This window comes from Bacillota bacterium (assembly GCA_012842395.1).
Taxonomy (GTDB): Bacteria; Bacillota; SHA-98; order UBA4971; family UBA4971; genus UBA6256.
The window spans coordinates 57672-107873 of sequence record DUSX01000030.1 but is presented as its reverse complement, the minus strand read 5'-3'; the positions used below and the strand labels follow the sequence as shown (position 1 = coordinate 107873).

At 59.6% G+C, this 50202-nt stretch carries 40 protein-coding genes and 1 pseudogene (1 of these 41 cut by a window edge); 1 reads left to right on the top strand and 40 read right to left on the bottom strand.

Translation table 11 applies throughout. The annotated features are described in order from the left end of the window. Nucleotides 1-288: 288 nt before the first annotated feature. Nucleotides 289-1392 (bottom strand): M24 family metallopeptidase, encoded by a 1104-nt coding sequence (locus tag GX515_09235; GenBank protein HHY33179.1) that lies wholly within the window; start codon nucleotides 1390-1392, stop codon nucleotides 289-291. A 5-nt stretch (nucleotides 1393-1397) separates the two neighbouring features. Beyond that, a pseudogene (locus GX515_09230) lies at nucleotides 1398-2445 on the bottom strand (4-hydroxythreonine-4-phosphate dehydrogenase PdxA). Between the two features lie 80 nt (nucleotides 2446-2525). Between GX515_09230 and GX515_09225 the strand changes: the two are divergent. Beyond that, on the top strand, nucleotides 2526-2852 hold the full coding sequence (locus GX515_09225; GenBank protein HHY33178.1) for a hypothetical protein: 327 nt from the start codon (nucleotides 2526-2528) through the stop codon (nucleotides 2850-2852). Nucleotides 2853-3157: 305 nt separating this feature from the next. On the opposite strand, the gene GX515_09220 is transcribed toward GX515_09225, so the two are convergent. From GX515_09220 to GX515_09035, 38 genes are all read right to left on the bottom strand, one after another. Next, nucleotides 3158-4033 carry a carbohydrate ABC transporter permease gene (locus tag GX515_09220; GenBank protein ID HHY33177.1) on the bottom strand — a complete coding sequence of 292 codons (876 nt, stop codon included), beginning with the start codon at nucleotides 4031-4033 and terminating at the stop codon, nucleotides 3158-3160. A 30-nt stretch (nucleotides 4034-4063) separates the two neighbouring features. Continuing rightward, nucleotides 4064-4978: a sugar ABC transporter permease gene (locus tag GX515_09215; protein ID HHY33176.1), complete on the bottom strand. Its 915-nt coding sequence runs from the start codon at nucleotides 4976-4978 to the stop codon at nucleotides 4064-4066. A gap of 96 nt (nucleotides 4979-5074) precedes the next feature. Next, nucleotides 5075-6325 carry an extracellular solute-binding protein gene (locus GX515_09210; protein ID HHY33175.1) on the bottom strand — a complete coding sequence of 417 codons (1251 nt, stop codon included), beginning with the start codon at nucleotides 6323-6325 and terminating at the stop codon, nucleotides 5075-5077. A gap of 143 nt (nucleotides 6326-6468) precedes the next feature. Beyond that, on the bottom strand, nucleotides 6469-8058 hold the full coding sequence (gene argH / locus GX515_09205; GenBank protein ID HHY33174.1) for an argininosuccinate lyase: 1590 nt from the start codon (nucleotides 8056-8058) through the stop codon (nucleotides 6469-6471). A 5-nt stretch (nucleotides 8059-8063) separates the two neighbouring features. Further along, on the bottom strand, nucleotides 8064-9248 hold the full coding sequence (locus GX515_09200; protein ID HHY33173.1) for an ROK family transcriptional regulator: 1185 nt from the start codon (nucleotides 9246-9248) through the stop codon (nucleotides 8064-8066). A 482-nt stretch (nucleotides 9249-9730) separates the two neighbouring features. Continuing rightward, on the bottom strand, nucleotides 9731-12325 hold the full coding sequence (locus GX515_09195) for a hypothetical protein (GenBank protein HHY33172.1): 2595 nt from the start codon (nucleotides 12323-12325) through the stop codon (nucleotides 9731-9733). 502 nt (nucleotides 12326-12827) lie between these two features. Then, nucleotides 12828-13766 (bottom strand): pseudouridine-5'-phosphate glycosidase, encoded by a 939-nt coding sequence (locus GX515_09190; GenBank protein ID HHY33171.1) that lies wholly within the window; start codon nucleotides 13764-13766, stop codon nucleotides 12828-12830. 6 nt (nucleotides 13767-13772) lie between these two features. Beyond that, a complete protein-coding gene (locus GX515_09185; protein ID HHY33170.1) occupies nucleotides 13773-14777 on the bottom strand; it encodes a D-glycerate dehydrogenase in 1005 nt (334 codons plus the stop codon). Nucleotides 14778-14877: 100 nt separating this feature from the next. Beyond that, nucleotides 14878-15708: a metallophosphoesterase gene (locus tag GX515_09180; GenBank protein HHY33169.1), complete on the bottom strand. Its 831-nt coding sequence runs from the start codon at nucleotides 15706-15708 to the stop codon at nucleotides 14878-14880. 146 nt (nucleotides 15709-15854) lie between these two features. After that, entirely contained in the window at nucleotides 15855-17120 is a 1266-nt protein-coding gene (locus tag GX515_09175; GenBank protein HHY33168.1) for a sugar ABC transporter substrate-binding protein, read from the bottom strand. A 282-nt stretch (nucleotides 17121-17402) separates the two neighbouring features. Continuing rightward, complete coding sequence (locus tag GX515_09170) at nucleotides 17403-18239, bottom strand: carbohydrate ABC transporter permease (GenBank protein HHY33167.1); 837 nt, start codon at nucleotides 18237-18239, stop codon at nucleotides 17403-17405. 52 nt (nucleotides 18240-18291) lie between these two features. Then, nucleotides 18292-19272 (bottom strand): sugar ABC transporter permease, encoded by a 981-nt coding sequence (locus tag GX515_09165; GenBank protein HHY33166.1) that lies wholly within the window; start codon nucleotides 19270-19272, stop codon nucleotides 18292-18294. Next, nucleotides 19200-21578 (bottom strand): hypothetical protein, encoded by a 2379-nt coding sequence (locus GX515_09160; protein HHY33165.1) that lies wholly within the window; start codon nucleotides 21576-21578, stop codon nucleotides 19200-19202. Before GX515_09160 ends, GX515_09165 begins: the two co-directional genes overlap by 73 nt. A 26-nt stretch (nucleotides 21579-21604) precedes the next feature. Next, nucleotides 21605-22351 carry a sugar isomerase domain-containing protein gene (locus GX515_09155; protein ID HHY33164.1) on the bottom strand — a complete coding sequence of 249 codons (747 nt, stop codon included), beginning with the start codon at nucleotides 22349-22351 and terminating at the stop codon, nucleotides 21605-21607. A gap of 145 nt (nucleotides 22352-22496) precedes the next feature. Then, nucleotides 22497-23543 (bottom strand): hypothetical protein, encoded by a 1047-nt coding sequence (locus GX515_09150; GenBank protein HHY33163.1) that lies wholly within the window; start codon nucleotides 23541-23543, stop codon nucleotides 22497-22499. Next, on the bottom strand, nucleotides 23540-24301 hold the full coding sequence (locus GX515_09145) for a GntR family transcriptional regulator (GenBank protein ID HHY33162.1): 762 nt from the start codon (nucleotides 24299-24301) through the stop codon (nucleotides 23540-23542). The genes GX515_09150 and GX515_09145 overlap by 4 nt, the downstream gene beginning before the upstream one ends. A 321-nt stretch (nucleotides 24302-24622) precedes the next feature. After that, nucleotides 24623-25462, bottom strand: a complete 840-nt coding sequence (locus GX515_09140) for a carbohydrate ABC transporter permease (GenBank protein HHY33161.1) — start codon at nucleotides 25460-25462, stop codon at nucleotides 24623-24625. Nucleotides 25463-25476: 14 nt separating this feature from the next. Next, the gene (locus tag GX515_09135; GenBank protein HHY33160.1) at nucleotides 25477-26346 is read right to left on the bottom strand and encodes a sugar ABC transporter permease; all 870 of its coding nucleotides are present in this window, start codon (nucleotides 26344-26346) and stop codon (nucleotides 25477-25479) included. Nucleotides 26347-26538: 192 nt separating this feature from the next. Further along, nucleotides 26539-27837: a sugar ABC transporter substrate-binding protein gene (locus tag GX515_09130; protein ID HHY33159.1), complete on the bottom strand. Its 1299-nt coding sequence runs from the start codon at nucleotides 27835-27837 to the stop codon at nucleotides 26539-26541. A 453-nt stretch (nucleotides 27838-28290) separates the two neighbouring features. Next, on the bottom strand, nucleotides 28291-29085 hold the full coding sequence (locus tag GX515_09125) for a nucleoside phosphorylase (GenBank protein HHY33158.1): 795 nt from the start codon (nucleotides 29083-29085) through the stop codon (nucleotides 28291-28293). A gap of 31 nt (nucleotides 29086-29116) precedes the next feature. Further along, nucleotides 29117-29860, bottom strand: a complete 744-nt coding sequence (locus GX515_09120; GenBank protein ID HHY33157.1) for a GntR family transcriptional regulator — start codon at nucleotides 29858-29860, stop codon at nucleotides 29117-29119. 462 nt (nucleotides 29861-30322) lie between these two features. After that, nucleotides 30323-32353, bottom strand: a complete 2031-nt coding sequence (locus GX515_09115; GenBank protein HHY33156.1) for a tetratricopeptide repeat protein — start codon at nucleotides 32351-32353, stop codon at nucleotides 30323-30325. A gap of 172 nt (nucleotides 32354-32525) precedes the next feature. Beyond that, a complete protein-coding gene (locus GX515_09110; protein ID HHY33155.1) occupies nucleotides 32526-33416 on the bottom strand; it encodes a hypothetical protein in 891 nt (296 codons plus the stop codon). A gap of 286 nt (nucleotides 33417-33702) precedes the next feature. Next, nucleotides 33703-34320: a tetratricopeptide repeat protein gene (locus tag GX515_09105; protein ID HHY33154.1), complete on the bottom strand. Its 618-nt coding sequence runs from the start codon at nucleotides 34318-34320 to the stop codon at nucleotides 33703-33705. A gap of 103 nt (nucleotides 34321-34423) precedes the next feature. Continuing rightward, nucleotides 34424-36136: a PucR family transcriptional regulator gene (locus GX515_09100; protein HHY33153.1), complete on the bottom strand. Its 1713-nt coding sequence runs from the start codon at nucleotides 36134-36136 to the stop codon at nucleotides 34424-34426. Between the two features lie 41 nt (nucleotides 36137-36177). Beyond that, entirely contained in the window at nucleotides 36178-37122 is a 945-nt protein-coding gene (locus GX515_09095; protein ID HHY33152.1) for a phosphate butyryltransferase, read from the bottom strand. Nucleotides 37123-37239: 117 nt separating this feature from the next. Then, nucleotides 37240-38319, bottom strand: coding sequence for a butyrate kinase (buk, locus tag GX515_09090; protein ID HHY33151.1), 1080 nt, complete (start codon nucleotides 38317-38319; stop codon nucleotides 37240-37242). Between the two features lie 64 nt (nucleotides 38320-38383). Further along, nucleotides 38384-39553, bottom strand: coding sequence for a UxaA family hydrolase (locus GX515_09085; protein HHY33150.1), 1170 nt, complete (start codon nucleotides 39551-39553; stop codon nucleotides 38384-38386). Further along, nucleotides 39550-39888 (bottom strand): UxaA family hydrolase, encoded by a 339-nt coding sequence (locus GX515_09080; protein HHY33149.1) that lies wholly within the window; start codon nucleotides 39886-39888, stop codon nucleotides 39550-39552. Before GX515_09080 ends, GX515_09085 begins: the two co-directional genes overlap by 4 nt. 36 nt (nucleotides 39889-39924) lie before the next feature. Then, complete coding sequence (locus GX515_09075) at nucleotides 39925-41181, bottom strand: homocitrate synthase (GenBank protein HHY33148.1); 1257 nt, start codon at nucleotides 41179-41181, stop codon at nucleotides 39925-39927. Between the two features lie 114 nt (nucleotides 41182-41295). Next, entirely contained in the window at nucleotides 41296-42612 is a 1317-nt protein-coding gene (gene larA, locus GX515_09070; GenBank protein HHY33147.1) for a nickel-dependent lactate racemase, read from the bottom strand. Nucleotides 42613-42637: 25 nt separating this feature from the next. Then, nucleotides 42638-43921, bottom strand: coding sequence for a nickel-dependent lactate racemase (gene larA, locus GX515_09065; GenBank protein ID HHY33146.1), 1284 nt, complete (start codon nucleotides 43919-43921; stop codon nucleotides 42638-42640). Continuing rightward, a complete protein-coding gene (gene ilvD, locus GX515_09060; GenBank protein ID HHY33145.1) occupies nucleotides 43918-45588 on the bottom strand; it encodes a dihydroxy-acid dehydratase in 1671 nt (556 codons plus the stop codon). The genes larA (GX515_09065) and ilvD overlap by 4 nt, the downstream gene beginning before the upstream one ends. Nucleotides 45589-45663: 75 nt before the next feature. Continuing rightward, entirely contained in the window at nucleotides 45664-46401 is a 738-nt protein-coding gene (locus GX515_09055; protein HHY33144.1) for an ABC transporter ATP-binding protein, read from the bottom strand. Between the two features lies 1 nt (nucleotide 46402). Next, nucleotides 46403-47167: an ABC transporter ATP-binding protein gene (locus GX515_09050; GenBank protein HHY33143.1), complete on the bottom strand. Its 765-nt coding sequence runs from the start codon at nucleotides 47165-47167 to the stop codon at nucleotides 46403-46405. A 6-nt stretch (nucleotides 47168-47173) separates the two neighbouring features. Beyond that, complete coding sequence (locus GX515_09045; GenBank protein ID HHY33142.1) at nucleotides 47174-48160, bottom strand: branched-chain amino acid ABC transporter permease; 987 nt, start codon at nucleotides 48158-48160, stop codon at nucleotides 47174-47176. A gap of 45 nt (nucleotides 48161-48205) precedes the next feature. Beyond that, entirely contained in the window at nucleotides 48206-49084 is an 879-nt protein-coding gene (locus tag GX515_09040; GenBank protein ID HHY33141.1) for a branched-chain amino acid ABC transporter permease, read from the bottom strand. 98 nt (nucleotides 49085-49182) lie between these two features. Beyond that, a protein-coding gene (locus tag GX515_09035) for an ABC transporter substrate-binding protein (GenBank protein ID HHY33140.1) crosses the window boundary here: on the bottom strand, nucleotides 49183-50202 show its 3' portion. The gene runs 114 nt beyond the window's last position; only the last 1020 of its 1134 coding nucleotides appear in the window; its start codon lies off the right edge, out of view; the stop codon is at nucleotides 49183-49185.

Here is a 50202-nt window from a genome sequence, read left to right as displayed (position 1 = left end):
GTACCAGGATCTAGGCTCCAATCATTTTGACGAGCTCAACCGCAACGCGACGGTCCGCCGCGCAGTCAAGCGACTCGAAGCCCTCGGATACAAGGTAACCCTGGAGGAGGCCGCCTAATACTGCCCCGGGGGGTCCGCGGCTCCGATGGGGTTATTTTCGGGGTAGCACCCAAGAAGATAAACCTCGACATCACGGTATGTGAAACAAGCCTCACTGAGTCAGGCAAAACCCCGCAACGTCGAGGAAAGCCCCGAAAGATCCAAGTCATGCTCGTTGACACTAATTACCTACAAGACAAGCATTCCCGGTCGCTTGAACTCAAAGCCATTTGATTCTACTGTGACAGCGGGGTAGACTACTGGGCCGGTAATCATTTTGGGTCCGTCTGGTGTTGCGATAAAGGCATCCTCGGTCTTTGTCCCGCTGATAGACGGGTTCCAGCAGAACGCTTGGTTCTTGCCAACCAGATCTTGAGTCGTCGGAGTAACCCTGATATCGCGTGCATAGTAGCCCATCGCACCGCCTTGGTGATGCAGCTTCCATTCACCCGCATAGCCCAGCTGTTCATACATCTCTATGGCCGTCAGGAGTGGCTCGCGCATGGGTCTGCCGACTCGAGTTTTGGCGATCATTGCACACTCGATTTCCAGATTGTGCCGAAACTGTCGGAGTAACTCTGAGGCTGGCTGGCCAAAATGAACAAGACGGGTAATGGATGTGACCAATCCCTTATATCTAGCGTTAATGCACAACATCAGATACTTGTCTACTCGTCTCATGGTCGGAATCGGGTGTCGGTACAAGTAAGCCCTCTCGTCAGCTGCCGATTGATATCCTACGGCGTCGATGCGATCCTTCCACAGTTCGGCACACAACCGCCCAATGACCTCAGCTTCGCTGTCTCCGGGTTTGACCTCCATAAGTGTGTTCTCGATGGCGGTGGACACCTTCGTTCCCAAGAACAGGTATCTATCTACTTCGCCCTCTGTCAACTCGTAGCGAAGCTTGGCAACATCGTCGGCGATATGGAGCAGGCCGGACACTGCAACATCGCATCCTACAGAGCCGTCGCCGACTATCTCCCTCACCAGTTGAAGCTCCCGGTTTTCATACCAATCGAAAGTTAAAAGAGTGAACCCGAGCTCCCCAAGCCCCTCCTCCTTCATCGCGCGAGGCGCCTCTATTGTGTTGGCGATCAGGTACAACCCATCGGGTGTTACCAGAATCGATGTAACTCCGAGCTCGGTTGCTATACCGACGGAGTTAAGCCCTCCGGCAGTTAACCATGAGAAGTTTGGTTGGGTCTTAAGAAGCAGGCCACTAAGCTGGCGCTGCTCAATTAGGTGTCTGACTCTTTGCAGTTTAACTTGCACTTCCTCAAGCCGATTCAACGCAGTCATCGCCCTCCTCCGACTGTTATGAGTTGATTGTACTCCAATCGCGCCGGGCTGTCCACTCTCCAATATAGGCACGCATGTGTCAAGAACAGCGGGGCAGCCTTCCCTCGATCTGATTCGGGTTTGCGGACACATAGGGGCTTGGAGTGGTCAACGGACGTCCGCACTATCGGAAGACCGAGCGTCACGTTCACGCCGCTCACGGCCACCCAGCGGCCGCTGCTATCCAACTCGAAGCTCACGGTTTTGAGCGGTATGTGGCCCTGATCATGGTACATTGCCACTGCCACATCATACTGCCTACCACGAGTCTTCGCGAAGAGAATGTCTGGCGGGACCGGACCCTCAGCGTTGATGCGCAAGGCTCGTGCTTCCTCGATCGCTGGGCCGACCTCTTCTATCTCTTCCGCTCTGAACAGGCCCCCTTCGCCCACATGAGGGTTCAACCCTGCGACCCCGATTCGAGGGCAACCTATGCCCAGCGCTCTTGCAGCCTTGTCGGCAAGCCTGATGACAGTGTGCACTCGATCTTTCCCAGGAGATCGCAAGCCCTTCGAAGGGACACGCGAGTTGTAACATCTACCATGCGCATGCCCTTGTCTACCAGCTAATAGCGTAGTCTCGTGTACCAGTGAGGTCCGCGAATATCTCGGTTTGGCCGGAATAATGATATCCCGCCACCAGGTTAAGAGATTCCTTGTGAATGGGTCCTGTGACCACCGCATCAACCTTCCCCGCCATGGCAAGCTCAATGGCAGAGCGAATGTACTCGAACGCGGCCCGGCCCGCGTCTGCTGACACTCGACCGTACGCGTGCGTTGTCATGTCTACGTTGTTCAGGTCAAGCACGTCGACGGTGCCCGGACTGAACTCCGCCTCCTCAACACCGGGGACCCGACGGAGCCTCACGCCTGAACCTGTGAACCGTATGGCATCGGCCACCGCGCCCGCGTCTCCCACGATTGCTCGGCGACAAACGTAGTATAGCTCGACACCAGCTAGTGTCTTAACGGCGATTTCGGCACCAATACCGGCCCGGTCTCCCATCGTTATCGCTGTCAGCGGAAGCTCACGAAGCCTCGAATCCTGTCTTTCCAAAGAGCGGGGAGGGTGGAGCGACCATAAGTGTGGTAGCCACCGTCACGACAACCCTCGACCCGACCGCACGATTGGTCGAGGAAAAGGCGGCCGAGAAAGGCAAACGCGTTTCAATCAAGCGGACCCTCTGTTCAAGCGCTTTTGAGGCCTTGCTCGCGGGGAATCCCGAAGAACACGACAGGCTATTGAGCGTATACGTTGAAAACCTAGCCAAAGAGGCGGACGTGATCGTGCTTGCCCAGGTATCCATGGCCAAGCTTGCGCCGAGGCTCGCCGGACGGGTGGCAGTTCCCGTGTTGACAAGCCCGAACCTGGCCGTCGATGCCGTCAAGAGAATCATTGATACTATGCCGTAGGAACTGTGGACGGCCGAGATAGAGACGCACGAGCCTAGGGTTGAATTCATGCGGGCGGTGAGAGCGTCCGCGCTCGGGCATTCACTCCACCGCCCGGGGGCAGGCCACCGTTCGCCCGGCCCAGCCTCCCACGTTCGGCACCACCGGCGCGACCACGGTCCCCAACCGTCTGAGGGCAGTCGCGCGGCGTCCGGGCGTGCGACGTCTGAGCCGCTATCTGGAGCGGGCGCTCTGCGGGGCGGTCCGCGGGGCGCCCCGCGCCCCATGCGGCTTCTTTGTTGCCTCCCCGGCGCAACGCCTCGTCGTCATTTCATCCCTGTTAAGGCAATGCCCTGGACAATCTGCTTCTGGAAGAAGGCAAAGACCACCACCGCCGGCACCACAGCAAGGCTCGCAGCGGCCATTATCAGCTGCCACTCCGGCCCCGCTTCTCCGCTAAACAACGCGATGCCCACTGGCAACGTGCGCATAGCGGGGCTCTCAATGACGATGACCGGCCACAGGAATGCATTCCAGTTGCCCAGAAACACCAAGATGCACAGGGCAGCCAAGGCCGGCTTGACTTGGTGCAATGCCACATGCCACCATACCCCGAACTCGTTCAGGCCGTCGATCCTGGCCGCGTCCAGCAAATCATCGGGGATCCCCTGCATGAACTGGTTCATGAGGAACACGCCAAAGGCGGACACAAGGCCGGGCAGCATGATGCCCCAGTATGTATCCACTAGTCCTGCTCTGGTAAACATCATGTACCAAGGGATGATCAACATTTCCGTGGGGATCATGAGCGTGCTGAGGATCAATACCAGGATCAGCCCGCGCCCAGGGAACTTGATCTTTGCCAGCCCGTATCCCGCCATGGAGTCGAAGAAGGCCTCGCTCATAGTGGTGATGACGGCCACGATCGCGCTGTTCAGGTACCAACGGAGGTACTGCGTGCTCTCCAGCAACGTGCGGTAATTCTCCCACGTCGGCTTGCGCGGGATGAGGCTGATGTTGAAAATCTCCGCGCTCTCTTTGAACGACGTGGCCAGCATCCACAAGAACGGGAAGACCATCAAGATAACCCCGGCCATGAGCAAGATGTGCAGGCCGGCGGCACGAACGTCTCGGGCCCGGAGCAACACGCCCGAGCGTTTCAGATTCTCATGCACATTCCCGTGTGCGGCTGACTCTCGCATAGGTGGGGTTCTCCTCTCGTCGGAACCGGCTCAGTATTCCACACGGCGGCTCAGGATCTTGAGTTCGATCAGCGTGACCACCAGGATGATGGCAAAGAGCACGACGGTGATAGCGGACGCGTATCCCATCTGGAACCTGTAAAACGCCTGTTTGTAGATGTACACGACCAAGCTGAGGGTGCTGTTCAGGGGCCCGCCGAGATCTCCCTGCCCATAGCCCCCGGAAGTCATATTCATGATCTGCGTGAAGATCTGGAGGGAATTGATGGTTCCCAGGACCGCCAAGAAAACGACGGTTGGATTCAGCAGCGGCAGCGTGATGTACCGGAAGATGTGCCAACCGTTTGCCCCGTCGATCTTTGCCGCTTCCTTGTACATCGGCGGAACCATCTCCAGACCGGCTAGGAAGATCACCACGAAGTATCCCAGCGCCTGCCACACCACCACCGCAGTCACGCAATACAAGGCTTGCTCTGTTCCCGATAGGAACGACTGGGCTGGTAATCCCAGGCTGAGCAAGATCTGATTGAAGACGCCGCCGTTCTTAAAATACATCCAGCGCCAGACCCAGCTCACCGCGACAGTAGAGGTGATATATGGAACAAAGTAAATAGTGCGATAGAACCCTCTGAAGCGATTCACAGATTGAATGGTCACGGCCACTACGAGGCCTAGAATCAGCTCCAGGGGCACCGAGATCACGACGTATAGGAGGGTGTTGAGAGCGGCTTTCCAGAAGACCGGGTCATGCCACAGCTGAACGAAGTTCTGCATGCCCACGAAGGGCTTCCGGGTCGACATGACGTCCCACTGGTGGAGGCTCATGTTGAAAGCCGACAACGCGGGGTAAATGCGAACGACCAGGAAAAACACGAGTGGCAGCGCAACAAACGCATACCCCCACAATGCCTTCCGTTGCCGCAAGGACAAGTGCACACTCGCCATCAAGACACCCCCAAGACTGGGGTGTGCGGCAGGCGAGCGCCCGCCGTACACCCCAGCGCCGCCCGATGGATGTACCGGGCATCTCCCGGTCAGCGGTCAGCGGTTACTGAAATACTCGTCCCGGATCTTCTGCTCATTAGCCACGAGGCGGTCGAGAGCCGCCTTCGGGTTCGCGCCCTGGAGGCGGACTTCATTGGTGGCATCGATTATCGCCTGACGCTCGGACGTTTCGTCCACGAAGAACGTGGCATACGCGTACTTGAGCCCCGCCAAGAACGGGCCATAGACCGGATCCTTCTGGAGAGCGGGGTCTTCCGTCAGGGCAAGACGCGCCGGCAGTTCGCCAACCTGCTCCAGCCAAACCTTCATTACCTCTGGAGAGGTGAGGAACTTCAGGAACTTGATGGCTGCGTCCCGCTTCTCGCCCTTGGCGTTGACCGTCAGGGCATTCATCCAGAAGGAGCCGACGTTCGCACGAACGCTAGGATTCGCGGCCCGCACGGGGAGGGTCGTGACACCCCAGTTGATGTTCTTCGCCTTATCCTTCAACGTCCCAAGGGCAAAGGAGCCATCGATCATCATAGCCGCCTTGCCCGTGATGAATGCCGTGCGGTAGTCACCCATGAACGTGGGATCGCCCACGTGGTACTTGGCGGCCAAGTCCGTCCACCACTGGAAGGCCTCATATCCACCGGGCTTCGAGTTCCAGAGCACCTGCTTGTTGTCGGCCGAGAACGGCGTTACGCCCCACTGCCGGAGCAGCACCTGGATAAACACGTGGTTGTCCTGGCCGTCGGCATTCCAAGCATAGCCCTCTTGGACGAGTTGCCCGTTCTTGTCGCGCTTGGTCAGTTTGATTGCGTAGTCCTGGAGCTGCTCCCACGTCTGCGGAGGAGCGTTCGGGTCCAGCCCTGCCTCTTTGAAGAGGTCCTTGTTCCAGAACAATGCCAGAGCCCGCACGGCCGTGGGCAACCCCCAGTACTGGCCGTTCAGCTTAGCCGCGTCCACCATGGGGAGAAACTCCTTTTGGATGGTGCTGGGCGGGAACGCATCCGTGGGCAGCGGCTGGAGATAGCCACCCTCCACGTACTTCGGCACCCAACCATAATACAAGTTGACCACATCCGGCCCTGTGCCCGCAGGAATCGAAATGGCAACCTTCTGGTTGAACTGCTCATACGGGAAGGTTTTCTGCTCGACACGGATTCCCGGATTCTGCTGCTCAAACTGCTTGATGAGGTCGGTCATGAGCTTGACCTTGCTCTCATAGTAGTACTGCCAGTACTCGATGGTGACCTCTTTGGCCGCCGCAACCGCCGCCGAGGCGGCCCACAGCAGAGTGGTCATGACCACTATCATAGATAGGCTCAGCCAGCGCTTAAGCATCGTCTTCTCCTCCTTCGGATGACTTCCCCAGTTGAGACCCGCATTGCACGACGCACAACCGTTTCTGACGCTCTGGTTCCGCATCCCCGTCTGTGCCTCACCTCCTAAGCCGAACCTTGCACAGCCCCCTGCCATTCTCGCGAGAGCTGTTCTCGATACGCTTTCATAGACGCTTCACGGGCGTTCCAAAAGACCGCGCTCTCCTCCAGCGCTTGGCGCCGCCGCCGCACGTACGCGCCCAGCACCGGCTCAGCCGGCCCGCCCGGAAGGCGCCGGCGTGCCACAAACTCAACAGGATCCAAAGCGGCCTGAAGCTCCTCGGCCGTCAGGTTTGTTCCCTGCCTTCCTCCTGTGACTGCGCGGACCTGGGCTTCCAGTTCGGAAAGGGTGAGTTGCGGCCACTCTCTGCCCGCGACGCTCAGTTGAGCTACCAGCCTGCTCACGACCTGGTGAGCAAGGCGGAACGGAAGGCGGTCTCGACGCACGAGAGTATCCGCCAGCTCGGTAGATGTGGCGAAGCTCCGGACCACACGCTGTTTCAGCACAGCTCTATCAACTTCCATTGTGGCCAGAATCTCGCCGAGGAGGGCCGCGGCCTCGTTCAGACGGCTGCATTGCTCGTGTACTATCGGCTGTAGCTGACCGCCCGCGTCGTTGACGTCACCGAAGGGGACGTTGTGCAAGAGCAGCCGCGCATCGGTTTCAGCGCTGATGACCTTGCCGAGCAGGGCACGTGTGTGCTCTAGAGCCACGGGATTGCGCTTTTGCGGCATGATGCTGGAGACCTGGATGAACGCATCGTCTAACCGCACGGCACCTACCTCGTTCGTGGTCCAGAACATCAGATCACACACGAACCTGCTGAGATCCCCCGCCGTGCCGCTGCAGATCCCTGCGAGCTCAAGGGCATAGTCCGCGGATGACACCGCGTCGTACGTGTTCTCGACGAGGCCTTCGAAGCCCAGCGAAGCGCTCACCCACTCACGGTCCACGGGAAACCCGGTGCCTGCTAGGGCCGCGGCACCCAGCGGAGACAGGTTGGTGCGCGTCCATGCCTGGGTGAGTCTTTGCCCGTCGCGCGCCACCACTGCCTCCACGGCGGCGAGGTAGTGTCCGAACGTGGTGGGCTGGGCTTGCTGATTGTGGGTGTATGCCGGCATAACCGTGGCGCGTTCCCTGTCCGCAACATTCAGGAGGATCTCCCGGAGAGAGTCAAGCCTCCGACCGAGCTCGATGAGCCTGTCGCGTGCCGCCATTCGGAAAACGGCCGTATCCAAGTCATTGCGGCTCATGGCCACATGCATGGATCCCGCAGCCTCGCCTCCGGCTTCCCTCGCAACCCGGTCCTCGATCATAAAGAAGAGGTCCTCGAACCGGGGATCATACTCAGCAGGCACGGTATCGTCAGGGCGCTCCATCATCGGACCAATTACCCGCAAGAGGGCACGAGCCGTCTCGGAAGGGATGATCCCGCAGCGCATAAGCATGATGACATGGGCTACGTTTACTTCAAGGAAGTAGCGCAGGAGGCGGCTTTTCGCGAAATCGAAGTCCGGCCGCAGGACAGCCTCCACATAAACCGGGTTCCGCTCCTCATTCAGCTGCCCCGCGGTCGTCTCGGTGGTATTCTGCCGCCCAGTCCGTCCCCGTCCGTCTGGAAGGCACGCCCGCGACGTCTTTTCATCATGCGTCATCGACGTCATTCTCCGCTCAACGACCTTTCCTTTACCTCGCAAATCCCCAGGGCTGCCGCACCTAAAAGCCCGGCATCGGCCCCTAAGGCGGAAAAACGCAGCACCGGCACCACCGGAGATAGCTGCCTCATCCTCTCCATCACGGGGTTGAGCAGTGCGTCGCCAGCCTGGGAGATCCCGCCGCCGAGGATGATCGCGTGGGGATCCAAGAGCACGGCAACATTAGTCAGAGCAGCCGCCAAGTAGCCTGCGATCTTGGCGACCGCCTGCTTTGCAGGCTCGTAGCCCTGTTCCGCGGCCTTGAACAGCGCCTCTGGCCCGCTCGCGGGCACGGTCGCGGTATCGGTTGCGCACGACGAGGACATGCCAGCGCCTTCGAGCATCCCCCCCGGCAGAACCTGTTGCGCCCATCGGGCGATGGCCGGCGCAGCAGCCATGCTCTCGAGACACCCGAAGTCCCGCACATCGGCCGGGTTCCAGGAATGGTCGATCACCATGTACCCCAATTCGCCAGCCGCATAGGTGGCGCCGCGGTATAGCTGGCTGTTGATAACAACGCCAGCGCCGATCCCTGTCCCTATCGCCACGAAGACGAAATTGGGATACTCGCGGCCATAGCCGAAGGCCTGCTCTGCCATGGCGGCAGCGTTCACGTCATTGTCCACCCGCACGGGGATTCGAAACCTCTCGCTGAGAAGCCTCCGCACGGGCGCCTTCTCCCACCCTACTGCAGGCGCGAGACTCACCGTGCCAGTATTCGGGTCTGTGACTCCGGGCGCGCCGACCCCGATCGCCAAGACCCTGTCCCAACCTACCTCGGCCTCGTCCACGGCTCTCTGAACGGCGGCGAAAATCGCGTCGGTGACGGCGCTTGGAGAACCGTTTTGCCGCTTCGGCGTCGGCTCCTCGATGCGGCACAGCACTCGGCCGCGCAGGTCGGTCAACCCAACCTTGATGTTGGTCCCTCCGAGGTCGATTCCTACCACGAACCCGTGGGTGGCGTTGAACTCCAGCATGATCGGCGGACGGCCACCGCTCGATTCACCGGTCCCAACCGGTCGGACGAGCCCGCTCCGGACGAGCACATCTATTGCAGCCCCCACCGTGGGCTGGCTCAACCCGGTCACCCTTGAGAGACCCGCGCGTGAGATCGGGCCCTGGGACTCGATGGTCTCCAGAAGCAAGTTCAAGTTGTGGCGGCGTACGCTCGCGGTGGTTCGGAGTGATGCAAAAGCCATCGTTCACACCAACCTGCCATTCTTCCCAGCTAGTTGGACCGAAGGGGACTAACTTTCTTACCCTGCCTAACTTAGTCGTACCTTCTACACCAACAGCCGGATTCCTTCTGAAAGCGGATCTTTTTCATACCGGCCGGCCCCCAGGCGCCCGGCTTCGGGTGGAATGACTGACGCCCCCTGCCGCTCTCGGAGCGGACGGCGTCTGCGCCAGGGTTGCCGGTGTTGGCGTCGGGCGGTTGGGCGCCTGGTCGCACGCCCCCTGGTCGGCCGCGCGGTTCGCGCCATCGCACGGACGACGAGCCAGCTTTGGGAACGATTCGCCGCGCAATTACCGGCAACCCTGGCACACTCGGCCCATTGAGGCCCTCACCACCAGAGGCTGACCATCAGGGTGCCACGCAAGGTCCGCTCATGGCCGACCCGCTCGGGCCTCGTCAATTGGTCGCGTTGTCCTGCTGCACTCGGGGCAGGCTGATCATGTTGGCAAAGATCCGATACCCGCCCGGCACAAGGTCGTCGAGCTGGCGATACCAGACGTAAGCTGTGTAGATGTATATCCCTTTGCCGTAGTTCGTGATCAGCCAGGCACCCTGTTGAGACGGTTCGCCCGGATCGTTGCAGGCGGTAAGGGCGGTGTACTCTTTGGACCAGCTATTGGGGAAGTACAGGCCCCTTTCCTGGATCCAACCGTCCCAGTCCGCCGCCGAGATCTTGTTGGGGACATTGAACAGCATGTGATCGGGCTGCAGCACCGTCACAGGGGCCTCTTCAACGGTAACCCGGTTGCTGCTCACCGCGATCGGGAACGGAGCGTAGTCTTGTCGCCATTCCCCGGTCTTGTTGTACTGAACGATCAGGTTGCCACCGTTCCGGACGTAATCCAGCAGGCGTCGGTTGTTGGCCACCAAGTCCGGACGGCTGAGATACGCCCGGATTCCCAGGATGATGGTGTCGTAGCGCGATAGATCCCCGGTGTTCAGGTCAGCCGCGGTCAGGAGGTGGACGTTCACGCCCATCTCTTCAAGGTACTGCGGAACCTGGTCAAATCCGCTGCTGACGTAACCGACGTTCAACCCAGGCGCGACCTTCACATCGATGACGGCCAAACGCGCTTCGGCCGGCTTGTAAAGATAGCGCGTGTTGATGTGCGGGTAGGAGATTACCTGGTAGCCTACGTTTGACACGCCGCCGTCGTAGGTTGCTCTAGCCCCAATCGTGTAGGAACCAGTCGGAGCGTGTGCCGGAATGACGATCTTCACGGGCACGGAAGTCTCTTCACCTTCGGACTTCAGCGTGAACTCCGTGGCCGAATCCGCCAAAGCCCAGCCGTCGGGAAGGTCCAGAACCACCCGCCCCGTCACAGGCCCCTTGCTGTTGTTGCGCAGGCCTACGGCCAACTCCTTCACCGTAGAGGTATCTGACGCAGGCGTCATGAGTTTCTCAGGGGTCAGCGACACGGCCACAGCCGGCACGACCCGCACCTCTGCCGCTCCTGCCGTGGACAAAGGCACGCCGCCGACCTCCCAGTTCGCGGTTGCTTGGATCGGGCTGTCATCGTAAGCGTCAGTGTACGAGGCGCTGGCCGGTACGGTGACTTTGAACTTTGCCTCTGCCTTCTGGTTATAGGCCACGCTGGTGAACTCGGCCGTTTGAGGACTGGCGGTCCAGCCAGCGGGAAGGTTCAGGCGAAGACGGATGTTCTTGACGTCCTGATCCCCCCGGTTCCAAAACGAGGCTGTGACGGTGACAGTCTGGCCAGGCACAACATCTGTATCGTCCGCCGTCACGTCGAGTGACGTAGCGAAGAGGTCCTGAGCGGCTTGCACAAAGTCGCGTTCCTTGTCGGCTAGGCGTTGCAAGACCAGGGACCTCTCTGCCGCCGATAGCGGGATCGAAGATACCGTGCTTTCCATCTCCCGGACCAATTGAAGGCCCTTCAGCAAGTCGCCGGCCACGGCTCCGGGCTGAGCATAGTTAAGCCCGCTGAGGATGCTCTGGACCGTGCCCCTCAGCTGAGAGATCCGCTGGCGAAGGCTCGCAAGCGCGTCCGAGGGCGCGTTGATCCCGGCGACGAGAGCGTTGAGAGACGTGTCGATCCCGTCGAACACGCTTTCCTCTTTCGCCGGAGCGTTGACAGTGCTTTCGACTAGCCTGTAATGGAGGATTTGGTCTCCCTTCTCCCCAGGGCGGACCATGCCCTGGCACTTGTGCATGGAGCGGGCCAGCGCGCCGATCTCCTGGTAGGAGCGGCCGAGGATCGGGTTGAAGGCGCCGACGTTGATGTGGACCGTGGGCTTTTCAGCCCAGGCATCCATGCCGTACTCGTCGCTGACCTTTGCCTGGACGTCCGGTGTCAGATAGATGGGTTCTCTGGAATCCACGACGTAGAGCTTCTGAACCTGCCAGGGTTGCAGCCCCTCATTGCGTATCTGCTCGGGGAACTGGTTGGGATCTGCCGCGGCGCTGACCGCCTCGAGAATCAACCTCCCCACCGCCTGGTGCTGGCCATGTCCGTGGATCGGATCATGGTGGGTCATGACGACCTCGGGACGATACTGGCGGAAGACTCGTACCATACGGGACAGGAGCTCTGTATGCCCCCACTTTTGCAGGGCCTCGTCGCCCGATTTGGAGAAACCGAAGTCAATGGCGCCGAGGTAAAGCTGGACCGCACCATCTATAGTGCGGGCGGACGCAAGCTCCTGAGATCGCAGCACCCCGAGAGCCTGATACAGCTCTGGCCCGATTTCGTTCTGACCTCCCTCACCATAGGTCGCGACGAGGTAGTACGTGTTCATGTGCGCCCCTTTGCTGAGATAGGCGAGAAGCGCATTGTCCTCGTCATCTGGGTGAGCCCCCACCATCATAACGGTTCCCACCACGGGAAGCTTTTGCATATCCAGGATAAGTTTCGCCATCCCCGTCTCTGGAATGGCGTTGAACTCAGCGTTTCGTGCCATTACGAACGGAGCTGGGAAAAGCGTCAGGACCAACGCGAGTATGAAAACCGCTAGCCGGGTCTTCCGCATCTTACCGTTCCTCCTTACGTTGGTTTGTGTTCGCCCGTGTTCCCGTCTCATCATCCCTGCTGCATCTTGTCCGCCGCGTTGTCCACATCGCCGTGTTCATCTGCGCTGACCCGGACAGCGCCGGACAGGGTTGAGCCACACACGTGGCGACCCCACCGACATCTGATGCACGACCGAGTCCCTGCTCCTGGATCCCTCCCCTCCTGTTGTCCCGAGCCTCTCCCAGGCACGAGAACCGTGCTAGACAGCCGCCCGGGGGATACTTTGATAGCCTTATTAAGTTATCGGGATAATAGTTCACCGCGTTTGTTCAAAATCCTGCTTTCTTTATTTGGTTTTCAATTGGACAGGCAGCTCAGTTCTGGGAGGTCCTCACGCAGTTGCGTTTGGAAGAGAAACCGCACCTAGGAAGGCCGTGCGGTCATGCGTGCAGCCCTCGGTAGTTGGCTGTGTGATAACCGGTGTTCTCTGGGCGCGTGGACGGCGCGGGCGGCGCGCACGTTCAAGGCCGTCTCGCGATGGGCTTGCGCTCCCCTCTGGGTATCTCTGAAATCGCTGCCGCGATCTCCGCCGCCACCCTGGCGTTGTTCTTGAGGAGGGAGAGATTCGTCTCGACCGAGCGGCCGCCGGTGATCTCCGCGAGGCGGGCCAACAGAAACGGCGTCAGCTCTTTGCCGCGGATCCCGCGTTCATCGGCCTCAGCGAGCGCCTCTTCTATGGCACGGTCCACGATGGAGCGCGGCAGCTCATCCTCTGCGGGCACGGGCACCACCACGAGCAGCCCTCCGGGCAGGCCGAGGTCCCGCCTCACAACGAAGGCGCGCGCCACATCCTCTGCCGTCTCCGCCGTGTGGTTCAAAGCCAGGCCTGAATCGCGATAATAGAAAGCAGGGAAAGTGGCGGTTTGGTACCCGACCACGCAGACTCCCGTGGTCTCGAGGTATTCAAGGGTCCGCGGGAGATCCAGGATCGCTTTTGCCCCTGCGCTCACCGTAACCACGTTTGAGCGTGCGAGCGCGTGAATGTCGTGGGATACATCGTGCAGCTCGGCAAAACCCCTGTGGACACCGCCGATCCCGCCGGTCGCGAACACACGAATGCCCGCACGCTCCGCTATCGCCAGCGTCGCCGACACCGTCGTGCCCGCCGACCGCCGCCTTGCGACCACCATGGCTACATCAAAGGCCGCAGCCTTGCACGCGGTCCTGTCGCCGGACAGGCGGTCGATCTCGACCTCGGTCATTCCGACGTGGATCACGCCATCAATAATGCCTATCGTCGCAGGCACACACCCTCGAAGGCGAACGATCTTCTCGACATCGAGGGCCAGCTCCCTGCTCTGGGGATAGGGCAACCCGTGGGTAAGCACCGTCGACTCGAACGCGACCACCGGCTCCCCCCGCGCTATGCTCTCAGCAACCTCATCCTTCACAACCCACATGCAACATCACCGCGCCCTTTTCTTCCACACTTCTGGATTCACGAGATTCGGCGGGATCTCGCCACGAATCACAGCGACGGCGTTCTGGGCCGCCATAGTCGCCATCTTGGTCCTGGTTTCCACGGACGCGCTCGCGATATGCGGCACCATGATCACGTTATCCAGCTCTCTCAACTCCGGCTCGCACTCCGGCTCACGCTCGTACACGTCGAGCCCCGCACCCGCGATCTTCCCAGCCTTGAGCGCGCGCACGAGCGCCTTCTCGTCCACGACAGGGCCGCGCGACGTATTGACAAGTATCGCCGTCCTCTTCATGAGGTCGAATTCCTCGTCGCTAATGAGGTGATACGTAGACTCCGTAAGCGGCACGTGGAGGGAGATAAAGTCCGACTCCCTGAGCAGGTCCGCTAGCTCGCGGTGCTCGGCGTTGCACCTCCTCTCGACCTCCTTGGGCGCACGCGCTCGGCCGGAACTGGTGTAGAGTATCCTCATGTGAAACCCGGCCGCTCTCTCAGCCACAGCTTGACCGATCCTCCCGAGCCCGACTATGCCCAGGGTCTTATGATGGATATCCTGGCCCAGGAAGAGCATGGGGCCCCAGCCCTTGTACTCGCCCGCCCTCATGAATCTGTCCGCCTCGACCACGCGCCTCGCGGTCGCCATGAGCAACGCAAACGCCAGGTCGGCGGTGGTATCTGTGAGCACGCCGGGTGTGTTCGTCACAGAGATCCCGCGCACCGTGGCCGCACCCACATCCACGTTGTCGAACCCAACTGCGTAGTTCGCGATGACTTTGAGGCGCGGGCCGGCAGCGTCCATGACAGCAGCGTCGACCTTGTCGGTCAGCAGGCAAAGGAGAGCGTCCTTCCCCTTCACTCCCGCAATGAGTTCCTCTCTGGTCGCAACCCTATCGTGCGGGTTTACTTCGATCTCGAACGCCGTCGCGAGGACGTCCAGCCCTGCTTGGGGGATCCTCCGGGTAACGTAGATCGTCGGTTTCACGCTTTTCATCTCCTGGCAAACATGGATTTCTCATAGCCGGGGCCCAGTGGCCGCGTGGCACGGGGGAAGCCGCACTACAGTGCCGAAGGGCCTCCGCTCACACCTCGTCCTACGCTCCCTGATCCGCGCCCGGGCGAGCTTCCTTGCGAAACTCGAACCTGTAATGGCACGCCAACCTCCCCATAACGTGCACTTCTATCGCAACCTCTCTCCCAACGGGCGTCACCACAACCTCGGCGAACGACCCAGACGGCCTTCCCGCGCACTCCCACGCCTCAACGAGCGAGCCCACAGTAATGTGGGTCGATGCTCGCCCCACGAGCACGTGGTTCCAATGAAGATGCCCATTGACGCAGAAGGGGGTCCAGCCCAGTTCGACGAGCTCGTCCACGAAAGCCGGACCCCAGGGAGGATTCTGGGGCTCACCAGGAGGGAATAGCGGGTTACGAGCCAAAGGTACTGGCACAAGCGGGCGGTGGCTGAACACCACAAGCACACTGCGACTGGTGTGTGGGACTTCCGTCAGCAGGCCTTCTACGTCAGGCTCCGCCGCCTCGGTGTTGAGAAAGAGCACGGGCCACCCTTGCCACACCTCGAGCCGGTTCCTCTGAGATTGCAAAGTGATCTCTTCGTTATCCTCCAGGCTAAGATGGACCAAGTCGTGATTACCGGGCACGTACCTCACATGACTTACGCGACGCTGGGCATGACGCAGCGAACGCGTCTTCTCAACCAGTTCGCGGAGGACAAGCGCATCCTCGACAGGGCCCACGTTGTTGACCCGGTCTCCGAGATCCACGACCAGGTCCGGCCCGAATTCCTCCATCTCGCGCATAAAGCCCTCTAGGAGCACGAACGCGTAGCTTCCAAGCTGCGAGCCGTGGTCGGGCCCAGCATGAATGTCCGTGATCACGCCTATGCGCAACTCGGACCGACTCATCCTGGACGCGTCACTCGTGTTCGACCGACACTGGTGCACTCGCGTGATCCTCCAATCCTTCTGCAGGCACGGTCGAGCAGGAGAACGCCCGGGGCGGCGCTCTCCTGCCCCATTCACACGAAGCCTGGGTAGACAAGTAGACTGTCCTATTTGTTGAAGAGTGAACGTGTCTGCTCGTCGATAGCCGCAACTGCCTCTTCCACCGACCGCTGACCCGCCCACACCTGGTCCAGCTCACGCCTCATGACGGTGAAGTACTGGTCGCTCTCCGGGAATAGCGGGAACGGTTTTGCATTCTCCATGACGTCCAGGAATACCTGCCGGTGCTCAGGCGCCCCGGGAAGACCGAGGAACGCAGGGCCGTACGCGACGCTCTGGATGGCGGGAATACCCATGCGCGTTTCGCCGACGATCCTCTGACCCTCCGGCCCCGCGAAGAACGCCATCACCTTGAAGGCTTCCTTCGGGTGCGTGGAGCCCTTCGGCAACGTCCAGAAGTTCACCCACAACCGGCATGCCGGCTCCATGCCTGCGGCCCAGACCGGCATCGGGGCCACATCCCAGTTGAGGTTCGGGTCCTTGGCAAAGGAGTTGGCCCATCCGACCGTGGCCACGTACATGGCGGTCTTCTGAATCGCGAACGCGCTCGAGGCGTACTTGAAGGCCTCAGCTTGGCTCGGAGAAGGAGCTATGCCTTCCTTGACCATGCCCTGGAGGAACTTCAGGACCTCCACCGCCTTGGGCTCGTGCAGCGCGTCGCGATTAGCCTCGGCGTTGATGAAGTTCGCCCCGTTCGTGAAGAGCCAGTCGACGAAGCCGTCGGCGAAGGTGTCAAAGGCATACCCGAATACCGTGGTGCGGCCGCCTTCCACTTTCGTCAAAGCCCTCGCTGTACGCAGGAAGTCTTGTCGCGTCCAGCCGGCCTTCGGATAGGCGACACCAGCCTGGTCGAAGAGGGTCTTGTTGTACGCCACGACGCTCGTGGTCACGTCCCGCGGCAGGGCGTAGATGCCGCCCCGGAACTCGATAGCCTTGCGCACCGCAGGAAACAGCGCGTTCAGGTCGTACCCTGCCTCTTTGATATAGGGGGTGAGCTCCTGTAGCGCGCCGCGCGGGACCCACGAGCCAAGCTTATCCATGCCCAGCATGGCGACATCCGGCGGCGTGCCCCCGGCGATCATCGTTAGGACCTTCGTATAGTATTCCGAGGAGGGGATTTGCAGGTACTCGATCTCGATATCAGGATGCGCCGCTTCAAAGGCCGCCTTGAGTGCGTCTAGAGGACTCCCTGTCTCGAAGCTCCACCACGTCGAGACCCGTACTTTCGTCTTGGCAGCAGCGCACGGCGTCACTGCGATGCCCAGCAGCAGCACAAGGGCCATGACCCCAACGAGAAACCTCCTGACTCGCATAAATCGTGCCCTCCTTCTGAGTGGAATTCAGACTCTCCCGCCCTGAGAACGCTGTAGACGACAGTCGCACATTCGTACGGCCCTCTCATAGCCTCGTCAGCCCCGTGCAATAGGCCCGTGCAGCGGACCCGACGGTCTGACGCCTGCCCTGCCTGGCACATCCCCCCTCTCGTTCTTCCCGCGCTCTCAGCTTCGTAGCAGTACTCTCCCCCTCCCGCGGCCGGACCCGGCCGCGCTGGGCACCCACCTTGCAACACCCGGCAGCGGCGCGCCCGCCATCACCTAACGGCCTCCCAAGCCGGAAAGGGCGATCCCCTTCGTGAAGTAGCGCTGGCCGGCGGCAAACACAATCAACGTCGGGATGAGAGCGATCAAAGTGCCTGCCAGCATGATCTCCCACTCGGTGGAGTACATTCCTCTGAAAAAGGCGAGCCCCACCTGAACGGGCATCTTCAGAGGGTTGTTCGCCACGATGAGCGGCCACAGGAATGAGTTCCACTCGCCCTCGAACGTGAAAATCCCGAGAGCGACAAGGGCCGGCCGGGAAAGCGGCAGAATGATGTGCCAGTACACCCCAAGGCGGCTGCATCCGTCGATTCGCGCTGCGTCCTCAAGTTCGTACGGAAGGGTCAGGAAGAACTGGCGCAGCAGGAAGGTCCCGAAGGCCGAAAAAGCCCCTGGCAGGATCATCGCGGTGTACGTGTCGAGCCAATGGAGGTAGCGAATAAGGATGAACCTGGGGATGATAGTCACCTGCCCCGGGATCATCAACGTTCCGAGATAGAGCATGAACATGGCATCCCGCCCCGGGAAGCGCATCCGCGCGAAGGCGTATGCCGCGAGGGACGAGGTCAGAAGACGCAAGAACACAACAGAACAGGCGATGAAAGTGGAGTTGAGAAGGAAGCGCCCAAAGGGCACGCGGTTCCAGGCCGTCGTGAAGTTCTCCCAGTGCGCGGGATGGGGAATCCACCGGGGTGGGTAGTCGAACACCTCCCCGGGTCCTTTCAACGATGAGGAGATCGTCCACAGGAACGGCAGGACGGTGGCGACGCACAAGACGCTCAAGATAAGGTAGGTCGCCGCCTTCCCCAGCCGTTCCCGGGTGGCCTTACGCATGGCTGTACGCCTCACCGTTGGAGCCGTTGAGATGCTGCCGGTCCGGGTAGCGTCAGTCATACGTCACCCACCTCCCCTGATAGCGGAACTGCACGTACGTCACGGCGAATATGATGAGGAAAAGAACCCAAGCTATAGCCGCGGCATAGCCCATCTGGAACCACTCGAACGCGTTCTTGTAAATGTAGAACACCATGCTCTCCGTTGACCCTGCCGGCCCGCCCCGGGTCATGATGTACGGAAGCTCAAACATGTTGAAGACGCCGATGATGCGCATGACGAGCACGAAGAAGATCGTCGGAGAAAGCAGGGGGAGCGTGATGCTCCAGAACTTCCTCCATGGAGTGGCACCGTCGATGAGCGCCGCCTCATAAAGCTGTTCCGGAATGCCCTGCAGGCCCGCTAGGAAGATCACCATGTAGTAGCCGGCTGACTTCCATACATCCATCAGGATTAGCGCTGGCTTAGCCCATGTGGTGGAGTTGAGCCAGTCCGGAGGGTGGGCTATGCCGATAGTCCTGAGAAACCAGTTGACGAGTCCGAACTGGGGGTCGAGAAGCCACACCCAGACTATGCCGATGGCGATGGTCGAGCTTACCGATGGGAGGTAGAGGGCGGTGCGGAAAAAGGTCATTCCTTTCACGGCCCTGTTTACCAAGAGCGCCAGCACGAGAGAGACTGCCGTGCCTAGGGGAACGATGCCTAACGTGAAGTAAACCGTGTTCCGGAGGGCGCGCCTAAAGCTCTCATCCTGGGTGAGGAGCTTCGCGTAGTTGGCAAGCCCGACGAACACGGGAGGGTTGAATAGGTCCCACTCGTGAAGGCTGATCCACAGGGAGAAGACCACCGCAAACACAGTGAACACGAGAAATCCCGCGAGGTTCGGGGCGAGAAACAGCCACGCCTCCCATTGCTCGCGCCACCGCAACGAACGCCGCTTGCGCTGCACTGCAGGCACGATCACTCCTCCCCCTTTCCGTCCACATCCCAACGAAACACCGAGTATTCTGCCGCCGGGACGGGGAACAGCCATCCGTAATCGCCCGCTCGAATGACTTCGCGCTGCCAGCCGCAGGCCCCCGAATCGGTCCGGTATACCTCTACCGTCGGGCTGGGCGCCCGCGCGCCCGGCTCTGGCTCATCCGTCTCCACCTCAGCTTTAGTTGGCGCTGTAACGGTGACAACAAGATCCGCCCGCTTGCCCCGGTTCACGACGAGGACGAGCTCGTCGCGCGTCCCCTTCCACCTGCTCGCCTTGAGTCCGGCTGGGATTCGCAGCCCGAGGTCGTCCATGAACCTCGCGCCCGCCAAGTACGGTGCCGCGGCCTCTCTCACGCGGATCGCGTCCTTTAGAGAACGAAGCATGCGCGAGCGCACCCTCGCATCGCGGACGCGGGTTTCAAAGTGATCGGCCTCGACCCAGAAGATGCTGCCCAGGACGAACGCGCGGTCCAAATCGCGGTAGAACAGCTCTTCCTGCAGGGCGGGGTCTTCAACGTTGCGGGGATTGACCATATTGATGAGGGTGTGCTCCGGGAAGGTGAACTTGTAGAGATTGAAGAATTCGTCGTACCGCTCGCCGTTCCAGGCCACGTTGGCGAATACGCGGCTGCTGTATATGTCGCCGCAGTTCTCGATCATGAGGAACGCGTCCGGACGAAGTTCCCGCAGCCTTCGCGTCGTCCGCTCGATCAGGTCTACATAGGCCATGTTGAATCCTGAGGAGCCCTGCACTGGACTATGAGCATGAGAGGCGTAGCACGGCAGAGGCGTGGCTGAGCCCAACTGGTCGAAGTAGATCCCCCTAGCCCCGTATGCCTGGCACATCCAGACGGCGAATTCCTCCAGATAAGAGCGCCACTCCGGGCACGACGGGCACAACACCACCGTCTCCGCCGGGCCGTATCTTTCGGGGATCGGCTCCCCCTTCTCGTCGCGCAAAAGCCAGCGTTCACCCAGGGACGGCAGGTACTCGGAGTGCTGGTCCATGATGCGGCTGTTGATGTAGAACGTGGTGAAGCCGCCTGACTCCTGGACGTAACGGACCCCTTCGTAGAGCTTGAGCGGCGTCCCGAGCTCCAGGTCGGGATTGTAGTCAGGATAGTGACTGTCGAACCCCAAGTGATTCCAGCCTGCGATGAAGAAGTGACGGCTCCGGAACTCGGCCCTGTCGCGGTCAAACAGAGCGGGGATGTCCGCGAACCGGTGCGTTATGCCCTCGTGGCGCCGGAACTGGTAGTGGGTGGTGATCACCACTTCCCTCGCGAGGTCGGCCGGTTGTTCCTCCTGCTCGACCACACGGTCGAACCAGCCACGGTACTCCATCGCCGCCTCGTGCCAGTCCCCCGAATGGACGCGCCACACGACAGGGTTCGCCTCATACGCGCCTCCGGGCTCGATATCCACGTACTTCCGGAAGGCCAGCGCAACCCACGGATCGCGCGGTCCGCCGGTCTCCACGCGCAGCCCGGTGACGGGGAACGACGGGTCGTATGAGGCGACGTACAGCCCGATGTCACCGTCCGTGAGGTCCATCCACGTCATTGAAGCAAGGCCGCAGTAGTTGATCTCCCGGGCGTACCCGTAGGAGGTCGGGACGCTCTGAGCGCGCCCGAATCCGAGGTAGCGGTCGCTAGAAAGACTGGCGGGAACGTCATGGACCTTCTCGCCCGCATGATGCGGATAGAGCAGATCCGGCGTGCCCGGCAACCGGACGGGACCCAGGCGCGGGTAAAGGATCTCACGGACCGCGGCGCCGGCCCCGTTCGCAAGGACGAGCCCCCAGCTGAACGTGCCGTCGTCGCTGAGATCCAGCCAGTAGCGCCCGCTCACAGGCCAGGTCTGGAGGCCCGCCTGCCTGCCGGAAGCAGCCCCGGAAAGATCAACATCGCGAGGAGCCTGGGAAGCTGTAGGAACCCCGGGAACTGCACAAACCCCGGAAGCTGGGGAAGCCGAGGGCACCGTCACGCACTCGTTGAACTCCACCTCCACCGCGTGTACCCTCTCCTGCGAGCACCGGCACGAGCCTCGGGGGTGGCCTGTCGATGTTGGCGATGGTGCGCCTTCCGCGGCCGGGTCCCACATCTCCGCCCCGTGCGCCTGCGGCTGCCCGACACGCGGGGAGCGAGGCCCGAGCCCGCTTGAGACAACGCGAACGCCATGCGGGCACAGGCGAATCTTCCGGCCCTCGGCTACGAGAACGACCTCAAGGAAAGGTATTTCCCCCGTCTTGAGAGCGGGCTTTGCCAGGAGTGGTCTCCCGCTCACCGAGAGCCGCGCAATGGACGCGGAACCCGACTCGAGTTCGAAGTCGATGGCATCTTTACCGTACCAGGCCATCTCGTCTCTCCCACCCAAATGGAAGCTTAGTACCCCTGCCTCAGGTACTGGCGACGCATGGTTGCATTGAACTCATCGGCCCCAGGGAGGTGATTGCTCCTGTATATGCTCGGGCGCAGGCCGCGCTCGACCAGCCGCTCGATCACCGTGGCCTGCAGCTCCCACATGAGGTACGAGGCTGCGATGCCCGACACGGGACAGATCCGCTCGCCCCCGAGCGCGTCCACTTCCACCACGGCATCCCCGTACGGAACGCACTGGTCTAGCACGAGGTCCACCACCTCGTAAAGACGGCGTCCGCTCTGGTGCTGCGGAGTCATGCGCGCGGACGCGCCCACCGAGGTGAGCCCTATGGTCTTGACGCCCATCAGCCGCGCCCTTAAGGCAAGCTCGACCGGCAACACGGCGACGCCCGATACGGAGCCGATCATTAGGACATCCCCCGCGTCCAACTGGGCCCGCGTGAGAATGTACTCGGGGAGGTCCCGGATCTGGTCGAGAAAGAGCCGTTTCGGGTTCGGGGGGGTCGCACGCGGCCTGGACTCGTGGTCCACCCTCACCTCGACACGGATGGGGCTCACCATCATCAAGCCACCCGCGCGCCCAACAGCCTCCGTCATCAACATGTGCCCCGTATCGTAGAGGTTCCACGTGCCCCCGTTCACCACGGACTCCACGATTAGGGAGGCGGCCGCGTCTACGGCCGGACCCTGGGTTTCGTCGATCTTGCTCAGCACCTCTCTTAGGGCCGAGGAATACCGTTCCCGCAGCATAGGCTATGAGCTCCCCCTTTCCGGCCCCCACCTGGTCTTCGGCCACGCCCGATTCGGGAGGCCCTATGACCTCACGCAATGCCGCTCGCGCGACACACTCTCTCGCAGAACCTCGCAGAGCGCCACCAGATCACACGACGAGGTGTCACGGCGCAATGCCTTGTTTGAGAGGCGTCGCAGGCTGCAGCTCGACCGGGCAGACAATCGATTGTTCCAGCCTCGCGAGGTGGCCGTCGGTGATCTTCACCCCGTCAAGCTCGAGAGCGCGGAGGGCCGCGCCCACCCATGGCTGGAAGCGGGCTGGGACATACCGCGCCAGGGGCATCATGCGTTCGACTTCGGAGCGAAATGCCTCCAACACGACTGAGCCGGGCCTCATCACTCCACCCGTGGCCGAGATCGCACAAGGCTCCTTCTCCGCTCCCAAGCACGCGACCAGGCTGCACCCGAGGACAGCCAGCTCTTTTCCGGCACGTTCCAAGATGTCGCGAGCGACCTGGTCGCCATCCTTCGCGGCCTGGGTCACAAGGAGAGTCAGGCCGGCGATGCGTTGCCTGTTCAGCTCGTTGCTGTATATGAAGTGGCGCAGCTCCTTGTCGAACGAATAGTGTAAAGCGCGCCGGAAGATATCCCGCAGCTGGGTCGCGGGCCCGCGGCCATCCACTGCACGCGCGACCGCCTTCAAGGCCTCAACGCCGATCCAGTAACCGCTGCCCTCATCGCCCACGAGCGGCCCCCAGCCTCCGGTCGTGACCCAGCGGCCACGCCAGCGACCGCAGGCAAATGAACCGGTGCCAGATAGGACCACAACCCCGTCTCCCTGGGGCAAGGCCCCGCGGAATGCAGCATAGGCGTCGGATTCCACGACGATCTTCGCCTCCGGGACCACGGGCCTCAAGGCCCTCTCTGCGCTGTCGGCCGGAAAGCCAGGAGCCGAGAGATAGACCACCCGCACCTGCGGGAATGCTTCCTGGCTGCCGCCCCCGCCGGCCAGACCGCAGCGGCTAAGGGCGCCCAGGACCGCCTCCCTGACCGCATGCCTCGCATCACGGTCCGGGACAAAGAGCGTATTGGTCGGCCCGCCGTAGCCGAGGCCGAGGACCGCCCCGTCTGACGATATCACACAGCCGACAGTCTTCGTGCCGCCGCTGTCCACGCCGATGGATATCGATTGGCAAGGGTCGTTACTCAAGCAAGCTCGCCTCTTTCGTCGGAAGCTCCAGCAAACCGCCGCAACTGAAAGCGGAGGATGTACCTGTCGGCGCGGTACAGGGTCCGGACGTACTCCACCCTCTGCCGCCCGACACCTTCAACCGTCCTGTCTGCCACAAGAAGAACAAGCTGTTCACCCTGGGCACCGAGCAGGGCGGCCTCCTCCGGAGTCGCTAGGCGCGCCTGGATGTACTCAGAAGCCTTCAGGATCGCCAGGCGGTACCGGTCCTCAAGCAATCGTTCGATCGGATAGACCTCGAGGTCTTGCTGAAGAAGGTCGGGACAAAAGGCGCACGGAACGTAAGCTTCCTCGAGCGCCACGGGCACGGATTCGGCCATTTTCAGGCTCCGAATGAAGTAGACCTCGCTGCTCTCCGGCAGGTCGAGTTGCCAGGCAAGCTCGCCGTGCGCCTGAATGACTTGCCAGGTCAGCAGCTTGGAGCCTGGCATGAGGCCGCGGGCCCTCGTTTCCTCCTGGAAGCTACGCAAAGGCACCTCCGTGCCAGCGCTCTGGGGTCTCGTGACGAAGGTGCCGCGGCCGGGCGTCCGGTCAAGGAGGTGGTCCGACACCAGAGCGGCGACGGCCCTCTTGATGGTGGATATGCTGACCCCGAACTCCTGGCTCAGCTCGGCCTCAGAGGGAAGACGCTCGCCCGGTGCGAGATCCCCGGACAGGATGCGGTTCTGCAGATCAGTTTTGATCCTCAGGTAATGCGGAAGCTTCACATCAGCTTTCAACGCGTCGTCATCACCTTAATGCCATTAATGCTACTAACATTCCATTCCTTGTTTTTCGATGTCGGCTCTGAAAATCCTTCTTTCCCCAAGAGTTTTCTGAAGCGGCTAAGAAGGCGTGGCTTGGAAAGCGGTGACCGGTAGAAGATATCGCCCCGGGAGCGGTACACGCCGCCGGGGCTACAACACATTATCAACCATAGGTCTGGCCTTCACAGACTGGCCTCCCAGCGCCCTCCGAGCAGGTCAGGATCGGGCGCTGCTGACGCAACCGCGCTGCCTACCCACTCAGTGCCACTCAGCGCCCAGCACCTGCTCACTCGCTCACTCCTTTAACCCTGCGCCCGTAACACCGCTCACGTAGTATTGCTGCAACGGGAGGATGAGGACCACAGGAACGACGACCGCCAGGACGGACGCCGCAAACATCTGGCTCCACATCATGAGGTTCTCCTGGTTTAGCTGTGCGATGGCCACCTGAATGACCGTGAGCCTCGGGTCGCGCGCCGCGATCAGCGGCCACAGAAACGACTCCCACTGGAAGAGAAAGAGGATCAAAGCCGCGCTGATCGTGACCGGCTTAGCCAGAGGCATGTAAATCTTGGCAAACACAGTCCACCAGGATGCGCCGTCGATTCGGCCGGCGTCAACGTAGTCCTTGGGAATGCCCATGAAGAATTGCCTGAAAAGGAATATGGCGAGGCCGTTTGAGACTGAGGGAAGAATGAGCGCCCAGTAGGTGTCCACCAGCCGCAACCTGTTGGCGACCTGGTAGAGAGGTATGGCTATGGCCTCGAAAGGTATCATGAATGACACCAATACCAGGAAAAAGAGAAGACTCTTGCCCCGGAAACCGAACACTGCAAACGCGAACCCACACATGCCGTTTATGAGGACCCCAGCGATGAGGGTCGCGAACGACACAACAAACGAATTCACCAGAACCCTGCCGAAGCCCTTTTCAACGAACAGGGCGCGATAGGCACTGAGTGTGGGGCGCACGGGAACGAATGCTCTCCACGAGAATGGCATCAGATTCTCGAATATCTGCTGGTCGCTCTGCAGCGACGAGACTAAGGTCCAAATCAGGGGGACCAATGCGAATACGCTCAACAAGACGAGGACGACGTATAGCCCGATCCTGTGTTCCTTTCTCTCGACCACCGTGTCTCCACCCCTCACTGTTCAGAGCGCAGTAGCCTAAACTCCAGTCCGACGGTCAGCAGGACAAGGAGGAGTATTACGACGACGATCGCGCAGGCTTTGCCGCGGTCTCCGTATATGAAAGCATTTCGGAAGGCCTCGTACATCAGCACGTTAGTTGACATCGCCGGGCCGCCCTTTGTCAGTAGGTACATCGGGACGAAAAGCAGGAAGTTGGCGCTTGTGTCCGCCACCACGACGAATGTGAGCGTTCTTTTCAAAAGAGGAAATGTTATATACCTGAAGGTTTGCAGCCCGTTGGCACCATCTATGGTGGACGCCTCATACACGCTGGTCGGCACCTGTTGAAGCCCGGCAAGTATGAAGATCATCCAGTATCCGGCCGCTCGCCATGTCGTCAACGCAACTATCGACCACATGGCCTGACGAGAGCTGGTCAAGAACGGCTGGGGGCTTATCCCAACCATAGCCAGCATGGAGTTTATCAGACCCGAGTTCGGGTTCAGCATTAACCCCCAGAGCACACTCGCGACTGTCGTGGACACAGTCACGGGCATGAAGAATATTGTGCGAAATACGTTTATCGCCTTTCCGTCCCTGTTCACGAGCAACGCAAGGATGAGGGCAGCGCATATTTGCACGGGGTTTATTACGAGAGTAAAGAGAAGCGTGGCCTTGAACGATTGCCAGAACGTTGGATCCTGCACCAGGAACTTGTAGTTTTCAAGCCCCACCCAGCGTACGTTGCCTATCCCCGAGAAACCGGTGGTCTGAAAGCTACTGACAAGCGCATTCGCTATCGGAAACAGTCTGAAAACAAGCAGGCCTGCGAGTGCCGGCGCGAGGAAGAAGTAGGGCGAAAATGCCTCAAGTTTCCTTGATATGTTCTGCAAGACTCATCACCTCTGGCGGACAAAGCCCCCTTATGGGAGCTTTGTCCGCTGTGTGTGTCCGGGGCTGAGGCTGTTGAACCTCCCCTAGCAGCTGTCAATTCGCGCCACCCCAGCAACTGCTTTGCGGGCTTTGAATGGGCCGGGATGGCATAATGCGGGAGCGTCCAACGCTCTCGGACCCTCCTATTTGTACTTCAACAGCATGCTATCGATCCTTGCAGCGGCCGAGCTTAACGTGCTCTTGACGTCCGCCCCGTTACGTATGTCCTCAATTGCCTGCGTGAGCACCTGTTCCCATTCCAGGTATCCGGGAGTGAGCGGGCGCGGAACAGCGGTGTTCTGCGCCTCGTAGGTGCCCAGCCTGTAGATGTCGTCCGGCCACTTGCTGAAGCGAGGATCTGAAGCTATGTAGGCAAGAGAGTTCTTATTCGGCGGCAGATGGCCATCAAGTTTGAACCATTCCACGCACCCTGGCGCCGTGGTAAGGAACTTCACCCACTTGGCCGCTGCATCGGGAACCTTCGTATATTTGTTGATTCCCAGGTGCCAGCTTCCTGTAGGAGTCGCCGCGACCCCACCGGCAAAGTACGGGTGAGGCGCGTAGTCCCATTCAAGGCCGGGGGTATTCTGGAGCGTCTTGTAGTTGAACTCGCCCGCCACCAGCATCGCCAAGCGCCCACTCGTGAAGTAGTTGACCGTCTCTTCGGTGGTTATCCCCTTGGGGGCCACCTTGTACTTGTTGAACAGGTCTTGATAGAAGGTGAACGCCTTAACCCACTCCGGTGAGTCAATGTAGCCCCGTGATTTCAGACCGTCGTCGCTTATGCCCTTTCCTCCGAGGGAGTTCGGAAGGGCAAGGCACTGATATGGCCTATTGACTTGGTTCAAGCATATACCCCAAACTTCAGGGATACCGTCCTTGTTCTTGTCGATGGTGAGCTTCTTTGCTAGTTCTAGCACTTCCTCCCACGTGAGCCTGTCTTTCGGGTCCTTGGACAGCGGCGCAATGCCGTTTTCCCGGAAGATGCGCTTATTGTAGAAAAGAACTTGCGTTGAGTTGTTAAGCGGCGCGGTCATCAGCTTCCCACCGGCTTTCGCAGCCTTTAGGGAAGCGTCAACCCACTGGCTTTGTTCACTTTGCGTGAAGTACTGGTCTAGAGGCAAGAGATAGCCGCGGGACGTGTAGGCAGCCACCAGCGGTCCATCCACGAATAGAACATCAGGCGTTGAGCTTTTTGACCCAAGCTTGACCTCGGTTATCTCCATCAATTGCGTGAACGGGTAGTACTCGACCTTGATCTTTATGTCCGGGTTCTGTTTCTCGAACATCTCAACTAGCTTGGGCAACGCTTCATTGTATGGAGCCGCCGCCATGCTGGTCATAGTAACGATGGTCTCGCCGTACGCGCCGCAGGTCACTCCAAGGAGCATAACGGACATGACAACCAGGATAAGCCATTTCACCGTTCTTCTCATGCCCATCGCCGGCTACCTCCTCGTCATTCTTCGTTATCCCTCGTCATTCCAGGTACTTGAAGAGAACCGTGTGACACACGACCTCCTAGAACCACCTCAGGGCCACCTCGGCAAACCGTCATAACTTCGCGCTGCCCCTAAGCACCGAGGGCCTGCCTAGCGCCATGGATGAGCCTTGCCATCGCGGGACCGGCGACCGACGACGCGGTGACAGCGCCTACGACGCGCCGCGTCTGAATCCGGCGCGGAGGAGCGCCGGAATTCTCCGGGTCCCCGTGATGCAAAGGATCGACCATCGGCGCCTTTAGCAGTCTCGTGAAAAGAAACGAAAGCCCCTAGCGCCCTACCGAGGTGATTCTTAGGAGTAGCAGACAACGAACCCGTGCGCTCTCGATCGTCCTCGTCCGCCAGGACCCTGTCTTCGCCTTAGCTGGACTGTCCGCGGAGAGTGCCTTCCCTCTAACAAATCAAACCACCAGTGTACGCTTTCACGACAGCTTCCAACGCGATCTTGATGGAGTTCCTGACCCCCCTCTCAATCACCTCCCTGTCAATGCGCGGAACCGATAGGTCGACCACATCTTGCTGCGACTGCAGGCCTCTGTTTGCGAAACACGTCCCGATGAGGCCACAATGAACCCCCCTCAGCGCCCCCACGACGAAAAGGGCTGCTCCTTCCATTTCCATGGACGTGACACGCTTTCTAGCCCACGCCTGAAAGTATTCAGGAGAACGACTGTAGAAACACGAGTGGCTCCAGTTGATTCCCACGTGCACCGGAATTGAAAGCTCCCTGGCAGATTGAACCAAAGCTTGGACTACATCCGGGGAAGCGACCGCGGGGTAGTTCTGCTGGACATAGTACTGGGAGGCGCCGTCATCTCGGACGCATGCGTAAGCGATGACTACGTCGCCCTCATGAACCTCTGGTTGGAGGCCCGCCATGCTGCCGACGCGGATTAAGAGCTTCGCGCCGACGTTTATGAGCTCCTCGTAGGCGATCGCTGCGGAAGGCCCCCCCATACCGGTCGATGTAACCGAGACAGGCCACCCCTTGTATGTGCCGGTATATGTAATCATCCCTCGGTTCTCCGCTTTCTTCTCGGCCCCATCCAGCATGGCCACGATTTTCCCGACGCGACCCTGGTCGCCCGGCACAAGCACTGCAGGAGCAACGTCTCCTGGCTTGCAACAGATGTGGTACTGGTCCCGGCCCTCAAGTCCGGTTGGAAGACGAAAATCAACCTTTTCCAAGTACGAAGTCACATGTCTCCACCTCAGCCTCTCATATTTTCCTACGCACGACGACACACCGGTATCGGGCCGTCTCTATGAAGTCTCGAGAGTAAATGACGGGCTTCCCCTGGCCGGAGTAGTGTACTTCTTTGAGCAGCAGAAGCGGATGGCCGCGCGGCACATCGAGGAGGTCGCTTATGGGCTCAGGCGCGGCAACCGCTTCTACATCGGAGACTGCGTATTTGACGAAGATCTTGTAACGCTCGAGCACCTCGAAGAGGCATAGGCTCTTTTCCGCCGCGTCTTTCAAACGCGCGCAAAAGGCAACCGGGTCCGAGAATAAACGACCCGGGACGAAGCTGTCACCTAGGATGATCGGGACATCATCACTCAGATACAACTGCCGGGCGTACACAACTTGCTGGGTCTCATCTCCAAGTCCGAGTGCAGAACGGATCTCGTCGCTAACGTCGTTGATCACAGCGATGGTAGTTGAGACGATCTTCGGTTTCTGTCCAGCCGCGCGAACTATCTTTGGAATACCCCGAAGGACCTCAAGCCCCCCGATGACCGGGCCGTGGTTTACTACAGTGAATGTACCGACCCCTTGGCGTCTGAACAATAAACCCTCTTTCTCAAGAGTTCTGATGACTTCGCGGATGGTGGACCGCCCCGCACCTGTCTCAGCGCACAGCTCTGACTCGCTGGGGAGACGTTGGTTCGGGCCCAGCTTCCGAATGAGGTCCCTGAGATACTCCTCCACCTCATCGCTCACAGAAACTCGTTGACGCATATCCTCCCCAGCCTTCCTCCGGTCGTATCAACACTTGTATGGATGACCAATGCCCAAGTCAAGACGATGTCCAGGCGATGCCCCAATAGTCTGACACATCAGTCACCTGACATCAGACTATTGTCAATATGAAGCTACCACAAAAGTGGCACTGGGTCAATAGATGGATGCAGGTCCATGCCCAAATGTGATATGGCCATCAAGTGCCCCTGCTACGTCAACCTGGCAGTTAGGCTGGAGGCTTTCGGGCCCGCGCAAGCGGGTCTGTCTCCCCGGGCCTGTCTCTAGAAGTCCATGACGTGGAGCGTAGGCAGGACGCAGGGTACGGGGACGTAGGCAACGTAGGCACATAGGCGAGACCTCGCGTTCGCGGTCGCGGTCGCCGTCCGACGCCCTGGCAACAGATGGGGAAAATGGTCACCACGCGATTTGCTGCCGTCATACATTATCGTGGGGGCCCAATCAGCGTCCGCCTCGTGGCGCGCGCCGCCCTCTCTTGAAACCAGCGCTTTTCGCTGCCTCTTGCCTCGCCCCACCTTGCCCACTCTCGTCCGGAGCCTCACTGGGTGCCTTCCGGCACGCGCGCTCTGGCGCTCCAGCGGCCGGAGGGCGTGATCCGAGAAGCTTCGCGAGGCCCTCGCGCAGCTCGAGCGGAATCACCGCGACTTTGCACCGACGCCCGTCGATGACAGCTCTCCCAACAAATAGCAAGGCCTTGAGTCGAAGCCTTCCGAGGGTGGACCTAGGTGGGGTTTCTTCCCACCAAAACCCGTCGCCCTCCATGGAGCCGAACCGCCGAGTGAGAGCCGAGATTTTGGCCCACCCCCCTTCATTGAGGACAAAGCGGAGGGCTGCTCTTTCGTCTTCCTCCAGATTCGACACGATTTCCTCCATGTGGCGCAGATCGACGAGGCGTCGCGTGAGTGCTTCCGCCCGCTCTTTCCTGTGTCTAGTAGACGCCGGATCGATACCGTGCGCTTCGCAAGCAGCGTTGACCCATCCCGCAGGCACTGTGCGCACGGCCTGGGATAGTTTTGTGTTTAGCGAGATAGGCTTGTCCTCCTGGTCTTCGCGCCAAGACTCTGCAACGACCGCCGCGACCTCGCTCGGCCTGACTGTTAAGAGCTCGAGGCGATCTATCTCGTCCTCGAGGAGCGGGAGCTTTTCGCGGATCTCGTCGGTCGCGCGGCGGCGATCTATCTGGTCGGCGTACTTCCTGGCGCGCATGGGGTCACCGCGTTGTATGTAGAGCCCAGCAAGGTTGAAAAGCACAGCGGGGTCGCTCGGCGCGACGTCCTTCAGAGTAAGGAGAAGACCCTCGGCCTCATCCAGCTGGTCCTTCCTCCTTAGAAGGTTGGCCAACATTAAGATGGCAGGCGGGTAAAAGCTGCCGCGTTCGAGTAATGGCCGCAGCTTCTCAATCGCCTCGTCGATTTTGCCTACGCTGCGGAGAAGGCTCGCCTCCTCTAGCAACACCTCGACAGTCTCGTCTGGCTCCTCAGCGATCTTGGAAGTCCGGATGACCAGGTACCTCGGCTTGCCGTCCACCACTGCCTCGATGGACTCACCCTCTTTATAAATACCCAGTTCCACGAGGGCATCTGCGGCGGCCACTTTCATCTCCTGGCCAATGTCAGCGGGCGCTGACAGAATGCGCTTCGCCAAGTCCAGCCCCCAGTCACCCCCATACCGAATAATGGTCCCCAGCTGCGCGGCTGCAAGCCGTTTTCCCTCGTAATCGCGAGATGCACCGAGGATGCTCCCAAGCGCGAGCATGCGAAACCAGCCCTGCTGCGCCAAACTTCGCAGGTCATCAGCGGTCTTGTGCCCCTTGATTTCATGCGGTTCCGGCACGTGGTACTCCAAGGGAAACGGCGGCACGGTGCCCGCGTCCACGGCACTCGCCACCGTGACGTACACGTCCGCGAACCCCCATCCGCGCGGGGCCACTGCCCTCCAAAACGACACAGCTTGCGAAAACCGGCCGAGATTGAAGGCGGCGACGCCGGCCAGGAACCGATCCTCAGGATTAACGTGATATCTCTCCCACTTGCGATACAGGTCGAGGACTTGGCGGTGATGACCGAGGTCTCCGGCGGCCCTCTTGATGATCACAGTATACTCGCGCCACGGCTCCTCGGCGGCCAAGCCCGCTGGCACCACAGTCTTCATTCCCGTTTCAAAATCAGATATGGCTCTGGCAAGGTGCCTCTCAGCCTCCCCCCGACGCCCTAACGCCGCAAAGACTTGCGCCGCCAGGGCGTGCGCGAAGGGATTCAACAACTCCGCTTCAAGGTTGGGCTCAAGCGCCCCCAAGGCCCCCTTGAGGTCTCCCTGCTTGAAGCGGCACGCCGCTAGATTATTGCGGGAAGAAGGGTCCGGATCGCTCTTCGCCAGCCTCTCGAATACCTTCTGTGCCTCCTCAAACTCCCCTCTTCTCATGTATTCGAGGCCCTTCGCCCTGAGCGCGTGTATTTCGTTGGAGGTGCCCATGTGCATCAGTCCTTGACGAGCGATTTCATGTTTTAGCCTTCCCGCTTCCCGGCATTGCTACTGCATTGCTACTGCGGCTCTTGCCGGCGTCGTCCCACCCCTTTGACGCGGATGCGGCAAGAGGAGCCGGCAGGTTCGGCGGGTTCGAGAAGCGTGCCCAACCTAGATCGCATCATATCGCATCATCCGGGGCAGCGTCCGCCCACTCGAAGCCGAAGTCGCGCAGGGTTTGCAGAAACTCGCGGTTGCCTTGGGACATCTGATCGGCACGGTAGTGCAGGCCGAAATACCTCTGCGCCGCGTTTATGAACCCCTGAGCCTGAATGCGCGCGAGGCACTCCTCCGCCAATGCCTCACCCCCGACGGCGCGACAGACATCGCTGATCTCGCGGAGTCGCTCGGGAGTGGGGACCACCTTGAGGGTCGGATACTTGGCTCGAAACGCCTCTACCAGCCTCGCGTCGTCCATCTCACGGTAGGCCTCATCGTGAACCACTACGTCGACACCAAGGCGCCGCGAGGGGCGCGACTCCTTAGCGGGATAGCCCAAGCAGAGCAGCACAACGGGAAACACGCCGCAAGGAAGGCTGAACATCTCGCGTAGCTCTCGGAAGCACTCCAGCACACTCCCCACATACACCGACCCAAGGCCGAGCGCGTCCGCGGCCGTGCATACGTTCTGGGCGCACATCACGGTGTCTTGGAAAGCGATCCAGAAATGCCTGAAGCTTTTTCTCGCCGCAAAAGGCGCAGCCTCAAGGGCTGCCCAACGCTCCAATCGGTGCAGGTCGATGCAGAACAGGAGGTCCACGGGCGCGCGAGCGATGAAAGGCTGGTCCTCACAGAGCTTGGCCAGCCTGTCCTTGGTGGCCTGGTCTTCTATCTTGATTATGCTGTATGGTTGCAGGTTGCCCCCGGTGGGCGCCTGGATGCCTGCCTCGAGCACCTGTCGCAAGACATCGGGCGGGGTCTTGTCGCTAGTGAAGTTGCGGCAGCTCGCACGCTCCATGAGGAGGCGCAAGGTTTCGCGCGCACCGGACGCTGTGTTGTTCACTTGGATCACCCTTTATCAACTCTGTCTGTCAACTCCATCTACCGCTATTATAAGGGGTCTCGCAAGTCTATGGCCAGGCCTTACGTCAGACTGCGGGAGGGGAACTTCGGCGGCTGGGGCGTTGGGCATGCCGTTAAGGGGGGAATTCTGACCGATCCTGACCACAGTTGACACGATGATGTCCAGTGGCAAGGTCTGCCCATCCACAGAACGCGAGGCACACCTCGCGTATCATTCTCGAGGACACTCTGGATGGGTAGAAGTGCAAGATGCGCGACCGCTGGACGGTGCCGGCTCAGTGGTCCGCAGGAACGCCCGGGAGAGCACGACCGCGGCTCTGCAGATCAAGGCAGTACGCCAGGTTTCCGCGGGCAAGCTCGTTGTCAGGGTCAAGCTCGACTGCCCGCTCCAACACCGTCTTCGCACCGTCAAGGTCCCCAGCTTCCAGCAGCGTATATCCGAGGTCATTCACATAGACGGCGTTGCCAGGCTCAAGCTCGACCGCACGCCTCGAGTGGGAGACCGCCTTCCGATAATGACCAAGCTTCGCATAGCAGTAAGCGATACCGTTGTGCAACGCTGCGCTCTCAATGCGTCCGAGGCCGACCCGGTAGGTCTTCACGGCCAGCCGGTACTTGCCTGCTTTCTCGTAGATTCCGGCAAGCGCCTCCACGAGTTCCACCACTAGATCTCGGTCACCCGCCGCACTGTCCAGAGCACGCCCAAGAAGCTCGCGGGCCTCTGAGTGCCTTCGAGTCTGAGCGCAAATCTGAGCCAGCAGGTTGAGAGCCTCGATGTTTCCTGGGTCAAGCTCCAGAACCGTATGAAACCTGGCTTCGGCTGTTTCGAGGCTCGCCATCCCCATCCTCACCAACAACGTCTCCGCTATTCCGAGCTCGAGAAAGTACTCCACTTCCTCACTGTAGTGTGGCTTCGGCTCTACGCGAATCCCCTTCCTTCTTGCGCTCGCTCACGGATGAGCGTCCAGATCCATCTAGGCTGCTCGGGGAGCAACCTCACGAAAACAGCTGTACATACCTTCGTAGCTTCAGCGCCAGTTCCAAATTGAAGCACACCTCGTGACTACGGAGGTCAACACCGAGAACCTTCTCCAACCGTCTGAGCCTGTACTTCATCGTGTTGATGTGGACATGCATGGCCGCAGCGGCTGCCCGGATGTTGCCGTTGGAAGCAATGTACTCTTCTAGGCTGGTCAGAAGCTGGGTGTGGTGAAGCCTGTCGTACTCGACAAGACGCCCTATCTGCTCGCTGATGAACGTTTCAAGCTCTTTGGGATCGCTCGCGCGAGACAGGAGCCGGTAAAGCCCGAGGTCGTCGAAGTGTATCACGCTGTTGTCTCCAAACAGCGCCCTCCCTAGCCCCACGCACTCCCTCGCCTCACGATAAGACCTTGCCAGCTCGAGGACGTCCGGGTAGAAGCGCCCTATGCCAACCGACACGGTCATCGGCGCAATCTCACTGTTCACAGCCTTCTTAATTGAGTGCGCGATCTCCATGGCTGTCTCTTTCGCGCGGATCGCGTCAGTGTTCCTGTCTACAGGGACCAGGACGACCATTCCGCTTCCATCATCGAAGCACAGCATGCCATGCCCGCACGAATCGTTGGAGGATCGCGTAAGCCCAACGACACGCAGTATCCGATCCCTCACGATATCCACCGTGTTCTCGGCTCGGGGATTCTGGCTGACCACGTCCCGCGAGTCAAGGCTCACCATGAGCAGAATGTGCGGAGTTGCGAAATTCCAACCGAGCGCCCTCGCGCGCTGAATCAGCGCCTCCCGGTTCTGGAACCTGGAGTTCACGACGTCCTGCCAGAAGCTACTCCTGAACCTCCGCTCTACCTCGGCCGCAGCTTTGGCCTTGAGGGTCTCCAACGCGGCTCCGGTCGCTGCATGCTGAATCGCAAGAACATCCACCCTGCTAAGCGCCCGCCGTGTGGGTTCCAGCGCTATCACGCGCCCGTAATGGGCGTTGTCCGTTCTCACCTCGGTGACGATGAAAGTGCGCACCTGCCCATCTGAAGTCTCAGAGGATATGCGATAGACGTTGCTTGGAATACTCCCATCTTTGAGACTGAGCTCAACTGGTTTGCCCGCTTTGAGGCGTTCGACCTCCTCGTCCCAACATACGGCGGCGGGCTCGTCCGGGTCGCCGGCCCGGTTAGTCTGAGCCAAGAGATTCCACTCGGTGTCCACTATGGCGACAGGCGTTCTGACTTGAGACGCGAGTACATCTGCGATGGACGGCAGCCCTGCGCCCTTGAGCACCGCGTCGATGAACTGGGTGTGTATCTCGAACGAACGCCTGAGAACGCTGGCTTGCCTGTCGAGGATCTCGGACAACATCGGGTTGATCACATCTATCCAGGCAAGCTCATATGGGATCTCCAGGATCGGGAGGCCGACCTCGTCAGCATAGGAAAGCACTTCAGCTGGGAGGGCGTCCACGAAACGCCGGAGTTTGATACCTAGAGCCGACGCTTTTTTGAGAACCAAATTCCTCACAAAAGCGAGCTGTGCCCCAGGATCGTCTTTGATCGAGTAAGCGGTCGTGAGGACGAGCTCTCCTCCCCGAAGCCACTCGACCGCGTCCGGCGCATCCACGACGGTAACGGACTCGATGGCGTTGGAGAGGCCCGCCTCGCCTGCGATCACCCGGGCTAGGTTTAGAGGGTTCAGTCCCAACGCCTCTCCCACTGTCAACTGCACTCGGGCTTCAACCTCCCCAAAAGCTCCCTCAACATCAGCCGCTACAGCAGGGCCGCCACAGCCATCGAATTCAGTTTGGTCTGTTTCGAATCCGCCCTAGAGGTCAGAACGATAGGGCATCTCGCTCCTGTCACAACTCCGGCCGCGCGGGCACCTGTGAGGTATATTATGGACTTTGCAAAGATGTTGCCTGAGTTGAGGTCAGGGCAAATCAACACATCGGCTGCGCCCGCAACGTCAGATGTTATCCCTTTGTGTGCAGCGGCCTCCTTTGACAGAGCGTTGTCTAGCGCCAACGGCCCGTCGACGAGTGAAGGCACGCCCTTTATCTGCCCTCTCTTGTTCATCATCGTTATGACAGCCGCGTCAACACTCCCAGGTATCGACGGGTTGATGGTCTCAACGCACGATAGAAGAGCTACTCTGGGCCTTTCGATCTTGAGCGCGCTAGCGACTTCGAGCGCTCCCTCGACGATCTGGACCTTCTCTTCGAGGCCAGGAGAGATCACTATGCCGACATCTGCGACAAGGAGAAGCCGGTCGAGGCCGGGGATCTCATAGATGCCGGTCTGTGAGAGGATGCGACCGCCAGCAAGCCCCGCTTCCTTGCTCAACACGGCTTTCATGAAGTCTTTGGTCTGAACATGGCCTTTCATTAGCATGTCGCATGATCCCTCGGCCACCGCCCGAACAGCCTCGGCGCATGCCTCGCGGTCGCTCTCTGTGCTTATGACCTTGAAGCTGCGTTTCCAAGCTGAGGCTGAAGTCGAGTCCAGCGCCGAGTCCAGGGCCGAGCTCAACCGTGAGTCCCGAGCCGAACTCAACCGCGAGGGCTCGGTGACGTAGAGGATCCCGCCGGAGATCACACCGAGCTCAACCCCCTCTGCCAGCGCCTGCAGAATGACCGGGTCGCCAGCCCCCGCAACCGCCACGGTTCTGCCGGGCCGCGCTTCGCACTCCGCGAAGATGTCCTGAAAACTCTTCATCCAACGTTCTTCCTTTGCCTCGTCTTTTCCGGTTCCGTGGATCTTCTGTTGCTTGCGTTCTACGTCAGTCGGGATTGCACGTCCGACATCCTGTCGCTCCGCTCGCAACCTCCGTTCTCACTCGTATACCTTGGCGGGCTCATCGTTTCTGAGCACCCTGAGCACCCCGAGGGCCAAGGACTCGAGTTCGTTTTCGCCTGGAAAAACGAGAACAGGTCCGATAAAGCTGATCCTGGCCTTGACCCATTCCACGAGGCGAGACGAATAGGCCATCCCTCCTGTGAGGACTATAGCGTCCGCCTTGCCCCCGAGGGTCGCTGTGAAGCTCGCGATGGCTTTGGCGAACCCGTAAGCCATCGCGCGGAGGACGAACTCCGCATGTTTATCCCCGCTGTCGATCCTGGCTTCGACCTCGCGGATGTCCCGCGTGTTAAGGTGCGACATGAGCCCGCCGCCCCCTACCAGCATTCGCAGGACCTCTTCTTTGGAAAACCTGCCCGAATAGCACAGGTTCACGAGGTCAAGGGTCGGGAGCGCACCCGCCCGCTCTGCCGCGAACGGCCCTTCTTTGTCACAATTGTATAGATCTACCATCCTTCCGTCAACGTGAACGCTGACGGACCCTCCTCCGCCCATGTGGGCGACGATCAGTCGCGCGTCTTCGTACGACATGCCAAGCACCTTCGCGGCTCTCCTGGCCATGGCTTTCATGTTAAGAGCATGGGAAAGGCTGTTCCGCTGGATCTCCCGCACCCCGGTCACCCTTGCGATATCGTCAAGCTCGTCAACGGACACGGGATCCACTACAAATGCAGGAACGCCAACGCGCCTCGCGATCTCGTCCCCGATTATGCAAGCGAGGTTGGACGCATGCTCCCCTTGGAGTCCCCGTCTGGAATCGCTCAGCATGCGGTCGTTCACAAGATAGGTCCCGCTGGCCAGAGGTTTCAACCTACCGCCCCGGCACGCTACCGCCGAGACGCTCCCAAGGTCGAATCCGTGGTCATCGAGAGCTTTATAGACAAACCCGCGCCTCCAGTCCAATTGGTCGAGGATCCGCTCAAACCTGGAGAGCTCTTGGGCGGAATGAGAATAGGATTCCGAAAACATCGGCGTTTCGTCCAAGTACACAGCAACTTTCGTTGACGTAGACCCAGGATTGATTACCAGAATGCGAAAGCCATCTCTGCGCTTCACGCGCCAGCCCTCCTCCGGAAACTGACCCTCTCAACGATCAATGTCGCTCCGATCAGTGCAGCAATCAGTACACGGTACAATAGGTGCCTCGGCGTCTCATAGCGAATTCCCTGTGCCCATTTCTCTCGGAAGCAGTCGTGGCACCAGAAGCAACGTCCAAGAGGAAGTCAACGATTCTCTGCGCAACCGAGTCAAGGGACTCGGCACCGTCGGCTATGCCGCCCGCATTGATGTCGATGTTTCGCCTCATTCGGAGATAAGTCGGGGTGTTGCTCACCACCTTCACCACAGGTGCTATCGCCGATCCAGTAGGTGTCCCGCGTCCGGTGGTGAAGATCCCTATCTGAGCGCCGCCGGCCATCATCGCGGTCATGGACTCGATGTCGTGACCCGGGGTGTCCATTATCACGAGCCCTGACTTCGACGGACGCTGTGCATACTCGACCACCTCGCGTATGGGGGTGATCCCGCCCTTTCTGATGCATCCGAGGGACTTCTCTTCTATAGTGGTGAGGCCGCCTGCGATATTGCCTGGTGTGATGTCGCCCAACTCGCCGAAAGGTCCGATCCGGGAGAGTTCCTCCTCAGTCTTGGCCACGACGGCCATGATACGTCTCCGGACCTCCTCGTCTGCTGCCTGGTCCGCAAGAATGTGTTCCGCGCCTAGAAACTCCGTGACCTCGGAGAGTATCACCGTAGCGCCCAGCCCCACCAGAATGTCGCTAGCTCGTCCCACTGCGGGATTCGCAGTGAGGCCCGAGAATGCGTCCGAAGCTCCGCATTCCAAGGCTACCACTAGCTTGGATACCGGCACGTCCACACGCGACGCCGACTTGCTCTCTCTGACGAGACGCTCGGCGATTGCCAGCCCCTTTTCCGTCGCAGCGAGGGTGTCTCCTTCATCTTGAATCGATACCACCTCAACCGGCTTCCCGGACTTTGCGACTTCGGTGGCTACCTCGTGGACGGATACGGTTTCGCACCCAAGCGCGACCAACAGGACCCCGAAAACGTTCGGATTCGACGCGGTCCCTGCCAGAACGCAGGTCATCTCTTGGTTAGACGCAGGATCGAGCGTGCACCCATATGGATGCGTCACGGCCACAACTCCTGGCACACACCTTGCTATCTCCTCAGCGACAGCACTGGCACATACGACTGTGGGCAGGACCAACACGTGGTTTCTTGTGCCCGCACGCCCATCAGGCCTTTCATATCCTAAGAAGGTTCTCACTGGCCTCGACTCGCCCCCTTGGCCTTGCCTCTGAGACTTTGGACGTTGTGAACATGGACGTGAGTTCCAACCTCGATGTCGCACGTCGCCCGGCCTATAGCGGTTCCGTACTTGACCACGAATTCGCCTTTGCCGATGGGACGAATGGCCACCTTGTGTCCGGAGGGTATGTCCTCAACAAGTCGAAGCGTATCCCCGGAGGCAAGCGCGAGTTCCTCACCCCTCCTGCCGGGTCGTAGGAGCGTGGCCACATTGTCGCGGTCGTCCAACACTAGAAGCGCCTGACCTGCGGCATTCCCATTCTTCTCAGAATCCTCGGAACTGGGAAAGCCCACGTAGCCTCACCTCGTATTGGCCTCCTGGCCCAGCCTTCAAGGTTTCTTGCCGAGCACTTCGCCGATGATGGAGTCTATCTCCTCGTCCGTGAGAACTCTACGCTTCTCGCGGCCCGCCGCCTTGACTCTCTCGAGGATCGCAGCAGCGTCTTCCTCGGTGTAGTCCAGCCCTTTCTGGTCCAGATAGAACTTGATGCTTGCCTTGCCGCTGGACCCTCCGAGCACAACCTTGATTCCCTCTCGCCCCACAACCTCAGGAAGGTAAGGGCTCATGGCGGGACGGATGCCTGCGTTTTCGAGTTTGGTCTTGGCGTCTACAACGACGCCTGACTCGACCCAGAAGAGCTTCTTGCCTGTAACGGGCTTGTTAGTCCATATGGGTATCCCGGAAATGTCCTCGACAAGCTTCGTCACGCTATCGATCTTCTTCATGTCGATACCAGTGTCTATGTTTAGGAGAAGCTCTAGAGCCGCCACAACCTCCTCCGTCGGAACGTTGCCGGTCCTTTCGCCAAGGCCGTTGATGGACGAGTGGATTCCGTCCACCCCGGCATAAGCAGCTGCAATCACCGAGCCCATCGCCATTCCGAACTCGTTGTGCACGTGAAACTCCAGCCTGACCGCTGGAAGCATCTCCTTCAGGGTCTTGATCGCATGGAATATCGCGAGGGGGGACGCCACTCCAAAGCTGTCAGTAAACACCACTGCCTCAGGGTGGCACTCTTCCACCACTCGGCGGTAGACCTTGAACACATACTCGAACGTAGCACGGGTGACGTCCCATCCCATGAACGTCGTGCGGAGACCCTGCGACTTCGCGTAGTTCACCGATTCGACTATCCTGCTGATAAGCGCCTCCGTGTCAACGTTATACGCATACTGGCACGTGTACGGGTTTACAGCATGTTCTACCACTATGGACTTTGCACCTGAGTCGACAGCAGCGTCGATATCTTGCTTGACACACCGGGCGAAAGGAACTATCTCCGCAGGAAGACCCATCGCTACGAGCCTCGTTATTGCACGAGAGATGTCCTCGCTGACTGCGGGCATGCCGACCTCTATCCGTTGGACTCCTATCTCGCTTAGGGCAACCGCGATCCTGATCCTTTCGTCCTCTGTCCAGTTGAGCCCGCACGTCTGCTCCCCGTCCCGAAGGGTGACGTCATGAATGTAAACGCGTTTGGAGGTCGTAGCGGGTCTTATCGCAGGGTCGAAGTTCATCGGGGACACCCATTTCACGTCACTGAACCATGGCGCCCCCTCCATGGGCATGTTCTCGAGTACCTTCATTTCGTGCCGGCGGACAAACGCCGCCAGCAGCACCTCCCTTCCCTCTCTTGGCTTTGTGTCTCATTTCTTTCGTGTTTCTCACTCATGCGGTTTCAACACCAAGACCAAGTGTTTTCAAGGCGTCTCGCCGTGCAGGATCGGAAGGGTTATTCCGGCCTCAGGCATGACCAGTATCTCTGGATCATGCCCCGCCCAACTTAACCCTGTTTCCACGGCTTCGCGCACGGTGGGCGCAGGAATTACCCCCATTGTCCGCACCAAGTTACTATCCATATCGGTTACAATGACTGTCCTTACCACGCTGGCAATATACCGCGTCAAGAACGCTAGGTAACCCGCAACCGTGAAGTCGCTCTTGAGCGCCTCGTAGCACGATTCGATATCCGGGTATCGAAACCATTTGAAGAACTCCTCGCCGCCCCCTCCCTCCCTCGCCTCGACCAAAAGGACAAGGGTCCCTCCAGGCTTGAGCGCCATCCAGGCGTTATAGAAGCTCTTGCTGGCTTGGTACATGGAAATGTCCCTAGGGTACCCACCGCACGAGGCGATCACCATATCCACCTTGTGGTCTATCGGGACGCAATACATGCGGTCCACCAATTTGCACCCCGCTTGCCAGGCCTCAAGCCAGTGCCCGGAGAAGAAGCCCGCAAACCAGCCCTGCGAGTCGGTGACCACGTTGACAATGAAGTCCGGTGCCACCATGGCTGCGGCGTCCACCATGTCCTCGTGAAGTGGATTACCCAAGGTTTTGGCGGACCCAACCCCTGGCCTTATCCCTACCTTGTCCGGGTCCAAGACCCAAAGATGGTTGGCCTTGATCGTGTCCCTCGAGGCGATCCCAGGCAGGACGCTTTTCCTTCCGCCCCCGTATCCAGCCATAGCATGGTGGACGATTCCGCCGGTCATTAGAATCCTGTCGTGTTCCATCACCCGCCGATTGACCCACACTGGCGTGCCCCGACTGGTCTTGCCGAGGTACACGAACCCGTTCTCGTCATCGATGTCGTGCTGGAACACGGAAACCCTTTCGTACGCCATATCGCCAACGATCCGGCGTATCTCATCGGGCGTCATTTTCCTGTGAGACCCCATGGCCACGCATATTGAAATGCGGGAGTCCGGCACCCCTGCGCGGTTGAGGTGGTCCAGAATGGGAGCCATGAAGTCGCTCGTACGGATCCAAAGCCTTGTAATGTCGCTCACGAGCACTACGACCCGGTCCCCCGGCCGCACCACCTCGCACAGTGGCGGCGAGCCTATGGGGTTTCTGAGAGAGTCCTCCAGCGCGAGTAAAGGATCAGTCAACGGGGCGCCGCTGCCAGCGCTGTTCGCACCCACGCCTGGACTAAGCACAGTCGTTCGAAGGCCCTCTGGGACGGAGACCGCAACGGTGATGTCTCCGTATTTCAAATCAAACTCGGCCGGCACTCTGCTCACCTCAAGAGGACAGGGCTCATTCGACCATCGGAAGGATGTCTGGAGCCTCGCGCAGAACAACGACTCTGCGCGTGAGATTGCCGTACGGCGCCAATGCGTCGTCCACGGCCTTTTGCAGGTCAGCCACGTCATACCTCACGAAGCCCATCGCGGAGACGTCCCGATCGCTGAGACCATTAGTTACTAGCACTATTCTCGTTCTTCGCGCCACAAGACTCACGGCGAGAGCCGCCGCGGCGGACAGACGGTCCAGGATCTCGCCCTGACGCAAGCGTTTCATGATCTCATCGTATTCGAGCGACAGCAGTTCGCCGAACTCCTTGTGTTCACCGATCCCCTCATGCATGGGCGACACCAGGATTATGGTACCGCCATCCTTTACGGCCAGGTCTGCCGAATAGAGAGCCTTCCCAGCCTGCCAGAAGTTCATGTCCGCAGGATGCGAGCCTGCGATCACTAGGTCCGCCTTCTCACGTATCCTGGTCCCGCAGACCTCGAGAGCCTTAGATACGCCCGACCTGTGCGCTGCCACGGGATGGCCCGCCACTATTCCGACGACCTGGCAATCAGCGTTCAGGATGACGTTCACTATGAACCTGAGCCCGGCCCTAGCGGCAACCTCCTCCATCTCATGCCTTACCACGTTCTCGACGTTGCCCAACCTTACGCTGGGATCCCGAGTTATCATGAGGTGGGTCGCGACCGTGGTCTCCTCGCCACAAACGCCAGGCTGGATTATCTTCGCACCGCCTGACCACCCGCAGTACCTATGCGGGACTATGCTTCCCAGTCCTATCACGAAGTCCGCATCCGCGATTTCCTTGTTCACATGAATCGGAACGCCACTCGGGGTGCAGCCGAAGTCCACAAGGTCGGGTGCTCTGTAATCATGGTTGACTACCTTGAACCTTCGCGCCACGCCCGGCCCGAGTTTCTGCTCTATCTCGTTCGCGGTCATGAGCCTGTGCGAGCCGTTTGCCATGACGATGGTTATTGCGTCATCTGGCACACCAGATGCCCTTAGTTCGCCAAGGATGGGCGGAAGAATATCCGCAACGGGAGTAGGGCGGGTGGCGTCGTCTGACACGATCGCGACGCGCCTCGCGCCTCTTGCCATTTCTCGCAGTCGCGGGACGCCAATGGGAGCAGCGATGGCTTCCGCTACGCGCGCCTCTATGTCATCCACTGCCGGATATCTTGCGATCCCGCAAACAGCAACGACGTCGGCGTTTCTGAGGTCCACCAATACCTCGCCATCACCGAAGGGAATCGAGACCTCTCCTGGCCCGGTCGTCTTCATGGCTCGATTACCGCCCCTTTGTTCGCAGAGCTCGAGAAACGCTCATACATGCGAAGGCAGCCCCTCTCCACTTTGAACGCAGGCCTCGTCCAGCGTGCCAGTCGCTCTCTTATCTGGGCTTCATCCAGGCGAACCTCTAGTTTTCGGCGGGGGATGTCGATCTCGATTAAATCACCGTCTTCGATCACCCCAAGCGGCCCGCCCTCCGCGGCTTCCGGGGAAATATAGCCTATGGCCGGTCCCCTTATCGCTCCTGAGAACCGTCCGTCGGTGATGAGCGAAACTGAGTTTTGAAGGCCTTTACCCCATATCGCGCCGATCACGGTCGTCATTTCCCGCATACCGGGACCTCCCTTGGGTCCCTCATACCTGACGACGACCACCTCTCCTTCGTGGACCTTGCCGGCCAAGACCGCCTCGGTCGCATCCTCCTCGGAATCGAACACCCGGGCGCGTCCCACGTGGTACTGCATTCGTTCGGACACGGCGGATTGCTTGACGACGGCGCCTTCGGGAGCGAGATTTCCCTTGAGCACCGCAATGCCACCTTCTGGCTTGTAAGGATCGTGCAGAGGCCTAATCACTCGTTCGTCACGGACCTCAGCTCGCTCGAGGTTCTTGCCCAGAGTCTCGCCAGTGACCGTCATACAATCGAGGTGCAGCAGTGGCGCAAGCCTTTTCATAACGCCCTGGACTCCGCCAGCGTCATGAAACTCGGGCACACTGAACTCCCCGGACGGGATGAGTGGGCACAGATGCGGTGTCCTGCGGCTGAGTTCGTCAATCAAATCGAGGTCCACATCGAGCCCCGCCTCCCTGGAGATGGCCATGATATGTAGAATGCAGTTGGTAGACCCGCCAGTCGCGCACAGTACCCTTATGGCGTTTTCCATAGCTTCCCGTGAGATCACGTCCCTAGCGGTGATACCAGCACGCACGAGGCTCACAATCCTTCGCCCAGCAAGCTCGGCTAGCCTGAGCTGGCGCATGTCGAGGGCTGGGACGGTTCCGGACCCGGGGAGGCCCATGCCGAGGGCCTCAGCAATGACGCCCATGCTGTTTCCCGTTACCATAGCGCCACACGCGCCGGGGGTTGGGCAGGCGTTCTCAACCATTGCGTCCATGTCTTCCTTGCTGAGAGCGCCCGCTTTATACTGGCCCGTGGCCTCTATCATCTCGGTGGCGCCGCCGCAGATCACTCGGCCCTTGTACCTGCCCGGAAGCATCGACCCGCCGAAAACGAATATGGCCGGAATTCCCAGCCTAGCACAGGCCATGAGCATGCCTGGAACGATCTTGTCGCACGTGCCTATGGCCACGAGCCCGTCCAGCTGGTTGGCTTCTATCGCCATCTCGACGGAGTCGGCGATGAGATCCCTATGAGGCAGCGTATAGCGTTGCGCTTCCTTGTGCCGGACAAACGCCCCGGAAAGCCCATCACAAAGCGCTATGGTGTTGAACTCGAGGGGGGTCCCCCCGGCGTACCTGATCCCGCGCCGGACGTAGTCAGATATCGTGCGCAGGTGAATGTGACCAGGAGAGAGCTCGCTGAACGAGTTGGCGATCCCGATAAGAGGGAGTTCAAGATCCTCGTCACTGAGCCCAACGCCTTTCAAGAGAGCGCGCTGCGGTGGCTCGAGCGTGATGTTACGGCTCCTAAGGTCCACTTTCTCTGAACCCCCTTCGTGGTGTTGACGAGCGTTGTCGCTTCATCTCGCATCCAAGACCTACTACGCGACCGCCTAAGAACCGCTCTGCGCCCCGAGACTTCTGCCTCTGAAATAGGTCTCCTTGACCTTGGCATCCCGGGAGAGTTCCTCGACCGTCCCGTTCAAGGCAACCTCGCCCTGGGCTAAGATGTATGCCCTGTCGCTCACAGCCATTGAGAGATAAGCGTTCTGCTCAACCAAGAGGACCGTGATCCCGCGCTTACGGATGTCGGTTTGTATAAGCCTGAATATCCTCTGGACGACGATCGGGGCAAGTCCCATGGAGGGCTCATCAATCATGAGCAGCTTTGGCTCAGCAATTAGGGCCCGCGCTATAGCGAGCATTTGCTGTTCGCCGCCACTGAGCGTGCCTCCGAGTTGTCGCTTTCTTCCTTTGAGCTCCGGGAATACCTCGAATATGTCTTCTATGTCCTTCTTGATTTTCGCCCGGTCCTTCCTCCTTATGGAGCCGACCTCCACATTCTCGAGCACGGTCAGCTCTGGGAATATCTGCCGGCCCTCCGGGACCTGGATAATCCCCTTGGCAACTATCTGGCCGGGCTCGAGTTGAGATATGTCCTCTCCCATGAACAGTATCTTGCTGGACGGATCGGGTTTCACAAGCCCCGATATCGCGTTGAGCAGCGTGGTCTTGCCTGCACCGTTTGGCCCTAGCACTGACACGACCTCGCCCTCTCTCACGTCCAAAGAAACGCCACGAAGAGCTGGAATTCCGTTGTAAGCGACGTCCAGGTTGCGGACTTCGAGCATCTCACAGCCCCTCCTTGCCCAGGTACGCCTCGATGACGTTCGGGTCTCTCTCGATCTCCCCGAACGTGCCCTCAGCCAGCTTGCATCCAAAGTTGAGGACTATCACCTTATCGGCAACCGTCTCGATGAATTCCATGGTGTGCTCCACAAGCAAGATGGAAAGCCCCTGGGCCTTGAGGTTGAGGATGAGTTGAGTGACCGCAAGGAATTCGTCGCGGTTCATGCCCGCCGCCGGCTCGTCTAGGAGCAAGAGTCTCGGTTCGAGCGCAAGAGCCCGCGCTATCTCGAGATTCCGCCTGAAACCGTACGGCAGGTTTCTCGGATACTCATCTGCCTTGTCAGCGAGCCCGACGAGTCGCAAGTATTCAAACGCCTTTTCCTTCTCGGTCCTCTCCTCGGCCGAAAGCTTCTTTGTGGCGAGGAGGATGTCGAGGAGGTTCGACGAATAGCTCAGGTGCCTCCCAACGAGGACGTTTTCGAGGACGGTGAGTTGCTCGAAAAGCCGGATCTGCTGGTAGGTTCTGGCCATACCCATAGCCGTGATAACATGGGCAGGTTTGCCCGCGATATCCTGGCCGTTGAAGTGAATCTCGCCGGAGGTTGGCCTGTACACCCCGGAAATGAGGTTGATAAAAGTGCTTTTCCCCGACCCGTTGGGGCCAATGAGGCCGGTCACCTGTCCTTCCGGGATTTCAACGCTGAGGTCATTGACCGCGACAAGTCCGCCGAACCTTTTCGTGAGATTCTTCGTGGTTAGAATAGCCACCCGCCATCACCTACCTTTCGTGACCTTCGCCGGGCCAGTGCCGGTGGGAGAAGCTCCGCTGCCGCGCGCGACTGAGCTACTCCCCCTCACAAAGAGACGGTCGAAAACGTTGTCGATTGCGGGAACTAGCCCTGAGGGCAGGTAGATCACCAGGAGCAGGATCACGAGGCTGGAGCCCATAAGGTAGTAAATCTCCCATCCCTTGACTCGAAGAAACTCCGGGACCAGCGTAACCACAATGCCCCCGAGTATTCCACCGAAGATGTGCCTCAGCCCTCCCACGACAGCCATGGCAACGAAATTGCATGACTCCAGGAACACAAAGCTCTCGGGGCTCAGGAATGTCGAAAGGTGCGCGTACAGGCCCCCCGCAACTCCGCCGTACATTGCCGAAAGGGAGAATACCATGAGTTTTAAGGCTCTAGCGTTTATTCCCATGGTGGTGGCCGCCACTTCGTCGTCGCGCATCGCCCTCATTGCGCGTCCAAGATAGGAGCCGGCGATCCTGCGGCTGATGATGAAGGTTAACGCGAGAACCACGGCGGACAGATAGAAGAACCCCACTTTGCCAATGGGCTTGCCGCTGACCCTGATTGTGGGGATGCCAAGCAGCCCAAGTGGCCCTCCGGTCAGTGACTGCCAGTTCACGATGACCATCCAGACTATGTTGCCAAACGCGATCGTGACGAGAGAGAGGTAAAAGCCCGAGACTCTGAAGGACGGTATGCCCAGAAGCATCCCTGCCGCAAGGCAGACAACGGCCGCCACGACGATGCCCAGCCATATCGGCACACCGAGCCTCGCGGTCAATAGGGCGGAAGTGTAGGCGCCTATCCCGTAGAATGCTGCATGCCCAAGCGACATCTGACCCGCCAGCCCTGTCAAGGCAACAAGGCCACTGGCGACTATACAGTTTATCAATGCCCGGTCCAGGATATAGATGTGGTACTGGTTCCTGTCGAGCACGGGAATGAGCAGAAATGCGGCGGTCATCGCGATCAGGACTGCTCGTTTCTTGTTCATGGCGCTCTCTCCCCTTTACCTTCCCGCTTCCTCGGGCTGTCTTCTGACCACCAGGAACAATATCAGGAGAAAGAAAGTGATGACGTCCCTGTAGGTGGACGAGAAGTACAGCACGACAAAGTTCTCCGCAAGCCCGATCATGACCCCGCCGAGCAGCGCAAGATAAGGTTTCTTCAACCCTGCAATGACGGCCGAAGCGAACCCCTTGATTCCGATGATACCACCTCCGAGATCCAGCGACACAAAGTACGTCGGCGCTAGCAGGATTCCGGCCAGAGCCGTAATCCCGGTACTCAACATGAATGAAAGGCGGAGCATCTTGTCAACGTCAACGCCCATAAGCCTGGCCGCTCTGGGATTCTGAGCGACGGCCCGGAGAGACTTCCCGGTAATGGTCTTGGTGAAGAATAGCTGAAGCGCTATAACAAACAAACCAACGAATCCCAATACCCACAATGAGTGATACTGGATCACAATGTCCCCCAGTATCAAAGGCTTCGTAGGGTCTCCGAATACGGGCGGGAACGGAAGCGGGATGCCACCCCAAAGGACTATTACCGCGTTCAGAAGAAAAACCGAAAGCATAAGAGTGGCGATAATAAACTCCAGTCGTCCGCCTTGACGCTTTAACAGAGGGTTGTACACAAACCGCTTGAGGAGGGCTCCGTAAAGGGCGACCATGAGAACAGCCACGACAAGGGATGTGACAAACCTCTGGTGCAATAACACGTAAAACGTATAGAACAGGTACGCGCCAAGCATAGCGGAAGAGATATGTGCAAAGTTGATCAGGTTCGTCGTCTGGAAAAACAGCACAACCCCTAGCCCGATAAGACCGTACAGGAGGCCGATGGCCACACCGCTCACGGCGTTCTGAACTATCTGGCTCAGCATGACCCTCACACCACCTCTCATTCCCCACAGGGTAGGCCCTGGGGTGCACCGAGCATGCGCTCCAGCTACACCCCAGGTCACCCTAGACATGCAGTCTTTTAGAATATGGCATCGATTATCTCCCAGCGGTCTCCTTTGAACCTAGAGATCAACGAGAAGTTCGTGAAGTTGTGCTTACTGTCGCAGGTGAGTTTGCCCTGGACGCCGTTGAAATCCTTGAGAGTCTCAAGGCCTTTGCGGATCGCCTCACGGTCGAATCCCACCTGGTTTATGACGTGGGCGAGGATGTAAACGCCATCGTAGTATGCCTGAGCAGGGTCGCTCGGCAACTGACCCCATCTGGCCTGATATTTCTTCACGAACTCCTGGACCTTGGGGTCCTTGTACTCGGGCGTAAAGCCCTGTACAGAAATGACACCGATTGCGGCATCGCCCGCGAGGTCGGTAAACGCGGGGACTCCCCAAGCCGAAAAGCCGATTATGGGCACGTTCAAGCCGAGTTGTTTGGCCTGCCTCACCGAGACCGCGGCTTCCGGCTCATGCGTGAGCCCAATGAGCGCATCCGCGCCAGCTCGCTTTATCTTGAGAAGTTGGCCGGTGGCATCTTTCTCGCCTTCCTTGATTTGCTCGGCGGCCACGACATCAATACCGTACTTTTTGAACTCTCTTATGGCAACGTCCCTGGCGACGATGCAGTAGTCAGTCGAGCCGTGGATAATCCCGGGCTTCTTGACCTTCATGACTTCAACCGCGTATTTAACGAGGTTTACGACCTTTACATCATCGTCGGCACGTAGTCTGAAGAGCCACGGGTTCCCGACCCTGTCGTAACCGAACGAGGGAGACGTGGCACCCACCAGCATCGGGACCCTATTGTCCCATGCTACCTGGTGAACAGCCAAGACGCAGCTGGACATATTCGGACCGAAAAGCGCTTCCACTCTATCATTGACGATCGCCTTGGTTACGACGTTAATCGACGTAGCCGGCGAGGCGGCGTCATCGTAGATCACGTAATCTATTTTGCGTCCCCTGACTCCACCGGCGGCATTGATCTCGTCAACTGCCATCACGAAGCTATTCTTGATGTAGTCTCCGAGAATAGACCCTTGACCTGT

Excerpts from the sequence above, each read along its gene's own strand:
- GX515_09115 (HHY33156.1), bottom strand. The coding sequence starts at position 32,353 with ATGGGCACCTCCAACGAAATACACGCGCTCAGGGCGAAGGGCCTCGAA.
- GX515_09130 (HHY33159.1), bottom strand. The coding sequence starts at position 27,837 with ATGGGCATGAGAAGAACGGTGAAATGGCTTATCCTGGTTGTCATGTCC.
- GX515_09095 (HHY33152.1), bottom strand. The coding sequence starts at position 37,122 with ATGAAGAGTTTTCAGGACATCTTCGCGGAGTGCGAAGCGCGGCCCGGC.
- GX515_09185 (HHY33170.1), bottom strand. The coding sequence starts at position 14,777 with ATGAAAAGCGTGAAACCGACGATCTACGTTACCCGGAGGATCCCCCAA.
- GX515_09210 (HHY33175.1), bottom strand. The coding sequence starts at position 6,325 with ATGACCACTCTGCTGTGGGCCGCCTCGGCGGCGGTTGCGGCGGCCAAA.
- larA (HHY33146.1), bottom strand. The coding sequence starts at position 43,921 with ATGAAGACGACCGGGCCAGGAGAGGTCTCGATTCCCTTCGGTGATGGC.
- GX515_09040 (HHY33141.1), bottom strand. The coding sequence starts at position 49,084 with ATGCTGAGCCAGATAGTTCAGAACGCCGTGAGCGGTGTGGCCATCGGC.
- GX515_09155 (HHY33164.1), bottom strand. The coding sequence starts at position 22,351 with ATGCTGCGGGAACGGTATTCCTCGGCCCTAAGAGAGGTGCTGAGCAAG.
- GX515_09165 (HHY33166.1), bottom strand. The coding sequence starts at position 19,272 with ATGGCTGTTCCCCGTCCCGGCGGCAGAATACTCGGTGTTTCGTTGGGA.
- GX515_09215 (HHY33176.1), bottom strand. The coding sequence starts at position 4,978 with ATGGCGAGTGTGCACTTGTCCTTGCGGCAACGGAAGGCATTGTGGGGG.
- GX515_09055 (HHY33144.1), bottom strand. The coding sequence starts at position 46,401 with ATGCTCGAAGTCCGCAACCTGGACGTCGCTTACAACGGAATTCCAGCT.
- GX515_09195 (HHY33172.1), bottom strand. The coding sequence starts at position 12,325 with ATGCGGAAGACCCGGCTAGCGGTTTTCATACTCGCGTTGGTCCTGACG.
- GX515_09175 (HHY33168.1), bottom strand. The coding sequence starts at position 17,120 with ATGCGAGTCAGGAGGTTTCTCGTTGGGGTCATGGCCCTTGTGCTGCTG.
- GX515_09075 (HHY33148.1), bottom strand. The coding sequence starts at position 41,181 with ATGAAGGTACTCGAGAACATGCCCATGGAGGGGGCGCCATGGTTCAGT.
- GX515_09170 (HHY33167.1), bottom strand. The coding sequence starts at position 18,239 with ATGCGTAAGGCCACCCGGGAACGGCTGGGGAAGGCGGCGACCTACCTT.
- argH (HHY33174.1), bottom strand. The coding sequence starts at position 8,058 with ATGACGCATGATGAAAAGACGTCGCGGGCGTGCCTTCCAGACGGACGG.
- GX515_09180 (HHY33169.1), bottom strand. The coding sequence starts at position 15,708 with ATGAGTCGGTCCGAGTTGCGCATAGGCGTGATCACGGACATTCATGCT.
- GX515_09160 (HHY33165.1), bottom strand. The coding sequence starts at position 21,578 with ATGGCCTGGTACGGTAAAGATGCCATCGACTTCGAACTCGAGTCGGGT.
- GX515_09190 (HHY33171.1), bottom strand. The coding sequence starts at position 13,766 with ATGTGGGTTGTGAAGGATGAGGTTGCTGAGAGCATAGCGCGGGGGGAG.
- GX515_09220 (HHY33177.1), bottom strand. The coding sequence starts at position 4,033 with ATGCGAGAGTCAGCCGCACACGGGAATGTGCATGAGAATCTGAAACGC.
- GX515_09120 (HHY33157.1), bottom strand. The coding sequence starts at position 29,860 with ATGCGTCAACGAGTTTCTGTGAGCGATGAGGTGGAGGAGTATCTCAGG.
- GX515_09045 (HHY33142.1), bottom strand. The coding sequence starts at position 48,160 with ATGACCGCCGCATTTCTGCTCATTCCCGTGCTCGACAGGAACCAGTAC.